The sequence below is a fragment of the Dysgonomonas sp. Marseille-Q5470 genome, assembly GCF_951230145.1.
Lineage (GTDB): Bacteria > Bacteroidota > Bacteroidia > Bacteroidales > Dysgonomonadaceae > Dysgonomonas.
On the sequence record NZ_CATNVE010000003.1, the window covers coordinates 519042 to 576712 of the forward strand.

General features: G+C 36.9%; 47 protein-coding genes and 1 tRNA gene (2 of these 48 cut by a window edge). 31 read left to right on the top strand and 17 right to left on the bottom strand.

The window, feature by feature from the left end; genetic code table 11:
- The 9 genes from QOX35_RS08185 to QOX35_RS08225 all read left to right on the top strand — a co-directional run.
- A protein-coding gene (locus tag QOX35_RS08185; RefSeq protein ID WP_283686522.1) for an outer membrane protein assembly factor BamB family protein crosses the window boundary here: on the top strand, nt 1-996 show its 3' portion. It extends 861 nt beyond the left edge of the window; only the last 996 of its 1857 coding nucleotides appear in the window; the start codon falls outside the window, past its left edge; its stop codon occupies nt 994-996.
- A gap of 148 nt (nt 997-1144) precedes the next feature.
- Nucleotides 1145-4261 carry a SusC/RagA family TonB-linked outer membrane protein gene (locus QOX35_RS08190; RefSeq protein WP_283686523.1) on the top strand — a complete coding sequence of 1039 codons (3117 nt, stop codon included), beginning with the start codon at nt 1145-1147 and terminating at the stop codon, nt 4259-4261.
- A 19-nt stretch (nt 4262-4280) separates the two neighbouring features.
- The gene (locus QOX35_RS08195) at nt 4281-5756 is read left to right on the top strand and encodes a RagB/SusD family nutrient uptake outer membrane protein (protein ID WP_283686524.1); all 1476 of its coding nucleotides are present in this window, start codon (nt 4281-4283) and stop codon (nt 5754-5756) included.
- A 276-nt stretch (nt 5757-6032) separates the two neighbouring features.
- Nucleotides 6033-9542 (top strand): SusC/RagA family TonB-linked outer membrane protein, encoded by a 3510-nt coding sequence (locus QOX35_RS08200; protein WP_283686525.1) that lies wholly within the window; start codon nt 6033-6035, stop codon nt 9540-9542.
- A 13-nt stretch (nt 9543-9555) separates the two neighbouring features.
- Nucleotides 9556-11403, top strand: coding sequence for a RagB/SusD family nutrient uptake outer membrane protein (locus QOX35_RS08205; protein ID WP_283686526.1), 1848 nt, complete (start codon nt 9556-9558; stop codon nt 11401-11403).
- 126 nt (nt 11404-11529) lie between these two features.
- Complete coding sequence (locus tag QOX35_RS08210; RefSeq protein ID WP_283686527.1) at nt 11530-14070, top strand: bifunctional glycoside hydrolase family 9 protein/polysaccharide deacetylase; 2541 nt, start codon at nt 11530-11532, stop codon at nt 14068-14070.
- Between the two features lie 14 nt (nt 14071-14084).
- Nucleotides 14085-17108: a golvesin C-terminal-like domain-containing protein gene (locus QOX35_RS08215; RefSeq protein WP_283686528.1), complete on the top strand. Its 3024-nt coding sequence runs from the start codon at nt 14085-14087 to the stop codon at nt 17106-17108.
- Between the two features lie 461 nt (nt 17109-17569).
- Complete coding sequence (locus QOX35_RS08220) at nt 17570-18694, top strand: DEAD/DEAH box helicase (RefSeq protein WP_283686529.1); 1125 nt, start codon at nt 17570-17572, stop codon at nt 18692-18694.
- Nucleotides 18695-18722: 28 nt separating this feature from the next.
- Nucleotides 18723-19178, top strand: a complete 456-nt coding sequence (locus QOX35_RS08225) for a cold-shock protein (protein WP_135104081.1) — start codon at nt 18723-18725, stop codon at nt 19176-19178.
- Between the two features lie 14 nt (nt 19179-19192).
- Here the strand turns inward: QOX35_RS08225 and QOX35_RS08230 are convergent, their stop codons facing one another.
- From QOX35_RS08230 to QOX35_RS08240, 3 genes are all read right to left on the bottom strand, one after another.
- Nucleotides 19193-20041 carry a hypothetical protein gene (locus QOX35_RS08230; RefSeq protein ID WP_283686530.1) on the bottom strand — a complete coding sequence of 283 codons (849 nt, stop codon included), beginning with the start codon at nt 20039-20041 and terminating at the stop codon, nt 19193-19195.
- 71 nt (nt 20042-20112) lie between these two features.
- Nucleotides 20113-21261, bottom strand: coding sequence for a dipeptide epimerase (locus QOX35_RS08235; protein WP_283686531.1), 1149 nt, complete (start codon nt 21259-21261; stop codon nt 20113-20115).
- Nucleotides 21262-21288: 27 nt separating this feature from the next.
- Nucleotides 21289-22494, bottom strand: a complete 1206-nt coding sequence (locus QOX35_RS08240; protein ID WP_283686532.1) for a C40 family peptidase — start codon at nt 22492-22494, stop codon at nt 21289-21291.
- Between the two features lie 306 nt (nt 22495-22800).
- Here QOX35_RS08240 and QOX35_RS08245 point away from each other — a divergent pair, with 306 nt between their 5' ends.
- Nucleotides 22801-24063 carry a putative DNA modification/repair radical SAM protein gene (locus tag QOX35_RS08245; RefSeq protein ID WP_283686533.1) on the top strand — a complete coding sequence of 421 codons (1263 nt, stop codon included), beginning with the start codon at nt 22801-22803 and terminating at the stop codon, nt 24061-24063.
- Nucleotides 24063-24824: a TIGR03915 family putative DNA repair protein gene (locus QOX35_RS08250; RefSeq protein WP_283686534.1), complete on the top strand. Its 762-nt coding sequence runs from the start codon at nt 24063-24065 to the stop codon at nt 24822-24824. Before QOX35_RS08245 ends, QOX35_RS08250 begins: the two co-directional genes overlap by 1 nt.
- Nucleotides 24825-24928: 104 nt before the next feature.
- Here QOX35_RS08250 and QOX35_RS08255 read toward each other — a convergent pair whose 3' ends face one another.
- A complete protein-coding gene (locus QOX35_RS08255) occupies nt 24929-25765 on the bottom strand; it encodes an energy transducer TonB (RefSeq protein WP_283686535.1) in 837 nt (278 codons plus the stop codon).
- Between the two features lie 218 nt (nt 25766-25983).
- On the opposite strand from QOX35_RS08255, the gene QOX35_RS08260 reads away from it, so the two are divergent.
- The 12 genes from QOX35_RS08260 (at nt 25984) to QOX35_RS08315 (ending at nt 36559) form a co-directional block, all read left to right on the top strand.
- Nucleotides 25984-26721: a polyprenol monophosphomannose synthase gene (locus QOX35_RS08260; RefSeq protein WP_283686537.1), complete on the top strand. Its 738-nt coding sequence runs from the start codon at nt 25984-25986 to the stop codon at nt 26719-26721.
- Nucleotides 26722-26764: 43 nt separating this feature from the next.
- Nucleotides 26765-27391, top strand: a complete 627-nt coding sequence (locus tag QOX35_RS08265) for a fumarylacetoacetate hydrolase family protein (RefSeq protein WP_283686538.1) — start codon at nt 26765-26767, stop codon at nt 27389-27391.
- A gap of 145 nt (nt 27392-27536) precedes the next feature.
- Nucleotides 27537-28703, top strand: coding sequence for a type IX secretion system outer membrane channel protein PorV (porV, locus tag QOX35_RS08270; protein WP_006842734.1), 1167 nt, complete (start codon nt 27537-27539; stop codon nt 28701-28703).
- A gap of 33 nt (nt 28704-28736) precedes the next feature.
- Entirely contained in the window at nt 28737-29216 is a 480-nt protein-coding gene (gene ispF / locus QOX35_RS08275) for a 2-C-methyl-D-erythritol 2,4-cyclodiphosphate synthase (RefSeq protein WP_135104091.1), read from the top strand.
- A 19-nt stretch (nt 29217-29235) separates the two neighbouring features.
- Complete coding sequence (gene mnmC2, locus QOX35_RS08280) at nt 29236-29913, top strand: tRNA (5-methylaminomethyl-2-thiouridine)(34)-methyltransferase MnmC2 (RefSeq protein ID WP_283686539.1); 678 nt, start codon at nt 29236-29238, stop codon at nt 29911-29913.
- 156 nt (nt 29914-30069) lie between these two features.
- Nucleotides 30070-31065, top strand: coding sequence for a tRNA dihydrouridine synthase DusB (gene dusB, locus QOX35_RS08285; protein ID WP_283686540.1), 996 nt, complete (start codon nt 30070-30072; stop codon nt 31063-31065).
- Nucleotides 31066-31225: 160 nt separating this feature from the next.
- Nucleotides 31226-32701, top strand: a complete 1476-nt coding sequence (gene cysS, locus QOX35_RS08290) for a cysteine--tRNA ligase (protein WP_283686541.1) — start codon at nt 31226-31228, stop codon at nt 32699-32701.
- A gap of 133 nt (nt 32702-32834) precedes the next feature.
- Nucleotides 32835-33536 (top strand): DNA alkylation repair protein, encoded by a 702-nt coding sequence (locus QOX35_RS08295; RefSeq protein WP_283686543.1) that lies wholly within the window; start codon nt 32835-32837, stop codon nt 33534-33536.
- Entirely contained in the window at nt 33533-34756 is a 1224-nt protein-coding gene (locus QOX35_RS08300) for a M16 family metallopeptidase (RefSeq protein ID WP_283686544.1), read from the top strand. The genes QOX35_RS08295 and QOX35_RS08300 overlap by 4 nt, the downstream gene beginning before the upstream one ends.
- A gap of 33 nt (nt 34757-34789) precedes the next feature.
- Nucleotides 34790-35488, top strand: coding sequence for a porin family protein (locus QOX35_RS08305; RefSeq protein ID WP_283686545.1), 699 nt, complete (start codon nt 34790-34792; stop codon nt 35486-35488).
- A gap of 83 nt (nt 35489-35571) precedes the next feature.
- On the top strand, nt 35572-35856 hold the full coding sequence (locus QOX35_RS08310; protein WP_135104098.1) for a hypothetical protein: 285 nt from the start codon (nt 35572-35574) through the stop codon (nt 35854-35856).
- Nucleotides 35857-35932: 76 nt separating this feature from the next.
- Entirely contained in the window at nt 35933-36559 is a 627-nt protein-coding gene (locus QOX35_RS08315; RefSeq protein ID WP_283686547.1) for a ribonuclease H1 domain-containing protein, read from the top strand.
- 107 nt (nt 36560-36666) lie between these two features.
- Here QOX35_RS08315 and htpG read toward each other — a convergent pair whose 3' ends face one another.
- A complete protein-coding gene (gene htpG, locus QOX35_RS08320) occupies nt 36667-38556 on the bottom strand; it encodes a molecular chaperone HtpG (protein ID WP_283686548.1) in 1890 nt (629 codons plus the stop codon).
- A 395-nt stretch (nt 38557-38951) separates the two neighbouring features.
- On the opposite strand from htpG, the gene QOX35_RS08325 reads away from it, so the two are divergent.
- The 6 genes from QOX35_RS08325 (at nt 38952) to QOX35_RS08350 (ending at nt 42937) form a co-directional block, all read left to right on the top strand.
- Nucleotides 38952-39485, top strand: a complete 534-nt coding sequence (locus QOX35_RS08325; protein WP_006842745.1) for an RNA polymerase sigma factor — start codon at nt 38952-38954, stop codon at nt 39483-39485.
- 361 nt (nt 39486-39846) lie between these two features.
- Nucleotides 39847-40302: a DUF4494 domain-containing protein gene (locus QOX35_RS08330; protein WP_135104100.1), complete on the top strand. Its 456-nt coding sequence runs from the start codon at nt 39847-39849 to the stop codon at nt 40300-40302.
- A gap of 49 nt (nt 40303-40351) precedes the next feature.
- Complete coding sequence (locus tag QOX35_RS08335) at nt 40352-41020, top strand: YggS family pyridoxal phosphate-dependent enzyme (RefSeq protein ID WP_283686550.1); 669 nt, start codon at nt 40352-40354, stop codon at nt 41018-41020.
- 21 nt (nt 41021-41041) lie between these two features.
- Nucleotides 41042-41983 (top strand): hydrogen peroxide-inducible genes activator, encoded by a 942-nt coding sequence (locus QOX35_RS08340; protein ID WP_283686552.1) that lies wholly within the window; start codon nt 41042-41044, stop codon nt 41981-41983.
- Between the two features lie 141 nt (nt 41984-42124).
- Nucleotides 42125-42790 (top strand): hypothetical protein, encoded by a 666-nt coding sequence (locus QOX35_RS08345; RefSeq protein ID WP_283686553.1) that lies wholly within the window; start codon nt 42125-42127, stop codon nt 42788-42790.
- A gap of 73 nt (nt 42791-42863) precedes the next feature.
- Nucleotides 42864-42937: transfer RNA gene (locus QOX35_RS08350), tRNA-Ala, on the top strand.
- 390 nt (nt 42938-43327) lie between these two features.
- On the opposite strand, the gene QOX35_RS08355 is transcribed toward QOX35_RS08350, so the two are convergent.
- The 12 genes from QOX35_RS08355 to QOX35_RS08410 form a co-directional block, all read right to left on the bottom strand.
- Nucleotides 43328-43501 (bottom strand): 6-fold beta flower protein, encoded by a 174-nt coding sequence (locus QOX35_RS08355; protein ID WP_349630697.1) that lies wholly within the window; start codon nt 43499-43501, stop codon nt 43328-43330.
- 223 nt (nt 43502-43724) lie between these two features.
- On the bottom strand, nt 43725-43982 hold the full coding sequence (locus QOX35_RS08360; protein WP_283686555.1) for a hypothetical protein: 258 nt from the start codon (nt 43980-43982) through the stop codon (nt 43725-43727).
- Between the two features lie 120 nt (nt 43983-44102).
- The gene (locus tag QOX35_RS08365) at nt 44103-44510 is read right to left on the bottom strand and encodes a GFA family protein (RefSeq protein ID WP_283686556.1); all 408 of its coding nucleotides are present in this window, start codon (nt 44508-44510) and stop codon (nt 44103-44105) included.
- Nucleotides 44511-44603: 93 nt separating this feature from the next.
- Entirely contained in the window at nt 44604-45077 is a 474-nt protein-coding gene (locus QOX35_RS08370) for a GNAT family N-acetyltransferase (protein ID WP_283686557.1), read from the bottom strand.
- A 63-nt stretch (nt 45078-45140) separates the two neighbouring features.
- On the bottom strand, nt 45141-47423 hold the full coding sequence (locus tag QOX35_RS08375; protein WP_283686558.1) for an NADP-dependent malic enzyme: 2283 nt from the start codon (nt 47421-47423) through the stop codon (nt 45141-45143).
- A gap of 175 nt (nt 47424-47598) precedes the next feature.
- A complete protein-coding gene (locus QOX35_RS08380; RefSeq protein WP_283686559.1) occupies nt 47599-48612 on the bottom strand; it encodes a S41 family peptidase in 1014 nt (337 codons plus the stop codon).
- A gap of 18 nt (nt 48613-48630) precedes the next feature.
- Nucleotides 48631-49332, bottom strand: a complete 702-nt coding sequence (locus tag QOX35_RS08385) for a glycoside hydrolase family 25 protein (protein ID WP_283686560.1) — start codon at nt 49330-49332, stop codon at nt 48631-48633.
- Between the two features lie 96 nt (nt 49333-49428).
- Nucleotides 49429-49977, bottom strand: a complete 549-nt coding sequence (gene rfbC, locus QOX35_RS08390) for a dTDP-4-dehydrorhamnose 3,5-epimerase (RefSeq protein WP_283686561.1) — start codon at nt 49975-49977, stop codon at nt 49429-49431.
- 54 nt (nt 49978-50031) lie between these two features.
- The gene (rfbA, locus tag QOX35_RS08395) at nt 50032-50895 is read right to left on the bottom strand and encodes a glucose-1-phosphate thymidylyltransferase RfbA (protein WP_283686562.1); all 864 of its coding nucleotides are present in this window, start codon (nt 50893-50895) and stop codon (nt 50032-50034) included.
- A gap of 198 nt (nt 50896-51093) precedes the next feature.
- Nucleotides 51094-51549, bottom strand: a complete 456-nt coding sequence (gene rpiB, locus QOX35_RS08400; RefSeq protein WP_283686563.1) for a ribose 5-phosphate isomerase B — start codon at nt 51547-51549, stop codon at nt 51094-51096.
- A gap of 18 nt (nt 51550-51567) precedes the next feature.
- On the bottom strand, nt 51568-53595 hold the full coding sequence (locus tag QOX35_RS08405) for a transketolase family protein (protein WP_283686564.1): 2028 nt from the start codon (nt 53593-53595) through the stop codon (nt 51568-51570).
- 113 nt (nt 53596-53708) lie between these two features.
- Nucleotides 53709-54899 carry an L-serine ammonia-lyase gene (locus tag QOX35_RS08410; RefSeq protein WP_135104114.1) on the bottom strand — a complete coding sequence of 397 codons (1191 nt, stop codon included), beginning with the start codon at nt 54897-54899 and terminating at the stop codon, nt 53709-53711.
- Nucleotides 54900-55509: 610 nt separating this feature from the next.
- Between QOX35_RS08410 and QOX35_RS08415 the strand changes: the two genes are divergently transcribed.
- Both QOX35_RS08415 and QOX35_RS08420 read left to right on the top strand, forming a co-directional pair.
- Complete coding sequence (locus QOX35_RS08415) at nt 55510-56799, top strand: MFS transporter (RefSeq protein WP_006842760.1); 1290 nt, start codon at nt 55510-55512, stop codon at nt 56797-56799.
- A 314-nt stretch (nt 56800-57113) separates the two neighbouring features.
- Nucleotides 57114-57671 carry the 5' portion of a Tex family protein gene (locus QOX35_RS08420; RefSeq protein WP_283686565.1) on the top strand. 1569 nt of this gene lie beyond the right edge of the window, so only the first 558 of its 2127 coding nucleotides appear in the window; it begins with the start codon at nt 57114-57116; the stop codon falls past the right edge of the window.

The window sequence follows — 57671 nt, forward strand, 5'->3', positions numbered from 1 at the left end:
GAAAAATGGATTACAAATATAGGCAACACTATATATTCATCTCCTGTTGTTTATCAGAATAAAGTTTATGTCGGAGATGATTCGGGCATTTTATCTTGTTTGGCTTTGCGAGACGGGAAGGAGATTTGGCGCTTTAAAACAAATAACAGAATTGTTGGAACTCCTGCTGTAAGCAACGATATTGTTGTTTTTGGGTCTGCGGATAAGTATATATATGGAATACATGCAAATACAGGTAAGCAGATATGGAAATATCCGGCAAAAGAAGCTGTTTTAGGAGCCGTTACAATTGAGGATGGAATTGCTTATATTGGTGCTAGTGACCATACGATGAGAGCTATAAATATAAAAGATGGCTCGCTTGTCTGGGAGTACAGTCAGGTTGAAGGGTATATAGAGACTCGTCCTTTAATTTATGAAGACAAGGTTATTTTCGGAGCTTGGGATAACAATATGTACGCTTTGGATAAAAAGACGGGTGGTTTTTTGTGGAAATGGAATGGCGGTTTGACTCGTATGCATTTTTCTCCGGCAGCAGTGTGGCCTGTAGCCGCACATGGTAAGGTGTTTTTTACGGCTCCGGATAGGGTAATGACCGCTGTAGATGTACAAACGGGCAACACAGTTTGGCGCACAAAAGAATCAATGGTTCGTGAGACAATAGGTTTATCCATCGATAAAACCAGACTGTATAGTAAAACAATGCAAGATAGTGTTGTTTGTTATTCAGTATTAAGTGATACACCGAATAAAATATGGTCTGTTAATGCTTTTTATGGATATGATCATGCCCCATCAATGCCAGTGGAAAAGAATAATATTGTATATGGCAGTACCAAGAATGGAATTGTTTTCGCTCTGGATGCGAGAACGGGCAAACTATTATGGAAACATAAAAAAGGGAATTCATTAATAAATACAGTAGTTCCCTTAGGCAATAAAGAATGTCTATTTTCTTCTAGTGAAGGGATTGTTGGTCTTTTGTCTTATCGGTAAATAGAAGAAAATCACAAATTAAATATTTATATAACCTTTTATTAAATGGACGTATGAAAAAAATATAGACCTAAACTAATCTTAAATCTTCTCATGTTTTATACTTATTAGGAAAAAGTATTTTTTAAATTTTAATAAACAAAGCATCATGAATAACTCAAAAACAAACAGAAAAACACTACCAAAGAAAATTCTTTGTTTGTTAGCTATTGGGCTGGTTTGCTCATTTACGGTTGAAGGTCATGCTTCTGATACGAAATCGAATGCATTGATCGAGCAACAACAAGCAAAGGTAACTATTCAAGGGAAAGTTATAGATTCTAAAGGAGAACCACTTATTGGTGTTAGCGTAACCGTGAAAGGAACAATTGATGGAACTCTAACCGATTTAGATGGTGCATATAGTATCACTACTACTACCGATGCCAGCCTAACTTTTACTTATGTAGGTTACAAGTCTCAGACCGTCGTGGTTGGTAATCATAAGTCTATTAATGTGACTATGATTGAAGATGTAACTATGATGGATGAAGTAATTGTCGTTGGATATGGAGTGATGAAGAAAAGTGATGTAACAGGCGCTATATCTTCAGTTAAGTCTGATGCAATTGGTCGCCAGCCTGTGTCTAATGTAGCGCAAGCTTTGCAAGGACAAGCTCCTGGTGTTATCGTTACGTCTAACTCTGGTGCACCCGGCGGTTCTATAAACGTAAGAATCAGGGGTATTGGTACTGTAAATAATTCAGATCCATTATATGTGGTTGATGGAATGCCTGTAAGTAATATTGATTATTTAAGTACTTCAGATATACAATCTATGGAAATACTTAAAGATGCTTCTGCTACAGCTATTTATGGGGCAAGAGGTGCGAATGGTGTTGTATTGATCACTACTAAACAAGGAAAAGCAGGGAATACTACAGTTACTTTAGATGCTTATTATGGAGCAAGTAAAATCAATAATAAGCTGGATTTGTTAAATGGCTCTCAATGGTATGACTTACAAACGGAAATAAATAAAGTGAGAGGCTCTGCACCAATAGACTTAAGTAAAGTGAGTAGGGATACATCTACGGATTGGATGAAGGAAATTACGCGTACGGCTGCCATACAAAGTTATAATCTTGGAATTTCCGGGGGGATGGTAGATGAATATACATATAATTTGGGAGTAGGATATATCGACCAGGAAGGTACAATAAAGAAGACTGATTATCAACGTCTGTCTTTGAGGCAAAATGTAGAGAAAACTGTTATAAAGAAAATTCTTTCTGTAGGAACTAATCTTAATATATCACAGTCTAAAACTAATAAAATACTTGAAGGTAGTAATACTGTTGGTATAGTAAACTCTGCCATTAAGTTAGAACCGGTTATTCCTGTACGTGATGCTAATGGTAAATATGGTTATTCACCATATGTAGATTATAATAATCCTGTTGCTGATATTGATTTTACAAACAATAAAAGCAAAATAACTAGTATTGTTGGGAACATATATGCAGATCTGAACTTCTTGAAATACTTTAAATTCAAAACTAGCTTTGGTGTAGATATGAGAAAGACTGATGATTATCAGTTTACTCCTGTATATACAGTGTCGAGCTATCAGAAAAATACTGTGAATATGGTTACTCGCGGATATCTAAAATATGATTACTATGTTTGGGAAAATACTCTAAATTACAATAGAGTCTTTGCTCAGAAGCATACGTTGAATGCACTTGTTGGCTATACTAGAGAATGGGGACGTACAGAGACTTTGGAAGGTAGTAAAAAGAATACTCCAAACGATAACCCAGACCTGCAATATCTCGATGCAGCACAAGATGCATCATCAGCCACGGCTACAGGGATAGCATATGAGTCGGCATTGATCTCATATTTGGGGCGTATTAATTATGATTTTGACGATCGCTACTTGATTACTGCATCTGTGCGTCGAGATGGTTCTTCTCGATTCGGTAGCAAGCATCAATATGGTAACTTCCCTTCTTTTGCTTTAGGTTGGAAGGTATCGAATGAAGATTTCTTTAAAAATTTAAATGCAGATTGGGTCTCTTCATTGAAGTTGAGAGCAGGTTGGGGACGTATAGGAAATCAGAATATTGATAACTATATATATCAGAATTTATTATCTTCTAATATTCAGTATTCATATTTATTTGGTAATGGTTCTGCTCAACAATTATTCCAAGGATTAACAGCCGTAAAAATGGGTAATGCAGATGTGAAATGGGAAACTACAGAATCTACAAATGTGGGATTAGATGCTAACTTTCTTAATGGCAGGTTAAACTTTAGTGGAGAGTATTACTATAAGAAAACCAAAGATATGTTGGTTACAGAGCCTATTCCTAACTATTTAGGTTTTGAAAGTGGACCGGTAACAAACATTGGTAGTGCAGAGAATAAAGGCTTTGAGTTTGATGTTAGTTGGAGAGATCAAATTAGTACAGATTTCAGCTATAATGTAGGCTTTAATATTTCTACTATTAAGAATAAGATGTTGAGTATAGGTAGTGGTTCTCCATTAACCGGAGGTTCCCTTAGAAACGGGAATGCAACAATAACGCGCGTAGGAGATCCTATTGGAGCATTTTATGGATATAAGACAAATGGATTAGTGCAAACGGCTGAGCAGCTTGCTGAGGTTAAGAAGTTGCAACCTAATGCCGAATTAGGAGATGTCGTTTTTGTTAATACTAATGGAGATCAGGCTTTGAGTGATAAGGATAAAGTTATAATAGGAAACCCAATCCCTGATTTTATCTATGCAATAAATCTAGGTTTTGCTTATAAAGGTTTTGACATGAATATGCAATGGGGAGGAACGGTTGGAAATGATATATTTAATGCTATGCGCTACTATACATATGATTTATCCTCTGTAACAAACAAAGACGTGAAGGTATTGAACTATTGGAGAACAGATAATACAAATACATATATCCCTCGATTGGCAGGAAAAGATGTAAATGATAATATGCGTATTTCGGATCGTTATGTAGAAAATGGATCATATTTACGTCTGCGTAACGTTCAGCTGGGATATACATTCCCTGTTTCTTTAACGAAGAAGGCATATATGCAAAAATTAAGAATATATGTAACAGGTCAAAATTTGTTAACATTTACCAGCTATAGTGGAGCAGACCCAGAAGTGGGACAGATAACTTCAACTAACTATTTGAGTCGAGGTGTTGATATTGGTACATATCCTCAGGCAATGACTATAACAGGTGGCGTTAGTATAACATTTTAATTAAGAAAGGAATATAGCAATGAAAACAAACAAAATATTATGTTTATTTATCGGACTTAGTATGTTCCTGATGAATGGTTGCGATGATGCTCTTGACAAAAGTAAATTGGGGAGCCTTACTACAGATAATTTTTTCAATACAGAAGAAGATGCATTTCAGTCTTTAATTGCAGCGTACTCAGATATGAAAGATTATCGTTATACTTGGACTTTGTGGGCTTTTGGAGATGTACTTTCTGATGATGCTACTTATAGTGGTTCGGATGCTGACGTTTCGGGGTATGCCCGCATGGAAGCTTATGATTATCCTGCAGATAATGGACGTATACTGAATAGGTATATGTTATGCTATAGGGCAATAAATAAGGCAAATCAAACTATAGATGGAATCAATAAGATGAATGATGCTCTATTTTCTACTTATAAGAAGAGTGCATTGTTAGGCGAAGCTCTTTTCTTGAGAGGGTACTTTTATCATGAATTGGTAAAATGTTTTGGAGATGTTCCTCTATTAACCAAGACTCCAACGGTTGCAGATAAGGGTAAGCCAAGAACACCTAAAGCAGAAGTATATGCCCAAATAGAAGAAGATTTGAAAGCTGCTGCTGCTTCATTGCCTAGGCGGTCGGAGGTTAATTACAATACTTATGCCGGACGTATTACTCAGGGAGCTGCTTATGCTATGCTTTCAAGAGTTTATTTATATGAAGAAAAATTTGATGAAGCAAAGGCTGCTGCATATGAGGTGATTAAATCTGGAGACTATACTCTTGTTGAGGACTACGGATATCAATTTACTTTAGCTGGAGAACATTGTTCGGAGTCTATATTAGAAATCAATCATTATAATTCTTCAACCCAATCTGGGGCTACAACTAATAATGGTAATTTCCATGTATTAATGATGTTACCATTTGGTGTAACTTATGGCTATGGAATAAATCAACCATATAAGGCTCTTGCTGACGCATTTGACGCAATCGGTGATACTGAAAGAAAAGATGTTACCTTATTAACAGAGGCAGATCTTAAGGCGTGGGAAGCACCTGCTGATTTTGCTAAATTGGAACGTAATAGGACCGGTTATTATAATCAAAAATATTACTTACCTCCAAGTGAGCGTTCTAAAGAAATTAGGAACAATCCTTTGAATATTAAACTTATTCGTTTAGCTGAGGTGTATCTTAATTATGCAGAAGCTTGTACAAGAGGTACAACAAAGGATGAAGGAGAAGCTAAGAAATATTTGAAATTATTACGCGATAGAGTTGGCTTGCCTGCAATTACTTCAACCGGTAATCAGCTTGTCGAGGATATTCTGAAAGAACGACGCCTCGAACTAGCAATGGAAGGCTTTCGTTTTTGGGATGTAATTCGTTTTGGTAAAGCTCCAGAGCTGTTTAGTGGGTTTAAGGCTAATAGAGATGAGATATTACCTATACCTCAAGACGAAATAGATAAAAATAATGGTATTATTACTCAAAATCCAAGATAACGTATTGTTATCGTTATTTCCCTCTGGAATCTAGTTGTTTCATACCTATGGGACTTGAACTTTCAAGTCCCTTGTTCTCTTGTTGATATGAGCAATGACCAGAAGCCAATTGTCTTGTCAGTAAGAAAAAGAAAATTAGAAATTAAATATTTGTATAACCTTTTATTAAATAAACGTATGAAAAAAAAGCTATAAGCCTAAAATTAATCCTTAATCTTCTCATGTTTTATACTTATTAAGAAAAAGTATTTTTAAAATTTTACTAAACAAAGTATTATGAATAACTCAAAAACAAACAGAAAAACACTGTCAAAGAGAATTCTTTGTTTGTTAGCTATTGGGCTAGTTTGCTCATTTTCCATGAGTATTTATGCTTCGGGGACGAAGTTAAATACATTTATGGAGCAACAACAAGCAAAGGTAACTATTCAAGGGAAAGTTATAGATTCTAAAGGAGAACCCCTTATTGGTGTTAGCGTAACTGTGAAAGGAACAACAAACGGAACTCTCACTGATATGGATGGGGGATATAGTATTTCCACTACAGCTAATGCTACACTGACTTTTACATATGTGGGTTATAAACCACAATCAATAGTTGTAGGAAATCAAAAAGCAATTAATGTAACAATGCAAGAGGATTCTCAACTAATGAGCGAAGTAGTGGTGGTAGGTTATGGTGTCCAGAAAAAGGAAAACCTAACTGGAGCTGTATCTTCTGTAGATATAGGGAAAACTTTAGAAAATCGTCCGATAGCTGATGTTGGGCGAGGATTGCAAGGTTCGGTTCCAGGCTTATCTATTGTTATACCGAGTGGAGAAGTTGGTTCTGATCCAATTTTCAGGATACGTGGACAAATAGGTTCTATTCAAAGTTCATCCAAATCAGACCCACTAATTTTGTTAGACAATGTTGAGATCCCAAGTTTAACACTTGTTAATCCCGATGATATAGAATCAATAAGTGTATTAAAAGATGCTGCTGCATCATCTATATATGGAGCTAAAGCTGCATTTGGAGTAATATTGATCACCACAAAGAAGGGAGCTAAAACGGATAAAGTAAGTGTACAGTATTCTGGTAATTTTGCGTGGTCTAAAGTAACTAAAGAAGTTGATATGGCAACTCTTGACGGACTTGAATATTCAATTTCGGCAATGGACAGAGTTGGTACAAGTCTTAGTGGAGCCTTTTGGAAACTGAATAAAGCAAGTTATGAGCGATCTAAAGAATGGTACGCTAAATACGGAAATCTGGGAGTAAATGATCCGATGGTATATGGTCGTGACTGGTACGTAGATGGAAAAAATAATATGGGAGTACGCTTGTACAATGCTTATGACTATATGGTTGAAGAATGGACTCCTACGCAAACGCATAACTTATCGGTAAATGGACAATCTGGAAAAGTAGGTTATAACATAGGGTTAGGATATTTTAACCAAAGCGGCTTGATGAAAGAAGCAGAAAAGGATAAATATGAGCGTTACAATGCTAGTGCAAAGTTAAGTACAGAAGTCAATAAATATGTTACTTTGAGGAGTGGGCTTATGTTTTCTCAAGGAACAAAATATTATCCATATATGACTAATTCTGTGACTGCGGACCCTTGGCTATACATATATCGTTGGGGGCCTTTACAACCTTTCGGTATGGACGAAAATGGGAATATTATTCGGAGTCCTGCATCAGAAGCGGCACAAGCAAATACAGCTAGTAGACAGACTAATTATTTGAATGTAAATATTGGAGCAACTGTAAATTTTACAAAAGACTGGAATCTGGAATTTGACTATACCTTTGCAAATCGTGAATTTTTATGGGATAGACCCGGAACACGTTATACCGCTGCAGATTCATGGTCAGCAGCAGTGCCTAGAACGGATGCAAATGGGAGTCGTATTTATGTAGATCAGGATGGAAATGTTGTCGCTGCAGGAGATACTGGAGCAATGCCCGCTTATAGCTTACCGTTGAATACTTATACAGGTAAAGGTGCTAACCCTGATCATTTCCGCAGAGATTCGGAAAACGAGCAACAACATACTTTTAATGCTTATACAACATACAATCTGAATTTGGCCAGTATTCATACATTTAAATTTATGACAGGTTTGAATGCTGTGAAATCGAAAAGAAAACAATATTGGGCTCAGAAAACAGAATTATTAGATTATAAAAATCCTCAGTTCGATTTAGCTACAGGAGCTACTCCTACGGTGGGTGGTGGAACATGGTGGGAATCGCAAGCTGGCTTTTTCGGCCGTGTGAATTATGATTTTCATCAGAAATATCTATTGGAAGCTAATTTACGTTACGATGGTTCCTCAAAATTTCCAACAGAACTTAAATGGCGTTGGTTCCCTTCTTTTTCTGTAGGTTGGCGTACAAGTGAGGAATCCTTTATGGCATGGGCTAAACCTACTTTAAGTTCGTTAAAATTCAGAGGATCATGGGGCTCAATAGGGGATCAGACTGTTGCATCAAGTCTTTATATGCAGACGCTTTCAGGTTTCACTTCTTCTTGGCTTGATGGTACTACTAAGTTCCCTTATTTTAGAACACCAGGACCTGTAGATAGAAATATTACATGGCAAAATATAGAAACGCTTGACTTTGGTGTAGACGTTGTCCTCTTTAATGAATTAAGTGCTACCTTCGACTGGTATCAACGTAATACACGAAATATGATTGTCCCTGGTGTAACATTGCCTAATGCTTTTGGTGCACCGTCTCCAGAGGGTAATTATGGCGAATTAAGAACAAGAGGTTGGGAGTTTTCACTTGATTATAATCATCGATTTGCCAATGGGTTGGGTATAAACGGAATGTTTACACTCTCTGATGCTCAAACATATATAACAGATTACACAGAAGGAGCTATCAAAAGTACTTCTGCTACCTTATGGTGGGCAGGAAAACGTTATGGAGATATTTGGGGATATAAAGTAGATCGTCTTTATCAGAAAGATGATTTCGAGTATGATTCTTCCGGTAATTTGATTGTTATTTCAGTGCCTTTAGATCCCAATAATCCAAATTCACCTACTAAGCAGATGTATAAACTGAAAGGGGATAACCCTGTATACCAGCCATTTGTTCAGACAACAGCTGACTTTAAATTTGGCCCAGGGGATGTAAAATATAAAGATTTGGATGGAGATGGTAGAATCACCAATGGTAGTAATACGGCGGATGATCCTGGAGATTTAACTGTAATAGGAAATACGACACCTCGCTTTAATTACGGATTCCGAGTAGGTGCCGATTATAAAGGATTCGATATGCAATTGTTTTTCCAGGGAGTAGGTAAACGTAGTATATGGGGGGATGGAGCATTGGCTATACCGGGATACAATACTTCGGATGGAGCTATGGCTCAGGCAATAGCCGGAGATTTCTGGCGCGAAGACCGTACAGATGCTTTTTATCCTCGTCCATATAATGTAGCAGCGGTAGCCGGTGGATCTACAGCCGTAAATAATACACATATATCAGATCGATATCTCCTGAATATGTCCTACTTAAGACTTAAGAATGTAACATTTGGATATAGCTTACCTCCAGCTCTTACACGAAAGGCATATATAACAAAGGCTCGTATTTACCTGTCTATGGAAAATATATATACTTGGGATAAATTAAATGGTCTGCCTGTCGATCCTGAAGTGATGAATGGAATCTCTATGTGGGATGCTACTAATAATAATTATAACTCAGGGCGTACCGGTGTTGGGGCGCCAATGTTTAAGAATGTTTCATTTGGCGTTCAATTAACTTTTTAAAAATTAAGCAATAATGAAGAATATCAATCTAATAAAGAAAACAATTCTTGCGTTCGGACTACTGTCTGCTACTCTCTTTATGGGGTGTTCCGATTATTTGGATCGTTCGCAATTGAATAGTATCGATGATGATAAATATTGGGTACAGGAGAATAATGTACGTTTATATGCTAACGAGTTCTATACACAATTCTTTGTAGGCTACAATTCTTCCTGGACATTCGATTATTCACTCTTCAAAGGATATATGTTCAGTGATGATGTTGTTTCTAAAAATGTACAATCTCTGTTTGAAGTCAGTGTACCTGCTACAAGAGGAAGTAACAGTATAATTAGTCCTCCTGCATGGTTGACTCAGTACGCTGGACCTACTTGGTATTTCGGATGGATACGCAAGTCTAATTTAATGGTAGATCGTATTGAAACCCGGATGCAGAATGTTCTTACACCTGAGGCTTATAACCATTGGATAGCTGTGGCGCGTTTTTTTAAAGCACTCGATTATTGTCGTTTGGTAAGTGTTTTTGGTGATGTTCCTTATTTCGAGAAAGATTTCATTACTACAGAGAAGGACATCATGTATAAAGACCGGACGCCCCGTAATGAAGTAATGGATAACGTATATAATGAATTCAAGTATGTATTGCAAAATATTCGTACTAATGATGGAGCTCAAACTCTGAATAGAGATGTTGCGGCTGCCTTTATTTCAAGATGGATGCTATTTGAAGGGACCTGGCAGAAATATCATAATGCAGATCAGACAAGAGCAAAAAAATTCCTTGAATTTGCAGTAGAAGCTTCCGAGTTACTTATGGCCGGCAAGTATGCAATAGACACTGACATGCATACCCTTTTCGGATCTGAAAATCTTTCAGGTAATAAGGAATGTATTATGTATAGGCATTATGACGCATCGGTGAGTATAACACATTGTGTGGCTTCTTATAATTCCAATTATGAGGCACAAGATCAGTCTGCAAATCTAGATGTAGTGAAAGCATTTATCTGTAATGATGGAAATGTTTGGCAGAACTCTTCAGTTGCTGATGCTGCTAAATTTGACCTTGATAATTTGATGAAAACACGGGATCCTCGCTTTGAGTCTTCATTTTCAAATAAATTAAACTCAAAAGCTGCAGCATTGCTTTTCACAAATAAATTTGTAGATAGAATCGGCCCTACGCTTTCATTGCCTCTTCCTCCCAAATATACAAGTAATACTAATACAAATGATGCCCCAGTTATACGTTATGGAGAGATTCTTCTAAACTGGATAGAGGCCAAAGCAGAGCTTGCTTCAATCGGAGGTGCTGCTGTTACGCAACAAGATATAAATAGGTCTATAAACGTTTTGCGTGATCGTCCTTTAGATGCTGAAGCTATTAGTAAAGGTATTGTTAAGAGTCCTCATATGAATTTGAGTGCATTACCTGTCGATCCGTCTCGTGACCAAGACGTTCCGTCTCTGATATGGGAGATTCGTCGTGAACGTCGTATGGAGTTGTTTATGGAACCATCTCGTTTGTTGGATATAAAGAGATGGAAAAAAATAAATTATATGAAAGGTTCTGTAAAACCAGATATACTAAAAGGCGTGTGGGTAGATATTCCTAAAGAAATACCTGAATTGGTTGGAGCTACAAAAAAGAATATCACTCAAGTAATGAAGGAAGATGGGACTATTGTTAAATTTAATGGAACTAATGCTGCTGATATGGTAGGATATTACTTGCCTGAAGGAGTTAAAGATAGAGATAATTTTACCGATAGGGTTTATTTGTCTCCTGTTAGCCAAGATCAGATAAATTTGTATTCTAGCCAGGGGTATAAGTTGACTCAAACCAAAGGGTGGGAATAACAAATATTATGATATAAATGAAGGATTGTTACAATATTCTTCATATTATTGAATAGACTTTTTATATAGAAGGAGACATCCTGGGATGCCAAGTTGTCTCCTTCTTTTATCTTAATCTTTTGTCACATGAAACAGCATCGCTTAGTCGCTTTTTTTATTTTTTGCTTGATGGTTTCCCTGTCTTATGGACAATCTTCATGGGTAAGGATAAATCAATTGGGATATCTACCCAAAGATATCAAAGTTGCAGTGTTGATCTCAACTGAAGAAATTACCCCCGATTTATCTTTTCGTGGCAATAGAGGACAACCTCCCGTGTTGCCTACAACTCAACATGGTACCCCTGATTTTTCTCTTGTTGATGCAAAAACCGGAAAAGTAGTATACAGCGGACAGGGAAAAATTGCGGATGCTGCATATTGGGGATTAAAATTGGCTTTTCGTCTCGATTTTTCTTCTATTCAGGCAGAAGGCGATTATTATATTGAAGCTGCCGGCGTTAAATCTCCTCAATTTAAGATTGGAGCAGATATTTACGAAGGGTCTGTTGATTTTATGCTTAATTATATGCGCCGTCAACGTTGCGGGCATAATAATTTTTTAGGTACCGTTTGTCATCAACATGATGGCTTTATTGTTGAGCATCCTACCCGTACAGGAGAACATATTGATGTTCGCGGTGGTTGGCATGACGCAGATGATAAATTACAATATGTTACTACCACAGCAAGTGCTATCTATCACATGATGTTAGCTTATTATCAGGCAAAAGATAAAACAATTTTTAAAGACAATTATCGTGCTGATGCTAGTCCTGGCAGTAACGGAATTCCGGATATCTTAGATGAAATCCGTTGGGGATTAGACTGGCTATCCAGAATGAACCCTGCGCCTAAAGAAATGTATAACCAGATAGCTGATGACCGAGACCATGCCGGTTATGGGCTGCCTCAAAACGATAATGTAGATTATGGCTGGGGACCTGGTAAGGGGCGACCTGTTTATTTTATTACCGGAGAGCCTCAAGATTTACCTAATCCCAGAAATGGAGAGATTCAACTGAACCGTACCACCGGAGTGGCTTCCTCTGCAGGTAAATTTGCTTCCTGTTTTGCTCTGGGAGCCGAACTTTTCAAAAATATAGATCCTGCTTTTGCTCAAGTACTATCAGATAAAGCAGAGCCTGCCTATCAATTTGCTCTTGAGCATCCCGGAAATACTCAAACAGTCTGTGTAGTTTCCCCTTATTTTTACGAAGAAGACAATTATGTGGATGATATAGAGTTAGCGGCTGCTACATTTTATACTCTTACCAAAGAGCCTAAATGGCGTGCCGAAGGAGACTACTGGGGACAACTTGAACCCGTTAATCCTTTGTGGGCATTTGGATTTGCACGTCACTATCAATTCTATCCTTTTGTTAATCAGGGACATCACCTGATGGCAAAGTCCGAAGATGAAGTAATAAGTAAAAAATTCACCGACTTTATGCGTCAAGGATTACAAACTATTCGAAACCGTGCAGGAAATGAGCCGTTTATGAATGGTGTGCCTTATGTGTGGTGTGCTAACTTTGCCGTTATTGGAGCCGCTTCTTATGCTCACCAATATAAAGAGGTCTCAGGAGATAGTTCTTTTCAAGAGATGGAAGCTGCTTTACGTGATTGGATTTTAGGTTGTAATCCTTGGGGATTCTCTTTTATAGGAGGCTTTCCTGAAGGAGGCGTTTCTTCCAGAACAGACGAAACTCGTTTGGGGGGATTGGTTGACGGTCCCATCAATGAAGGTTGGCATGATACATTCTTGGGTGTCCCAAAAGTGAGTCGCAGTAAAGATCCTTTAGCTGCCTTTCAGAATGGTCCGGCTGTATTTCATCAAGATTCTTATGGAACTAATGAGCCTGTGATCGATGGTACTTGTTACATGATATATTACCTCTCCATAATGGAGCAATTAGGAAGAAAACAGTCTAGTAAACTAAATAATACGGTAACTGATGCCTACGGAGCCACTGTTAGAATCAACACGGATAAAAAAGTAATTCATTTAATTTTTTCTGCAGATTCAGTATTTGAGGGAGCTTCATCTATTCTCAATACTTTAGATAATAATAAAATTAAAGCATCTTTTTTTCTTACAGGAAATTGCCTGCGAATGAAAGAACATAAAGAAATGATTAATAAAATTATTAAAAAAGGACATTATGTAGGAGGACATTCAGATAAGCATCTGTTGTATGCATCTTGGGGAAATAGGGGTCAGTCTCTTGTGACATCAGATAGCCTTATTAATGATTTAAGGCAAAATATGAATGAACTCGAAAAGCATGGAGTAAAACAATCTGATGTGAATTATTATTTGCCTCCGTATGAGTGGTATAATAAGGAAAATGTGAACTTAATTGAATCGCAAAATCAGATAACGATTAACTTTACTCCCGGATTGAGAACAGCTGCCGATTATACGACCCCGGATATGAAAAACTACATGTCTTCCCAACAGATAATAGACCAGCTGTTTGCATATGAAAAAGCAAATACATTGGATGGCGCTATAATTCTTATTCATCCGGGAACTCATCCTGATAGAAAAGATAAATTATATTTGAGATTAAATGAAATTATAAAAGGTTTAGCAAAAAGAGGTTATTCTTTTGAGCGTTTATGATAAATTAAATTATAATGAAAAGGAGTTTTTTTTTCAATGTTTCTCTTTTATTTCTCTCATTTTTTATAGTGAATGAAATAAAAGCTCAAATTATTCCCGATAGTATTAAACGTAATATTGGAACATACCTGACAGAATTTGCCAACAAGGATGTAAAAACAGGGAAAATAAAAATAGACTCTGTGAACATACAAGGAAAAACTATAACCTTCTTTGCTGGAGTAAACCTTTCCTATATTCCTTTTCGGAAAAATGAAGTAGATGTTATTTATAATAAAATTAAAGGTCTACTTCCCGAAAAGTATAAAAAATACAAAGTCGAATTGGTTACAGATACCCGAAAAGTAGAAGATTTGGTTTTATTTGGAAAAGAAAGAAAGCAGCTATTTGCTAACAAGCTTGATAAACCATTGATAGCAAACTTATCTCAACCCTATGTTGCTGACCGAGGATTGCAGAATCATCACCTGGCTATATGGCAAAGCCACGGATGGTATTACGAACAAAAGTTAGCACGTTGGGAGTGGCAGCGCGCTCGTATCTTTCAGACTGTGGAAGATCTATATACTCAAAGTTATGTATTGCCATACTTAGTACCTATGCTCGAAAATGCAGGTGCAAATGTTTTGTTGCCTCGCGAACGTGATATACAGCGACATGAAATAATTGTAGATAACGATAGAAATAAAGATAAATCGATATATAAAGAAATTAATGGAAAAGACAGCTGGACAGCTGGCTACTATGAAGGATTTGCATATTTGAAAGAGTTATATCTGGATGGAGAAAATCCATTCAGATCAGGCTCTTACAAAGAAGTAAAGACAATAAAGAACGGAGAAGAAAGTCGATGTGAGTGGATCCCCGATATTCCCGAAAATGGTAAATATGGGGTGTATATATCTTATAAGACATTAGCTAATAGTACAGATGATGCCCGATATACAGTATATCATAAGGGTGGAAAAACTGACTTTAGTATTAATCAAAAGATGGGTGGAGGTACATGGATATTTCTGGGTTATTTTTCTTTTGATAAGGGTATAAATGAAAATTGTAAGGTTGTATTGACCAATAAAAGCAATAAAGCCGGACGTATATTGACTGCTGATGCTGTTAAAATAGGAGGAGGAATGGGTAATATTGCAAGACTGCCTCATGCCAGCGGTGTTGTAACCGACAATACTAAAAGTTCCGAAACTATTGAAAATGATAATATAAAGAAACTTCCGGCGATAGATTATAAACCTGAGGTGAGCGGTTATCCTCGTTATACAGAGGGTGCTCGTTACTGGTTGCAATGGGCTGGTGCTCCCGATAGTATATACAACAAGAGCGAAGGAAAAAATGACTATACCGACGATTATCAAAGTAGAGGTTTCTGGGTAAATTATATTGCAGGGGGTTCTTCGGTATTACCTAAAAAGGACGGACTGAATATTCCGATAGACCTTGCGATGGCTTTTCATACCGATGCCGGTACTACCTTCAACGATTCTATTATTGGAAGCCTCGGTATTTATATGACTCATCACAATGATGAAAAGTTTGAAAATGGTAAGACTCGCTGGGCTTCTCGTGACCTTACCGAAGTGATAATGGATGAGATCGTAAAAGATATTCGCCGCGAGTATGAACCGCAGTGGACTCGTCGTCAGATGTGGAACCGTTCTTATAGCGAAGCCCGTGTTCCGAATGTGCCTACCATGTTGTTGGAATTACTGTCGCACCAGAATTTTGCAGATATGAAATATGGTCTCGATCCTCGTTTCCGTTTTACCGTTAGCCGTTCCATATATAAAGGCATGCTCAAATTCGTGGCTCATCAATATGGCTATGATTATGTTGTGCAGCCATTACCGGTAAAATCATTTAGTGCGCAATTTTCCGGGGATACTCAGGTGGAATTAAAATGGAAGCCGGTAGATGATGTTACCGAGCCAAGCGCAAAGCCTGATCAATATATCGTATATACACGTATAGGCGATGGAGACTTTGATAATGGTAAGATAGTGAATGGTATAAGTGCGATTATGCCGATCGAAAAAGAAGTATTATATAGCTTTAAGATAACTGCTGTAAACAAAGGAGGACAAAGCTTTCCGTCTGAAATACTTTCGGTATGTAAGAAGTCGGAAGAGAAAGGGCAGGTGCTTATTGTTAATGGTTTTGATAGACTATCTGCTCCTTATAGCTTTGCTTCGAGAGATAGCATTGGTGGATTTTTAGACTTTATTGACCATGGAGTGCCCGATAAAGTAGAATATAATTATATTGGAAGCCAATACGAATTCAGAAGGACGATACCTTGGATGGATGACGATGCTGCAGGCTTTGGTGCAAGCAATGGGAATTACGAAACAACAGTTGTTGCCGGAAATACATTTGACTATCCGTCTATGCATGGGCGATCTATTACTGCAGCGGGATATTCGTTCGTGTCTGTAAGCCGTGATGCTATATTGGACGGAGCTGTGGACATGAACTCTTACAAATTAGTAGATTTGATATTAGGGAAACAACGACAAACAAAAATGGGTAGAGATGTAAGTCCTGTTGAGTTCAAAACATTTCCTAAAGAATTGCAAAGCAAAATTACTGATTATTGTAAACAAGGAGGAAATATCTTTATAAGCGGAGCTTATATCGCTTCTGATCTGTGGGATACCGAAAAGCCTCAAGTAGAAGATCAAAAATTTGCTGCCGATGTGTTAAAATATAAATGGAGAGTCGGGCGTGCAGCAGTTGAGGGGAAAGTGAAAACAATAGCGTCTCCATTTCCCGTATTTTCTGGTAACTATGAGTTTTATACCAAACTCAACCCTATAGCTTATGCTGTAGAATCTCCTGATGCTTTAGAGCCAGCCGGAGATAATAGTTATACAGTATTCAGATATACAGAGAATAATCTTAGTGCCGGTATTGCTCATGATGGCGATTACAAAACGTGTGTAATTGGTTTTCCTTTCGAAGCGATAAAAGATCAAGCAGAAAGAGACAGCCTGATGTCAAATATTCTTTCTTTTATGTTTAAATAAAGGAAAAAAGAAGAAGTGTCCTGAAATAATTTGTATTACCGAAGTATTATCTTCTTTGTCATTCTGAATGTAATGAAGAATCTCCATCCTCCCGAACGAGATGTTTCACTCCGTTCAACATGACAAATATAAAATACAAATTATTTCAGGACACTTTTTTATTATTGTCTATATTGTTTTATCCTCTTATATACTAGAGAGTTTTATCAAATAAAATACGAAGAATAGAATAAGTCGATTTGTTTTCGTATCTTTGTCTTTTGAACAATCGAGTTTATATTGTATCTTTCTTCGCAATGTTTTGCTCCGCCTCTGTTTTAGCGGAACTTCCCATCGTAAAAAATGACGTCAAAATTAACTTTCTTGTTTATTTTATTAACAAGTTACGGAAATGTGTTGCACAGTGTTCGTAACACATTATTCAATTATAAAATCTGTAGTAGATTACAGTTAAGCTATTTATGACATTTAAAGAATTAAATATTATTGAGCCGATATTAAAGGCTCTGGAAGAAAAAGGATATACAACGCCAACTCCTATACAAGAAAAAGCTATTATTCCGGCTTTAACCAATCGAGATGTTTTAGGATTGGCACAAACAGGTACAGGTAAAACCGCCGCCTTCTCACTGCCTATCATTCAGCAACTTTATTTGAATAAAGTTAGTGGCAAAAAGAGAGAAATAAGAGCTTTAATATTAACTCCAACACGAGAACTGGCAATCCAAATAAACGACAGCCTCAATGACTATACTCAGTATACAGGAATTCGCCATTGTGTTATATATGGAGGAGTGAAGCAAAAAGCGCAAACAGATGAATTGAAGACAGGCATAGATATATTAGTTGCTACACCGGGACGACTATTGGATTTGATTAATCAGGGTTTTATAAATCTGGACTCTATACGTCATTTCGTCCTTGATGAAGCTGACCGTATGTTAGATATGGGTTTTATTCATGATATTAAACGTCTGCTGCCTAAGTTGCCTAAGGAGAAACAAACTTTGTTTTTCTCTGCTACTATGCCATCGACAATTGCTTCTTTGTCTCGCTATATCCTCAGAGATCCTCTTAAGGTAGAAGTTACACCTGCATCATCTGTTATAGATACTATTAAGCAATATTTGTATTTTGTAGAGAAACAAGAAAAGAAAGACTTGTTGATCAATTTGTTGAAAAAAGATAAAAAGCAATCAGTTCTAGTCTTTTCCCGCACGAAGCATGGAGCAGACAAAATTGCACGTCTTCTTTGTAAAGCAGGGATTGGTAGCGAAGCTATTCATGGCAACAAATCTCAAAATGCACGTCAACGTGCGTTGAATAATTTCAAGTCACAAAAGACACGAGTTCTCATTGCTACGGATATTGCGGCAAGAGGGATAGATGTGGATCAACTGGAGTTGGTTATCAATTATGATTTGCCCGATGTTCCCGAAACTTATGTGCATCGTATCGGTCGTACCGGACGTGCAGGTAATAGTGGAACTGCTCTTACTTTCTGTTCGGCGGAAGAGAATGCAATGCTAAATGATATTCAGAAACTAACAGGGAAGAAGTTGAATCAATTATCAATTCCAGCGTAACAAATATAAAAACATAAATATATAATTAATGGCAAAATCAAATTCATTTAACAAAAGAGAAATAGAAAAAAACAAACAGCAAAAGAGAAAAGAAAAACAACAGAAAAGAGAGGAAAGGCGAAATGCTCCTGTCGACTCATTTGAAGATATGATCGCTTATGTGGATGAAAATGGTGTTATAACCAGTACACCTCCCACTCAGACAAATAAACAAGATATAGAAATAGAAGATATCGCTATTTCAACGCCCAAGAAAGAAGATGTAGAAGATCCTATCCTCAATGGTCGTGTAGAATACTTTAATCAGGATAAGGGGTATGGCTTTATTAAACACACAGGTAGCACAGAAAAATATTTCTTCCATGTAAGCAGCACTTTAGTTCCCATTGAAGAAGGCAATATGGTGACATTCGAATTGGAGCGAGGTCAAAAAGGCATGAATGCTGTAAGAATCACTCTGGCTAATAAGGAAGATAAAAAGTAATATAGATATCTTATCTATATTAACTGTCCGTTTTCTTTATGATATTCAATCAGTCCTTTAATCGGATTTTCAATAATAACATCAATGTATATTCCTAAGTCTTGAGCTATTTCTCTTAAGATGAAGGAGTACATTTTTGCTATCGATCCTACAAAGCGTATAGGGTATTCCTTATATTCATATTGAAGGATATTCCTTTCAAAGAAAGACCGTAGATTCTTTCTGACTAAATTATTGATATAGGGATGTTCGAGATATTCGTATAGAAAGAATGACAAGACGGATAAGAGTTTGTTTGGGAATGGTTTAGAATAAATATAATCCATGATCTCATCCGGATCAATCTTATACTTTCTGTAGAATGGCTCTATAAGTTCAGTAGGTGCTAATCCTTTTAAGCAATCAGCAAGAAATATCTTACCTAAGGAAGCGCCACTTCCCTCGTCCCCAAGGATATACCCCAAAGGTTTCACATTCTTTATTATGGTATCCCCATCATATAGACACGAGTTAGAGCCGGTTCCCAAAATACAGGCAATACCGGCTTCGTTTTTAAATAGGGAACGAGCCGAACCCAAAAGGTCACTTTCGATGATCGATGGTGTTTTAAACTGGGCCTCAAGTGAAGCTTTTACTACATTCTTCTTTTCAAGTGAAGAACAGCCTGCACCATAGAAATGTATGGTATGAAATTTAGTCTTAAAGAAGATCGGTGGCAATTGTAGCCGAATAGAACGACTTATCTCCTTTCTTGTCTGGAAAAAAGGATTAATACCATCGGACAAGAAATGTTCTACAATTCCACTTCTGTCCACCAGGCACCACTCTGTCTTTGTAGAGCCGCTTTCAGCTAGTAATATCACGTATTCTTATGTATTAAATTTATGCAAAGATAGATAAATAAATATAACTTATCATCAAAAAACTATTTGGATCACCCGACTTTCTCTATTCCGATTCCGGGCTTATCATCCAGATGTAACTTCCCATTTATAACTGTTACTCCTTTGAAGCAGTCATTACTGATCAATAGATTCCCATCCAGATCGGCCCAATCTACAGCCGGTGATAATTGCGTTGCGGCAGAGATGGCACAAGACGTTTCGGTCATACAGCCTATCATTACTTTCATGTTGGCTGCCCGTGCTACAGTTTGTATTTTCCAAGCTTCACGCATGCCTGTACACTTCATTAACTTGATATTTACTCCGGTGAAAGCTCCTTTTAGCCGTAGCACATCTTGAAGACGTTGAAAAGACTCATCAGCAAATATAGGTAGCGGGCTTCTTTCTGTAATCCATGCGGCATCTTCCAGATTATATTTGGGCATTGGTTGTTCGACCATGACTATACCTTTTTCTTTTAGCCAGTTGATCATGTCCAATGCATAATGTTTATCTTTCCATCCCTGATTGGCATCCACGGCTATAGGCTTGTCGGTTACTGTCCGTATAGCCTCTATCATCTGCTTGTCATTTTCTCGTCCGAGCTTTACCTTCAGTATATTGTATAATGGTGCGGCCTCTCTGGTTTTTTGTTTAACAATCTCATCCGTATCGATACCAATCGTAAACGTTGTAGATGGTGTTTTCTCTTTGTCCAACCCCCATATTTTATACCAGGGCTGATTCATTATTTTGCCTACCAAATCATGCAATGCAATATCTATAGAAGCCTTAGCCGCAGTATTATTCTCTGTTATTTTGTCGATATAGGTGAGTATATCATCCAGTTCAAACGGACTGGAAAATTGTTCGAGATCTACTTTTTTCAGAAATTCGATTACCGAAGCTTGGGTTTCTCCCAAATAGGGAGGGAGAGAAGCTTCTCCATAGCCAGTTATGCCATCGTATGTAATTTCAGTCAGTACAACAGGTGTTGTTGTGCGTGAAGAATTAGCAATAGTGAATACATGGCGCAATTGCAAATCGTATGGCTTAAAGCTTAACTTCATTTTCTTATTTAATGAAATAGTCTTCTTATTATTTTGAGCAAATGCTGCTAATGGATTGCCGGCGAATAATCCACTTCCTATTGTTGTTAAAGCTGCTGTTTTTAGAAAATTACGTCTCGATTGTGACATGATTCGATATATTAAGTATGATGATAATTACTTATAGAATGAGTTGTTTGATATAGACCATATTCCCGATCCCTCTTTATCTATGGCCCCTATTATGCGCGAAGCTCTGATGAATTCTTTTGTATTCACTTCGTCATAATCATTGTCTTTAGGATCGAGGCTGCTGATACGGATATACCCTGATGCATGAATGAACTTATTGTTGCCAATATAAAATGCGACATGACGTATACGTTCTTTTTTATCCTTTTCAGCTTTTTTTCCAAAAAACATCAAATCTCCGGGTTGTAAGTTTCCATATCCATTGCTTACATCAATCGGTATGCCTGTATGTACCTGTTGTGAGGCATCTCTCATCAGAATAATACCGTGCATCAGTGCTATTGTTTTGGTAAACCCACTACAGTCCATGCCCTTTACCGATGTACCACCCCATACATAGGGAATCCCCATCAGGGTGTATGCCTTTTTCACAAAGTCGTCCCCTGATATTATAATTCCGGCAAGCCAGTCTTCATACTTTTTACTTTGGCTTTTTAGTATATATGCTTTTCGTCCATCGGGGTATGATACATTATAAAAATCTCCAACCTCGCCTTCTTTTTTCAGAATGTTGCAACTGACTAGATCGGATACAGTCTGACTTTGTGTATCAGGTGCAGAATATGCAAACCCAAAATAGTCTGTAAATATTATTTTTTTAGCCGAGTTCCAATTCTCAAATTCAGTCTTAGTCATCGGGTGATAATTTATTTCCTGAGTCCAAGCTATGTATCCATCAGGAGTTTGTATGCGACTCCACCCATCTTTTTGTAAAATTCGGATTGGTGTTCCGAGGGTAGCCTGAGTAGCCATTTCTGCCGAGAATTTGCCTTCAATTCGGATATCGGCAACAGACAAGGTTATCACACCATACGTCTTGTCTCCTAAATCTTTATCGGGTAATAATTTTATCTTATCTGTGAAGTTTTTTCCATAGATTTTTTCAGACTGCTTTATTAATTCATTATATGCAGCAATGTCGGATGTAACTCCTGATAATGTAGGATTCTTTTCGTGATCATCTACTTTTATATCAAACACTTTTACTCTTTTGTCAGGGATATGTTTCTCTCTGATATTGTTGAGGATTGTCTCTAGTTCTGCATGCTTGTAAATTTGTTTGTCTGTATTTTGCGCATATAATACAGAATAACATATACATAAAGCAATCAGTGTGCATATTTTTTTCATAACGGCAGGCCTGAATAATTTATTAGATGTGATATTACAAATATATGCAAAATAAGGATTTCCGCAGAGTTTTACTTTGTGTTTTCTCTTTTTGAGTGGTTAAAATAGTTTAAAATATATATCTAAACACTAATTCGATGTATGTGCCTTTATGCTCGACTTTAACGATACATTTTGCTTAATAGTAATAAAATATTTTATTGTAAATTGCATGTAATTAGTGTTTTAGTTATTTTTCAACAAAAGGTCTTATTTTAAATTATTTTATAATAGCCTCTCTTTTAAAATGCTTTTCTTTGTATTTCTATGAATGATAATGTACTCGAAAAACTGGAGGTATTGGCAGAGTCGGCAAAGTATGACGTTTCTTGCTCTTCCAGTGGAACTGTCCGCAAAAATAAAGCGGGCGGACTCGGGAATACTGTAGGTGGTATGGGGATATGCCATAGTTTTACGGAAGATGGGCGTTGCGTTTCATTGTTGAAAATTATGCTAACCAACTACTGTATTTATGATTGTGCATATTGTATCAACCGTAGGAGTAATGATATTCGTAGAGCTACTTTCACCGTCCAAGAATTGGTTGATCTTACAATTGAGTTTTATCGTCGCAACTATATCGAAGGACTTTTTCTTAGTTCGGGCGTTATCAACAACCCGGACTATACGATGGAGCGTATGGTAAGGGTCATAAAAAATCTCAGAACTGTACAACGATTCAACGGATATATTCACATGAAAAGCATACCCGGTGCTAGTCAGGAATTGATTAGTGAAGCCGGATTGTATGCCGATCGTATGAGTGTAAATCTGGAAATACCTACAGAGGTAAATCTGAAACTACTGGCTCCCGAAAAAGATCACCGCAGTGTATACAAGCCGATGCGCTATATTCAGCAGGGGATGCAACAAAGTATAGAAGACAGGCGGAAGTTTCGTTCTGCACCACGCTTTGTTCCTGCCGGACAGAGTACGCAAATGATAGTAGGTGCAACCAATGAGCGGGATAAGGATATCTTGCGCGTGTCTTCCATCCTTTATCAACAAACGCAGATGAGGCGTGTATACTACTCGGGCTTTATTCCGGTAAACAGCTATGATACTCGTTTGCCAGCACTAACGCAGGCGCCATTGGTGAGGGAAAATCGCTTATATCAGGCCGACTGGCTGATGCGTTTTTATCAGTATAGAGCTGACGAAATCGTAGACGATGCATATCCTGATCTTGATCTCGAGATAGACCCGAAATTGGCATGGGCACTGCGGCATCCCGAAATGTTTCCGGTGGATATTAACAAAGCTGACTATGTAATGATTCTTCGTGTGCCGGGTATTGGGGTTAAGTCAGCCCAGTATATTGTAACTTCGCGTCGGCATGGTAGATTGAATGCCTCACATCTTAAAAAGATTGGAGTGGTGATGAAAAAAGCGCAGTATTTTATTACTTGCAACGAGCTGCCCATGTATACAGTCAATGAGGCTACGCCGGAGTATGTTCGCAAAATCCTTACTGAACCTAAAAAGCGAAAAGGTGATGATAGCCAGTTGTCTATAATATTCCCCGACTGATGATAGTTTTTTTTTACGATAAAACATTCGAAGGCTTATTGACCGCCATCTTTGATGCATATAGCCGAAAAGTATTTCCCGACAGATTACTGGCAGAAGGAGATATTGCTCCCATGTTTATGGATGATAGCTATACGGTGGTTACGCAAGAAGACAAAGCTACTCGGGTTTGGAAAGGATTAGAAAATAAACTGTCGAAAGGAGCATGCAACATGCTTACCTATGTTTGGCTTTCGGAGGAAGAAGGAAGTGACGATCTTATGTTCCGTTATATTCGTAAAGCGCTTGATAATAAAATCTCTATAGAAACGAATTTTGCAGATAGCGATGTTTTGCAGATGAGCCAACTGGCTAGGAAAGTGTCCCACGAGGAACTCTATCTGAAACAGTTTGTGCGTTTTCAAAAAGCTGCTGACGATATATTCTTTGCACCTGTATTTCCCCGATATAATGCTCTTCCTTTGGCTATTGGTCATTTCAAAGATCGCTTTTCGGATCAAAAATGGGTTATCTATGATATGAAAAGAAAATATGGGTATTACTATGATCTGAATACAGTGGTAGAGATCACCCTTGATAATGATGAACATTTGCTGGGCGGAAAATTAGATGAAAAGTTGATGGCCGAAGACGAAAAGTTATTTCAAGAGTTGTGGAAAGGTTATTTTAAGTCGATGACCATAAAAGAACGTATAAATCCAAAACTGCATCGACAGCACATGCCAAAACGTTTTTGGAAATACCTTACCGAGAAACAATAAGAAGGCTGTAATAGTGTTTTTCTTGTCCTTTGTCATCCTGATCGAAGAGAAATCAATATCGGATAAGGTAAAAACGCTATACAGCCTTCTTGGGCAGAGTACTTCTATTGTTTCAGTTTGAATACAATCGGAATTGTGAAATATACCTGAACAGGATTTCCGCTTTGCTTCCCCGGAATCCATTTTGGCATACTTTTTATAACTCTCATTGCTTCCTTGTCGCATGTCGGACTAATACCTTTTAATAATTCCAAGTTGGATATTTCACCGGTTTTACTAACAACGAATCTTACTATAACACGTCCCTGTGTTCCTATCTCTTGATCTACAACGGGGTATTTAAGGTTGGCACTTATAAATTTATACATTTCGGATTCACCACCAGGGAATTGGGGCATGATTTCTACTGCAATAAATGTCTCGGGTTTCTTTTCTGTTCCTCCCTTAGCCGTTGGTGTCATTATGCTTTCTATATCTTTTCGGACAGCATCAGGGTCAGTAGAACCATTTTCTACCTTGTGTTTTCCAATGGCGTCTTTGCCTTTTGCAACCTCTTCCATTGTCACCATCTCTTCTTCATTATTGACTTTATAGTCATCTACAATTGTTGGTGGAACAAACTTCGTCATTTGTATAAATTTAGGTGGTTCTGGAATTGGTGGTTTTTCAATCTCATCTACTTTGTTTAATGGCGGATCGATAACTACTATTGTATATTTATCTGTTATATTATCCGGCTGTATGCCTGTTGCAGCTTTTACAGTACTGATGATTAACGGTAGGGCTGTTACAAAACCTACAAAAACTAAGATGATAGCAAAAGCGAGAATGTGTCGTTTCCAAGAAGATTGCCTTAAAGCGAATGCTCCGTATGATTTGTTTCTTCCTTCAAAAACTATGTCACACCATTCTGTTGAGTTTAGGTTTACTGCGTTTTTCATAACTGTATGTTTTAAATTGTTACTTAATCTTGTCTTTTTCTACTTAATAGATATTAAAGTCTCTGAATTTCCATAAAGAGGTATTAATTTTTTTTAATCTCATTGAAAAAGTTCTTTTAGCGAAATGGATATCGTAATATTTTAGTTTTTTTTGTCGGGCAAATTTTTATTTATCAATACTTAAAATGCTACATTTGTAACTTAATATATTGTAGGAAATGTCAGATTCAATAGTTATCATCCCGACTTATAACGAAAAGGAGAATATAGAGGCCATCACAAGGGCAGTGTTCGATCTACCAAAAGAGTTCGATATTCTGATTATAGACGATGGTTCTCCTGATGGAACCGCCTCTATTGTAAAGAGGCTTCAAACAGAGTTTCCCGAAAGGTTACATCTTGTGGAAAGAGCCGGTAAACTTGGTCTTGGAACGGCGTATATCGCAGGGTTTAAATGGGCTTTAGGACGTAGTTATGAGTATGTGTATGAGATGGATGCTGATTTTTCTCACAATCCGAACGATCTTCTCCGCTTGTATGAGGCATGTGTTAATCAAGGAGCCGATCTAGCGGTAGGCTCACGCTATTGTAGTGGCGTAAACGTTGTAAACTGGCCTATGGGCAGGGTTTTGATGTCTTATTTTGCTTCCAGATATGTGCGTTTTATTACGGGCATGAAGGTACATGACTCTACAGCCGGATTTGTTTGTTATCGGCGTGCAGTTCTAGAAACGATCGACTTAGATAATATTCGCTTCAAAGGATATGCCTTTCAGGTGGAAATGAAGTATACGGCACATTGTTTGAAATTTAATATAAAAGAGGTATCTATTATTTTTGTTAATCGGATGTTGGGTACTTCAAAAATGAGTTCCGGTATTTTTGCTGAAGGTGTCATTGGTGTAATTACAATGCGCTTGAGGCAAATGTTTGGCGGAATTCATAAAAAGAAATAAAAACTTGTGTATCTTTGTTGTATATTTTTTATACAGCAAAAAGATGAAGATTATTTGCGTAGGGCAAAATTATCAATCACATAATAAAGAGATGAACAGGGCATTATCGAATAGCGACGATGCTCCTGTTCTTTTTATGAAACCCGATACATCTTTGCTTTCGGGAGATAAGAAAGATTTCTATATTCCCGATTTCTCTGCCGATATACATTACGAGGCTGAAGTTGTAGTTAAGATAAGTAAGATGGGTAAAAATATAGCAGAACGATTTGCTCATCGTTATTACGAAGAAGTTACTCTTGGTATCGACTTTACGGCAAGAGATATACAATCCGAATTAAAGAAAAAAGGACTCCCATGGGAAATAGCCAAAGCCTTTGATAACTCGGCAGCGGTAGGACAGTTTGTATCGAAAGGTAAATGGGACAAACAGATGGATGATTTGAATTTCAGTTTGTCTATTGACGGTAAGACGGTGCAATCGGCTAACACTACCGAAATGATACATCCGATAGATAAAATAATTGCATACGCCAGTCGGTTTTTTACGCTCAAAACCGGCGATTTAATCTTTACAGGCACACCCGCCGGAGTAGGGAAGGTCCAAATAGGAAATCATTTGTCAGGAGAGATAGAAGGAGAGAAATTGTTAGAAATATCTATTTGCTGATAAATTAGAATGTTAAATTTATACTAGATAACAATAAATATTATAAAAAATTGTTATCTATACATACTGAATAATTAAATAAGAAATCCGAACAAACTATAATTAAACCTTAGCAAATAAATTAATTACTTAAATAGTAGAATAAATGAAGAGTCTTTTGAGAAAAATCTTATTTGTAAATATTTTTGCATTACTTGCATTAGGCGCGTATGCACAAGATGACGTGAATCCGATACAAACGGCTATGCCGTCATTAAATATAGCTCCTGATGCCCGTGCAGGTGGGATGGGAGATGCCGGAGTGGCTACAGCACCGGATGTGTATTCCCAACACTGGAATGCTGCTAAATATGCATTTAGCCCAAGTAAGGCAGGTTTTGGGATATCATATACTCCATGGTTGAGAAAGATTATTAATGATATAGCACTAGTTTATGGTGTTGGTTACTATAAATTAGGAAATGAAAATAATCAGGCATTAAGCGCATCTATCCGTTACTTTTCTATCGGAGATGTGAAGGTTGTCACAGATTTGAATGACTTTAATGGTGTTGTGTTAAGTCCCAACGAGTTGGCTATTGACTTAGCATATTCCCGTAAATTGACAGAGACTTTTTCCGGAGCTGTAACTGTGCGTTATATTCGTGCCGATTATACAGGAGCTTCTGAAGAAACTTCAGTAGGCAATGCTTTTGCCGCAGATATTTCGGGTTATAACGAATCTTATATCCGTACAGGGAGTTCAGAAAGTCTACTAAGTTTTGGTTTCAATATTTCTAATATTGGTACGAAAATTTCTACCAACGGAGATTCACGAAACGAATTCTTGCCAACCAATCTGCGTTTAGGTGCTTCTCTTATGTATCCGATCAACGAGGTAAGTACAATATCATTCAGTGCAGACCTGAACAAGTATTTGGTTCCAACTCCTCCTGTTAAAAAAGAAGGGGAAACCAATGATGAATTCAGTAAACGCATGGCAGATTATCGAGATATTAACCCGATAGCGGGTATCTTTAAATCATTTGGTGATGCTCCCGGTGGATTCTCAGAAGAAATGAAAGAGATTGCATGGTCGCTTGGTGCAGAATATGATTATAATGATAAGTTCCGTTTACGTACCGGTTACTTCCACGAAAATAAGATGAAAGGTAATCGTCAGTATCTTTCTTTTGGTGCAGGATTTAAGCTAAGTGCATTCCAACTGGATGTAGCATATTTGTTGGCTACCGCTCAACAAAATCCACTAGACCAAACATTGCGTTTTTCTCTAGGTTTTGATATTGATGCAATGAAAAATTTATTTAAGTAAATTATTGTTTCGTAGATAAAGTTATTTGATATAATGAAGATAAGGGTAGGTTTTGGCTATGATGTGCATCGCCTTGCTGATAATAGAGATTTGTGGTTAGGTGGAATCAAGATAGAACATAGTCAGGGACTATTAGGACACTCCGATGCTGATGTGCTTATACATGCTATTTGCGACGCTATTCTTGGTGCGGCAAATTTACGTGATATAGGTTTTCATTTTCCTGATACAGCCGGAGAGTATAAAGATATAGACAGTAAGATCTTATTGAAAAAAACATTAGAGGTGATAACCGAGAAAGGATATAGTATAGGCAATATAGATGCAACTATCTGTGCCGAACGTCCTAAAATAAATCCTCATATCCCTCAGATGCAGAAAGTGATGGCTGAGATTTTAGAGATCTCGGTAGACGATATATCGATAAAAGCAACAACTTCAGAAAAAATGGGGTTTGTAGGCCGTGAGGAAGGTTTTGCCGCATACGCCGTTGCTTTAATTGAAAAAAAGTGATAATTAGACACAAAAAGAAATGAGTGTGAAACCCAAAATAGAATTAACCGCTGATGGGTCTCACACTCTTTTCATGTCCGACCTGAATGAACACTATCATTCGGTAAATGGAGCTATACAAGAATCAACCCACGTATTTATTAAGACAGGATTGCATCATTGCAAAAAAGGGAGTGTCAATATTCTTGAAATTGGTTTCGGAACAGGTTTAAATGCTTTTCTTACAGCATTGGATGTAACCAATACTGAAAGAGTTATTCATTACACAGGCTTAGAGTTATACCCTTTGCCTAAATCAATTATCAGTGAGTTGAATTATTCGGATAAACAATCAGAGCAAGCCAAGATATTATATAATAAGCTGCATGATGCTGATTGGAATAAAGAAGTTCAAATTTTACCTGAGTTTTATTTGTCGAAGATAGAATGTGATTTTACCAAGTTTGATTTCTCCTCATTAAAATCTTCTTTCGATCTCATTTACTTCGATGCATTTGCTCCCGATAAGCAGCCCGAAATGTGGACGCAATCAATCTTTGATTCATTGTATTCTGTTACAGCCCGGAATGGGATATTCGTTACTTATTGTGCTAAAGGTGTTGTGCGTAGAATGCTACAACAAGCAGGCTACAAAACTGAAAGACTTCCCGGACCTCCCGGAAAAAGAGAAATGCTGCGTGCTACAAAAACAGGTTGATGCCTCGTCTCTATTCTCTGTATTCTTTTTATATTCATTTCCTCAGCGTTTATAATATAGTTAAGATCAATTCCATCTTTTTATCTTCTGATAAAAGATACTTATCTTTGTGCTCGATATTTAATAAATATCTATAAGAATCTACACTATAATATAATGAAAATAGGCAATATAAAATTCTCTGAAAACCCTGTCTTTCTTGCACCTATGGAAGATGTAACAGATATGGGATTTCGTCTTATGTGCAAGCAATTTGGGGCTGATATGGTATATACCGAGTTTGTATCCAGCGATGCACTTATTCGTCATGTGAATAAAACTCAGGCCAAGCTCACCATCAGTGAAGAAGAGCGTCCTGTGGCTATACAGATATACGGACGGGAAGTAGATGCGATGGTGGAAGCTGCAAAAATCTGTGAAGAAGCCAATCCGAATATTTTGGATATAAACTTTGGATGTCCGGTAAAGAAAGTAGCAGGGAAAGGAGCTGGTTCGGGTATGATGAAAACCCCCGAACTGATGGTTGAAATAACTGCTGCAGTGGTAAAAGCCGTAAAAATCCCTGTAACAGTAAAAACTCGTTTAGGTTGGGATCATGAGTCGAAGATTATTGTGGAGCTGGCAGAGCAATTGCAAGACGTAGGAATACAAGCCTTGACAATACATGGACGCACACGCTCACAGATGTACACAGGAGAGGCCGATTGGAAATTGATTGGCGATGTGAAAAATAACCCTCGTATACATATTCCGATAGTAGGTAATGGGGATGTAACTAGTCCCGAAATATGCAAACGCCGTTTCGACGAGACAGGAGTGGATGCCGTAATGATAGGGCGGGGGAGTATCGGTAGTCCGTGGATATTTGAAGAGGTGAAGCATTATTTGAGAACAGGTGAAACACTTCCGAAGAAAGAATTTGGATGGTACTTGAATGTTCTAAAAGAGATGATCCGCAAAAATGTTACTCATTCAGGGGAACGTGGCGGAATTATTCATAGTCGGCGTCATTTGGCTGCAAGCTCATTATTTAAAGGGTTGCCCGATTTTAAGAAAGTAAGAGTGGCTATGTTGCGAACAGAGTCCGTTGATGAACTTTTTGAAATTATGGATACTATACCGGAGCAATTTCAGTTGGAATCAAACAATTGAATATAAATTGAGTTTTCGGTAACAGGAATAAAGAAATCTATAACCCCTAAATATTTAATAATACATAGGTTTGGTTACACACTTAATATTCGGTGTGTAACCTCCTTACTTCTATATAATTTTCTTACTTTTGTATTGCTAAAAAAATTACAGACTGTTTATGGAACAAAAATTATTGGTTTACAATACTCTGACACGAAAAAAGGAAGTATTCGAACCGCTTCATGCACCGCATGTGGGGATGTATGTTTGTGGACCAACCGTATACGGAGATGGCCATCTCGGACATGCCCGTCCTGCTATAACATTCGATATACTATTTCGTTATCTCACACATTTAGGTTATAAGGTGCGTTACGTTCGTAATATCACGGATGTGGGGCACTTGGAGAACGATGCCGATGAGGGTGAAGATAAAATAGCCAAAAAAGCACGTTTGGAGCAGTTGGAACCAATGGAAGTTGTTCAGTATTATGTAAATCGTTATCATAAAGCAATGGATGCTTTGAACGTACTGTCTCCATCTATAGAGCCTCATGCTTCGGGGCATATCATAGAGCAGATAGAGGCAATCAAAGGTATATTGAAAGCCGGATATGCATACGAAAGTAATGGTTCGGTTTATTTCGATGTAGAGAAATATAATAAGGATTATGATTATGGTATTCTTTCTCATCGCAATATCGAAGAAATGCTAAATACTACGCGTGAGCTTGATGGTCAGGAAGAGAAGCGGAGTAGAGTTGACTTTGCTCTGTGGAAAAAAGCTGCACCCGAACATATTATGCGTTGGCCTTCGCCTTGGAGTGATGGTTTTCCCGGGTGGCATATCGAATGTTCAACAATGAGTATAAAATATCTTGGCCGAGAATTTGATATACATGGTGGTGGGCTCGATCTTATGTTCCCTCATCACGAATGCGAGATAGCTCAGAATACGGCAATGGAAAAGCATCAGGTAGTAAGATACTGGATGCATAACAATATGATAACTATTGGCGGGCAGAAAATGGGCAAGTCCTTAGGAAACTTCATTACACTGGATGAATTCTTTACAGGCTCTCATAAAATGCTGGTACAGGCGTATAGCCCTATGACAATTCGTTTCTTTATTTTGCAGGCGCACTATCGTAGTACAGTAGATTTCAGTAACGAAGCCTTGCAAGCTGCAGAAAAGAGCCTCGAACGACTTTATGATGCATACGCACGTATAGAGAAAATTCCTGTCTCAGCTACATCTTCTGTAGATGTCAAAAATATTAGGAACAAGTGCTATGAGGCATTAAATGATGATTTGAATTCGGCAATTGTAATAGCGCATCTATGTGAAGCCGGAACAACAATCAATTCTGCAAGTGCCGGTAATATAACATTGAGTCAGGAAGATATAAATGAGCTTAAAGAAGTATTTGATATCTTTTTGTTCGGTATACTCGGTATCCGTAACGATGCAATAGGAGTAAACAGTGGCAATAATGAAGCGTTTGGCAAAGCTGTAGATTTATTACTTGAAATTCGCCAAAAAGCAAAAGAAAATAAAGATTGGGCTACTTCAGATCAGATTCGCAACGAATTGGCTAAAGCCGGATTTGAAATCAAAGATGGCAAGGATGGTGCCGAATGGAAACTGAAATGATTCTTTTTCTCTTTATCTAAAGCATCAATATTTATCTTATTATACATCGAAGGCTATTTTTATGAACTTTAAAAAGTGACAAATGAAAATAGCCTGAAATCTGTCACTTTTGTCACCTTTTATAGAGAATATAATGATAGCTAAACAGATACAAGAAGAGCTAAATGCTTATTCAACTCCTGAAAAGCGGGAATTTCTTCCGTACTTTTTCAAAACAGGGAAAGGTCAATATGGAGAAGGTGACAAGTTTCTGGGAGTTGTTGTTCCTGATACTCGAAAAGTAGCTAAGAAATATAAAGATATTCCTTTTACAGAGGTAGCAAAACTTCTCAATAATGAATATCATGAGTGTCGCCTGTGTGCTTTGCTTATTCTCGTAGAGTTATTTAAAAAGACAAAGGACGAGACAAGAAAACAAGAGATTGTAGATTTTTATTTGGCTCATACACATCGTATCAATAACTGGGACTTGGTAGATCTCAGTGCAAAAGATATTGTTGGAGAGTACCTTGTAGATAAAGACAGATCAGTTTTGTATCAATTAGCGGACAGCTCTCTGTTGTGGGATCAACGAATTGCTATTATTGCAACATTCGCATTTATCCGTCGAAACGATTATCAAGATATTTTAGATTTATCCCGACGATTATTATATCATAAGCACGATCTGATGCATAAAGCTATCGGGTGGATGCTTAGAGAGATGGACAAGAGAGATAAAATGCAATTAACTGATTTTCTCGATCGTTATAGTAAAGAGATGCCTCGTACGATGTTGCGTTACTCAATAGAAAAATTAAGCCCTGAAGAAAGGGCGTTTTACATGAAGAAATGATAAATTATCTCACTCATACATTATCCAACGGACTTCGTATTGTGCACAAACCAATTGAAAGTAACGTTTCTTATTGTGGTTTTATAGTCAATGCAGGTACACGCGATGAAGCTCCCGATCAGTACGGTATGGCTCACTTTGTAGAGCATATGCTGTTTAAAGGCACGGACAAAAGACGGGCGTATCATATTATCAACCGTATGGAAAATGTGGGGGGAGAGCTCAATGCATTTACAAATAAAGAAGAAACGGTTGTTTACTCAGTCTTTCTTGAGCAACACTTTAGCCGTGCGATAGAGTTACTTTCAGACATTACTTTTCATTCGAATTTTCCCCAATCGGAAATTGAAAAAGAAGTAGAGGTTATTATAGACGAAATACATTCGTACGAAGATAGTCCATCGGAACTGATCTTTGATGAATTCGAAAACCTTGTTTTTGATCAGTCCCAGATAGGGCATAATATATTAGGAAGTGCCGAGCTGTTGCAGAACTTTGATGGGCAGATGGCTAAGGCTTTTGTAAACAAATTCTATAATCCTTCCAATATGGTGTTTTTTTCACTTGGAAGAACAGACTTTAAGAAGATTGTTTATTATGCCGAGAAATATTTGTCGGCTATTCCTGATATAAAATCAGATATACAACGGATAAAGCCGGTTGACATCTCATCAGTAAATAAGAGGGAGGATAAAGAGACTTCGCAGGCACATGTTCTGATTGGCGGACGTTCATATTCATTGTGTGACCCCAATAGAAGAGTCTTAAATCTTTTGAATAACCTTTTGGGTGGCCCGCGAATGAATAGCCGTTTGAATATTTCTTTACGAGAGAAAAGAGGCTATGTATATAACGTAGACTCGTCGATCACATCATATACCGATACGGGGATAACTTCAATTTATTTTGGCTGCGATAAGAAAAATGTAGATAAGTGTATCAGTTTGGTGCATAAAGAATTAAATAGATTAAGAAAAGAGAAGCTTACATCAAGTCAACTAAGCACAGCCAAGAAGCAACTCATTGGGCAGATAGGTGTGATGGGAGACAATCATGAGAATCTGGCATTAGCCTTGGGTAAGAATTTTTTGCATCATAATCACTTCAATACATTGGCGGAAACCGCTCAAAAAATAGAAGTTGTGACGGCAGAACAAATACTGGCAGTGAGTAACGAAATTTTTGATGAAAGAAGTTTGTTTACTTTAATATATGATTAATTCTCTTAACTTTGCATTAGCTATACTAACTTTATGAAAACAATCTTAAAAATATCTTTACTTATATCTTTGTTTGTTTGCAGTATTGGAACTATAAATGCTCAGTATCCTAAAAAGCGTATCACTTCGGATATACATGTGGGATTAAACCTCGCCGGAATGGATATTAAGAATGAAAATACATATAAGCAAGCCAAAGTAGGAGTTCATATCGGGTTCAATGTAAATTATAAATTTTGGAGTAATATGCAGCTCCAAACAGGGTTGTTTGTTACTAAGAAAGGATTGAAAAGACATATTCATACTGTAGAGAAAAATGGTGATATTTCTGTAACTACCTATGACGGATATTATAATGCCACAGGCAATTATATACAGATGCCTTTTAATTTGGGATATGAATTGTATTTCACGAAGTCATGGGCATTTAATATTAATGGTGGACTTTATGCCGCTTATGGATATAAAGGGACAGGTACAACAAGCAGCGTTACAGTGATTTCCGATAATATAGGGAAGCCTGTTGTTACAACGGTTCCTGAGGTCGAATTTGAATCATTTACTCCTGACCGATGGCGAAGGTTCGATTATGGCTTGAACGCGAAAGTTGGTCTGGTGTATGATATATATACAATAAACATAGGGTACGAATATGGACTCTACAATATTGCATATACTGGTCCTGAATTAAAAAATAGAAACTTTTTTGTTTCGTTCGGATTCAGATTCTAGCCTACTGGTATGTGTTTTATAGTCTGAACTTTGTCTGTCTGATTGTTGTTTTCTATAAATAAAAACCATCAAAAATTATAATCATGGAAAACTTGATAAAAAAACTGCAAGATGAGGTTGGGCTAACATACGAACAGGCGGTTAAAGCTGTTTCTGTAGTCAAAGATTATATGGATAAGGAAGGTCTTGATATAGACTGGGATAAATTCTTTAAAGGAAAAACAGAAGATTTCTTAACTAAGGCTAAAGATTTATTTGAAGACGTGTCGAAGCATACGCAAAGTTATACTGAAAAATTTGTAGATAAGGTTGATGAGTTTGCAGATAAGGCACGAAAAAAGGCTTCTGATTTTTTTAACGAAAAGTAATTAGAGTAATAAAAGATTTAGAATATCTGTAGGTACAGCTTACGGATATTTTTGTGATATATACTGTTGGAATAAGGTGGCGAAGAAGAATTTTTATGTGGTGTGGAATGGAGTAAAGACCGGGGTTTACTCTTCATGGGCAGAATGTAAAGCTCAGGTAGAAGGTTATGATGGTGCTATTTATAAATCATTTCCCTCAAAACTAGAGGCTGACAAAGCTTACAATGAAAGTCCTTGGTTGTATGTAGGTAAGAATGCTGAAAAAAAGAAGCAGGTTTCAATACATAATATTCCCGAGATTATAAAAGATAGCCTTTCCGTAGATGCCGCCTGTAGTGGTAATCCCGGCTTGATGGAGTATCGCGGAGTATATGTGAAGACCGGAGAGGAGGTTTTCAAGCAAGGGCCATTTGAAGAAGGAACAAATAATATTGGAGAGTTTCTCGCATTGGTGCACGGCTTGGCCTTGTTGAAGCAGAAAGGTTTTTCTATTCCCATTTATTCAGATAGTGTAAATGCAATAAAGTGGGTAAAAGAAAAGAAATGTAAGACCAAGTTGGAACGGATTCCCGAGAATGAATCTCTTTTCTACATGATAGAACGTGCCGAGAAATGGCTTAAAACAAATACTTATACAACTACAATCCTTAAATGGAAAACTGATGAATGGGGTGAGATTCCCGCAGATTTTGGACGGAAGTAAACTTTGGTTTGAAAATTTATTACAATAAATAAACGGAGCAAAATGTCTTTTTTGTTTAGTGACATTAAGCTCCGCTATTACCTGTTTAGTTTAATATATTCTGTAGATTATATATTTTCCATATTTCTTTTGATAAAGTTGCTCAAAGCTTCGCCTTTCAGCATACCGTTTGACAGCAGAGCTAAATCTATCAATTGTCGAATATTTTTATTCTCATTAGCATAAGCACTTACCGCATCCTTATCTTTGTTATCTATATCAGCCATTATCTTTTTTATTAATGGATGCTCGATGTTTAATACAAGATTATAATTGTTCGGCATCTCACCATAAAATCCCATACCCGACTGCATAGCAGACATTTCCTTCATACGGCGCATAAACTCATTCTGAGTTATTTGTATTGGTTGTGCCTTTTCGTCCAAGGATTTGTAGTCGACAGTAAATTCAGTTTTATCAATCTTCGGTAGTTGAGAAGTAAAGGCTTCATTTAACTCTTCCTTTTGTTTATCAGTTAGATTGATTTCTTTGCTGTCTTCTTTCAAGATCAGATTGTCCACTGTATCACTGTCTACTCGAACAAAACGACTCTTCTCAAACTTCTGTTCAAGCAGTCCTGCCATATGTACATCTAGTTGACCGTCAAATAAGATTACATCATAACCTTTGTCTTTAGCTGTGTTTATGTAAGAGAACTGCTCTTCTTTGTTGCTGGTGTATAGATAAATTAGATTGCCATCCTTATCTGTTTGATCAGAAGATATAAGTGTTTTGTATTCTTCAAATGTGAATGCTTTACCATCAACGTTCTTCAATAAACAGAACTTTTGAGCACGGTCGTAGAATTTCTCGTCGGTAAGCATGCCATACTCAACAAAGAGCTTGAGACTATCCCATTTGTCTTCGAATTGACTACGATCGTTTTTGAATATTTCTTCCAGTCTGTCGGCAACCTTTTTCGTAATATGATTGGATATCTTTTTTACATTCTGATCACTTTGCAGATACGAGCGAGAAACGTTAAGAGGGATGTCCGGAGAATCTAAAACCCCATGCATCAATGTCAGGAATTCGGGAACTATACCTTCTACTGAATCGGTAACAAATACTTGGTTGCTATATAATTGTATCTTGTTGCGATTGAGGTCTATATTGCTTTTAACTTGAGGGAAATATAATATTCCTGTCAGCTTGAACGGATAATCAACATTTAGATGTATCCAGAACATCGGCTCGTCAGAGAAAGGATATAAGTCTTGGTAGAATTTCTTATAATCTTCATCTTTCAGATCGGCAGGTTTGCGTGTCCATAGGGGATTTGTATCATTTATAACATTGTCTTCTTCTGTCTCTACAGATTTGCCGTCTTTCCATTCTGTTTTCTTTCCGAATATTACGGGTATAGGTAAGAAGCGACAGTATTTTTTTAATAGTTTGTCTATTTCTGCTTTTTCGAGGAAGTTTTTATTCTCATCATCTATATATAAAATAATGTCAGTCCCTCTTTCTGCTTTTTCTACAGCTTCTAACGTAAATTCAGGAGATCCGTCGCAACTCCATTTTACCGCTTGAGCATTTTCTTTGAAAGACTTGGTGATGATCTCTACTTTCTTGGATACCATGAAAGATGAATAAAAACCTAATCCAAAATGTCCAATAATAGAATTAGCGTCTTTCTTGTATTTATCGAGGAACTCATTTGCTGAAGAAAATGCTATTTGATTGATGTACTTGTCTATTTCTTCATCGGTCATCCCAATACCTTTATCTGAGATTGTAAGAGTACCTTTATCTTTGTCAATAGATACACTTACCGACAAACTGCCCATCTCTCCTTTGAATTCTCCTAACGATGCGTATGTCTTTAATTTTTGAGTAGCATCTACGGCATTAGACACTAATTCACGAAGAAATATTTCATGATCACTATATAAGAATTTCTTGATGATAGGGAAAATGTTTTCGGTCGTAACCCCAATTTTACCAGTTTTTTCCATGTTGTATAATATTTTACCAGTTATATTTGTTAATTATGTATTGTTAAGACAAAATAAATGCCAAAGAGTATCTGAGTGACAATTTGTCGTAGTATATTAGATTTATTTTGATTAATTAATGAAGTTTATAGAAATAATTTATAACTTATATTAATATTCAAATAATATTTGAGAATACATATTATCAGTTGTTTATGTGTTTTGTATTTGCTTATTTTTCTGAAAAAAAGTATATTTTTATAAAGTTTTTTCTGGTTGATGAAAAAAAAGAGTATATTTGTTTTAAGAATTAATGAAAAGAGATTATAAAACAAAGCGTTGTTTTACTATATTTTGGCTTAAAAAGCCATACAAGATTACTTAATTTGCATTAGCCGACTAAAAATTACAAAAAAATGACAACACTAAATAACACTTATAAAGGATTTGAAGACAGGTTAATAGACTTGCAGAATAATATGTTGAACTTTGCGCTTACTCTAACATCCAATAGAGAAGAGGCGAAAGATTTGTTGCAAGAAACAACTTTACGTGCTTTGGACAACAAAGAGAAATATTATGAAAACGTAAACTTCAAAGGTTGGGTTTTTACTATCATGCATAATATTTTTGTGAATAACTATCGTCGTGTAGTTCGCAGTCAGACTATGATAGATCAAACTGAAAATTTATATCATTTAAATTTACCTCAAGATTCAGGTTTTGATACACCGGAAGGCGCATATACGGTATCTGAAATAGTAAAAGTGATAAATAGTTTTGCGGACGAATATAAAGTTCCTTTTACAATGCACGTGTCGGGTTATAAATATGAAGAAATTGCTCAACAACTAGGTTTGCCAATAGGTACGGTTAAGAGTCGTATTTTCTTTGCTCGTAAACGTCTTCAAGAACTGCTGAACGATTATAAATATCAAGACAGAGAATAATATAGAAATTATTTAGATAATAAACGAAAGCCTGCAGTATAATTGCAGGCTTTTTTTGAGACAGAAAGCTCTCTTTATTCTAACATATGTATATATATTATTTTAAAATATCCTGCCTTTATGTTATTATCACTATCTCATAAGTTGAATAATAATAAAAAAGATGAGGTTAAATATTTTTTGAGAAATATAGATTTTTATAGCTTAAATATACATGGATTTGTTCTTTATTTTCTTTTTTTGTGATAGAAGAATCTCATAATTAAGCAATAGAGAACTTTTATCAATTGATAGATATAATGAATTAAATTGTTTATATTTGTATCAATAAATTATAGATTAAAACAATAACCTAGACTATATGCATAATTGGTTTGAATGCAAGGTCAGTTACGAAAAAGTACTGGAAAATGGTATGCAAAAGAAAGTAACTGAACCATATTTAGTAGATGCACTATCTTTCACCGAGGCGGAAGCCCGTATAATTGAAGAAATAAAACCTTATATATCGGGAGAATTTACAATAGCAGATATTAAAAGAGCTAAATTGTCTGAATTATTCTTTAATGATAATGGAGATCGTTTTTTTAAAGCTAAAGTAATGTTTATTAGTTTGGATGAAAAAAGTGGAACGGAAAAGAAAACAGCAGTACAAATGCTAGCTCAGGCATCTGATATAAAAGAAGCGCTGAAGGTTGTAGAAAAAGGTATGGAGGGAACCTTGGCTGATTATACTATTGCTTCATTATCCGAGACTACTATTATGGATGTGTTTCCTTATTCAGAAGACGAAAAGAAGAAAGTAGTATTGGTATGATTTGCCATAAAATTATGGTTGATAAATTATATTGTGTTACCGGCTTGAAATGAATATATCAGATAACTTACATAAAATAAAAGAGACTTTACCTGAAACTGTAAAACTTGTCGCTGTATCTAAATTTCATCCTGTAGAAGCTATACAGAAACTTTATGATAACGGTCAACGTGTTTTTGGTGAAAGTCGGATGCAAGAGGTAGATCTGAAGCATAGTCAGTTGCCGCAAGATATAGAATGGCACTTTATAGGTCATCTTCAAACAAACAAAGTGAAAGCAATCGTTCCATATGTTCATACTATTCATAGTGTTGATAGTTGGAAGCTTTTACAGGAAATAGATAAGCAGGTAACAAGTGTAAATAAGCGTATTTGCTGTCTTTTAGAAATTCATATTGCAGAAGAGGATTCTAAATATGGCTTATCATTTGATACTTGTCGGCAGATGCTGGATGAAGGCCTTTGGAAGCAGTTGAAGTATGCATATATTGGAGGGGTAATGGGTATGGCTACCTTTACGGACAATGTAGACCTGATAAGAACAGAGTTTCGTAGCCTGAAACTATTCTATGATGAACTTAAAACAGACTATTTCCATGATTTTGATTCGTTTTCCGAAATTTCTATGGGGATGTCTGATGATTATGAAATAGCAGTGGAGGAGGGAGCTACTATAGTACGAGTAGGTTCTTCAATATTTGGACAAAGAGAATACTAACACTAACTAAATACCGTAGATATGAACATACAGCAACTGGAGTATATTATTGCAGTGGACAATCATCGCCACTTTGCAAAAGCGGCTGAAGCTTCTTTTGTAACGCAGCCTACCCTAAGTATGATGATCCAGAAATTGGAAGATGAGCTGGGGGTTAAAATATTTGATCGTAGTCAGTTGCCTGTTCAGCCAACTGTTATTGGTATTCAGATCATAAATCAGGCTCGTGTCATTGTATCGCAAGTAAAGCAGATAAAAGAAATAATCCAAGAAGAAAAAGGAATAGTACAAGGAGTGTTTAAATTGGGTATAATCCCTACTATCGCGCCTTATCTATTGCCGAAACTAATGAAGGTACATGACGAAAATGGTTATGATATTGTTTTGGTAATAGAAGAAACTACAACCGGTCAGATAATAGAGAAGTTGTTGAATGGGGCTTTAGATGGGGCTATATTGGCTACACCTCTGAAAAACGATAAAATATCCGAACATCCGATATATTACGAACGATTCTATGCTTACGTTTCTCCCCGCGAAACATCACTTTATGCAAAAAAAGAGCTTGAAGAAGATGATCTGAATATAAACCGTTTGTGGTTGCTTGAAGAAGTTCATTGTTTCAGAGGGCAAATATTGAGAATCTGTAATATGCGTAAGCGTAAAAGCTCACATTCTTTATTCTCTTATGAAGCAGGAAGTATAAGCACGCTGATCAATATTGTAGATAACAATAGCGGGCTTACTATTATTCCCGAAATGGCAATAGAAGATCTTACCGAACAACAAAAAAAGAATGTGCGTCCACTGAAAGGTATTTCGCCGGTAAGAGAAATCAGCTTGGTTACTCGTAAAGAATTTTTGAGAGAAAGAGTTTTGGATATAATAATTTCGGAAATAAAGCAATCGGTACCCCAACCTCTATTGAGTTTAGAGCTAAAAAAGTTCATTGTGGATATTTGATCTGAATTTTCTGTATAACATAATATAAGAAAGTCCTGAAACTATCAGGACTTTCACTGTTTAAGTAGAATAAATACTGAATTATTTGTAGATTAATAAATACTTTATTTTCTTTGTTAAAGCTTTAAATAAATGCCTGTTATGAAAAACAAATATCTTCTTCTATCATTATTCTTTAGTCTCTTCTGGGTATCATTGGAACTGCAAGCTCAAGAAGACAATGTATATATATTCGATGAATTTAAAAATGGAAAAGCTGTATATAAAAATGGCGCAGTTGTATATGCAAAACTTAATTATGATCCTTTAAATCAAAGAATGCTCTTCCTCTCACCTTCGGATAATGCTTTACTAGAGATAGTCAATCCTTCGGATATTTCATATATCAATATTGAAGGGCGAATGTTTGAGCAGATAAAAGGCAATTTATTCTACGAGCGGATTAATTATAATAACTTCATTTTTTATATACAATGGAGATATAAAGCTGTATCGGAGGGAAAACCGAGTGGTTATGGTATGACATCTACAACAAGCGCTATAACGAGTGTAAGTGTAATTAATAAAGAAGGACGTACTATTCCTCTGAACGTTTCCGAGAAGTTTAATTACAAGCCTGATAATTTCTATTATATAAAGATTAATAATACACAGAAGCGCTTTTCTTCACCAGACTCATTAGCAAAGTTATTTAAAGTTCACAAAGAAGAAATCAAGAAATATATTAAGGAAAATAAGCTGGATTTTGATAATCCGGAAGATATTAAGTCTGCTGTGGAATATTGCTCGCAGTATACAGTTAAATAGAGTTAAGTTCTCTTTTTATTTATATATCTGGCATTATTAGCGAAAATTGTATATATTTGCACAGCTTTCATCGGGGGCATTAGCTCATCTGGCTAGAGCGTTAGACTGGCAGTCTAAAGGTGATCGGTTCGAGTCCGATATGCTCCACAATAATTTAAAACTCCTCATACAGAAATGTGTGGGGATTTTATTTTAATTAAAATATGTAAAATATAAGTAAGCAATTCCTATAATAATTCCAAATACAATAGAAATCCCTATAATAGTATTAATGCATCCGTGGCTAATCTTATTTGCATAGTCATTAGAATTACCTTCTAAATATTTAAGTGGTTTAGGAAACCCTATGAGTTTAAGGAAGTAAAATCTGATTCGGGCTCCTACAAAACGAGCAAAGTCATATATTATATTTCTCATAAAAAACTGTTGATTTAATAAAGTTGACCTTTCTGTCCAATCCTCATAAAAAGAGCTCGATACTTTGGTGCTATACCCCATAAAAATCCCAATATTGGACGATATTGGGATTTTTTATAATTACTCAATGGTGTTAATTATATCACTTGTAAAAGTAGAGTCTCCTTTGTATACCTTACCATCTTTAATTGTATATACTATATCTCTTGTAAATGTGGAATTTCCTTTGTATGCCTTGCCATCCTTGATTGTGTATACTATCGCGCTCATAAATGTAGAATTCCCTTTATACACTTTACTGTCTTGTGCATACCCACTCAGGTAAACGATGATAAAAAGAAATGTAATAATTGTTTTTTTATGGCTTTCAAATTTATAAATATTATTTATTGATAAGACTCTTAAAAACTACTAAGGTTTAAAAGCTAATGATTTTTATCCCATCTTCTCAAAAGAATTCGATACAGTGGAGATATGCCTCACTAGATCTAATTCTCATGCTGAAATATTGGGGGAGTTAAAATTTTATATTAATTAGTTTTTCGATAAGTTCATTTTCGTCTTCCGTATAATCTTTGATTTTGTTTTCTATTTTATCTCTCATTTCACTAGACACCATATTGTTTTTTAATAAATGGATATCTTGTATTAAATTTTCGATAAGAGCCCAATCTTTATCTACCAATATATTTTTCTCTTTAGCATTAGCAAAACGAGCAAAGTTATCTATATTTTGATACTTTAAATATATTGTAATTTTCTGTTTGGTTATCATAACTATCTTTTAAAATATTCCATAAATTTAACAATTTCTCTCCAATCTTCACAAAAAGAGTTAGATTCTTTGTTCTATTTCCAAACAAGTACTTAATATTTTATGAACGACTTATATCACTTATAATGGGAGCTCTTCAAATATTTGAATTTTGTGTAAATCATTATCCCAATTAGCCTTGTGCGAAAAATATATATGACCTTGTGGGACAATAGAAATATTTGTATCAAGGCAGCCTGCGGGAACAACAAGCAAACTTCCATGCATCTGAATATTTGGAAGTGCAGAGCCGCAATCGAGGCAGAAACTTTTAATATGTCCTGATGATTCGAAATCAAAGGTCTTAATGTTGTCTTCTCCTGATAACCATATTAATTTAGCTGTCGTAGAAAATAAGTTTGCAGCATGGGCAGAGCCTGTATCTTTACGACAATATTCACAATGGCAGAGGAAGAAACGTTCAAAAGTCCCTATTATTTCAAACGCAACTTTACCACATAAGCAGGTTCCTTTATGCTTTTTATTCATATTGATTTGTTTTGTGTAAAGCTAACAATTTCCATGAAATCTTCACTAAAAATAAACCTCAGTTATTACAAATTCAATTCAATTCAATAATACTTATAAGCATTGTCGTATGTAATAATTATTATCTAAGTCATAAATATAACCGTTAGCTAAGAGAGCTTTGCATGACGCTACATTTTCTTGTTCCGGCTGAACTATTATTGCCTCTGGATTTTTGTCCCGGATTATTTTATTTGTAAGAATTCTCACAATTTCTTTGCCATATCCTCTCCTTAGAAAATTTTCTTCTCCAATCAAATAATCAATACTATATATTTTGTTTGGACATTCCACCGAATACCAATCTTCCTTGGCGTCAAAGCAATCATAAAATTGACAAAATCCAATTGGCTTATCACTTTCAAGAACAATATAGTGAGATAAGAAGTTAAAGTTTCCTTCTCTTTCTTTCATTTCATGAATCCATTCATCAGCATCATGGTACCATTGCAGGATATAATCCTTATGTAACCATTCGCTTAATAACTCGATGTCCGAATCTTGTACCGGAGTTAAAGTCAGTTGCATTCTTTTTCTTATGATCAGTATAATATAGCTTTTTACCCTTCAATATTTCCCGAAGTAACATACTTACTTATTTTGTAGGCTGTTTGCAATTGCATCTACAACAGCTACGGCCGTTAAGTTGACTATGTCTCTTACTGAACTTTCTATATCTGTAAAGTGGACAGCTTTGCGCAATCCCATCTGAATTGGTCCTAAGCTTTCACCTGCAATACCCAACTCCATCAATAGTTTACTGGATATATTGGCTGAGCTTAAATTGGGGAATATCAATGTATTTACATCCTTTCCTTTAAGTGTGTTGAATGGGAATGCTTTATCTCTTAGCTCTTTATTCATTGCAAAATTCAGCTGCATTTCTCCATCAATATTATAATCCGGATAATTTTCATGAAAATATCTTACTGCATTTGCTATACTTTTAGGGCTTCCGTTATCATCAGCTCCGTAGTTGGAAAACGAGAGCATTGCAATCACCGGCTCTGTAGAGAAATATTGTACAGTGTCGTGTGCCAGTTTTACTATTTCGATCAATACATCTTCTTCCGGCCAACGATTAATAAGTGTGTCAGCTAGAAAATAAGGGCCTCTTTTTGTTTGTACAATATGCATGGCTGCAAAATGTTTATACTGAGGTTTTAATCCGATGACCTCCAATGCTGTTTTTGCAAACTCACGGTAATGGCTATATATCCCTGTGATAACGGCATCAGCATCGCCTGTCTCTACCATCATCATTCCGAAGTAGTTGCGGTCACTCATTTTTTCGAATGCTTCTTGGTAGCGGATACCTTCTCTCGACTTCTTCTCGCTCAATAGCTGAGCATAGCGTGCTCTACGTACATCCTCTGAGATATTTCTGTGATTTATTATTTTTATTCCATTGAGGTCAAGTCCATTCTCTTTGGCTATATTCTGTATTCGCTCTTCGCTGCCCAGTAAAATAGGTTCACACAGATTGTCTTTATACGCAATGATGGCAGCTTTTATAGTATTAACGTGGTTCCCTTCACAATATACAACACGTTTTCTTTCGCTTTTGGCAAGAGCTGTCAGACGGTGGATTAGCTTGTTGCTGTATCCCATCATCTCAGATATCCTGTTTTGGTACTCTACCCAGTCGGTGATTGTCTTTTGAGCTACTCCACTCTCTATTGCGGCTTTGGCTACGGCGGTGGATACTGATGTTAATAGCCTTGGGTCTAGTGGTTTAGGTATTATATAGTCTTTTCCAAAAGTCAATTTTTTTATTTCATAGGCTGAATTAATAACATCCGGAACCAGCTCTTTTGCAAGGTCGGCAATCGCTCTAGATGCAGCGAGTTTCATTTCCTCGTTTATCGTAGTAGCTCTTACATCTAATGCGCCTCTGAAAATGTATGGAAATCCCAAAACATTATTTACCTGATTAGGATAATCGGAACGGCCGGTAGCAAAAATAATATCATCGCGTGATTCCATTGCTTCTTCGTACGAAATTTCAGGATTCGGATTCGCTAAAGCAAATACTATCGGGTTGTTATTCATTTTCCGTATCATTTCCTTTGTAAGAATATCAGCAGTAGATAATCCTAAGAAAACGTCTGCTCCTTCGATCGCCTGTTTTAGCGTTGTAATATCGCTATCGATCGCAAATTCTTTTTTAGTATCTGTTAAGTTAGGGCGTTTGGTAGTGATTACACCTTTGCTATCGCACATAATGATGTTTTCTTTTTTCACACCAAATCTCATATACAGATTTGTACATGCGATAGCAGAAGCTCCGGCTCCATTTACTACAAGTTTTATTTTGGATATATCTTTATTCGTTATATCTAATGCATTTATCAAAGCTGCTGCAGAAATGATTGCTGTGCCATGTTGGTCGTCATGCATTACCGGAATATCAAGCTCTTCTCTTAATCTTCTTTCTATTTCGAAACATTCGGGCGCTTTTATATCCTCAAGGTTAATACCCCCAAAAGTAGGAGAAATTGCCTTGACTGTTTGGATGAATTTTTCAGGATCTTTTTCATCCACCTCAATATCAAAAACATCAATACCTGCAAATATTTTAAATAAGAGCCCTTTGCCCTCCATAACAGGTTTGCCTGCAAGTGCACCAATGTCGCCTAACCCAAGTACTGCTGTCCCATTCGAAATAACAGCAACCAGATTCCCTTTGGTCGTATATTCATATGCCAACTGAGGTTCTTTTTCTATTTCGAGACATGGCTCTGCCACACCCGGAGAATATGCCAGAGACAGATCCATTTGAGTACTATGCGGCTTAGTAGGTACAACCTCTATTTTTCCGGGTCTCCCACTTCTGTGATATTTCAAGGCGGCTTCTTTTGTAACTTTAGGCATGATTATTAATGTTTTACAGGTTTGTAGATGAAATCTCTGCTTTATACAAAGTTATACAAAATGAATTTCAAAATATTTATATTTTAATAAATCATTTTGATCTTTATTATATGTTGTATAACACCTGTGTGGAGTTATATGTTTTGTAATTGGTTTGTATTTAGATTTTTTAATTTCAAAAAGATAGGTTTTCGCTAGAGCTTTTAATTGTTTCTTTAGCTTTTTCTATTATTGTGTCTATACCCTTGTCCATATCTGCTTCTGTCATGTCTATTTTAATGTCTGGATCGATTCCAAATTCCAGTTGATTCATTTCTGCATCCATGATAGGAGATGCAGAAAAACGTATAGACCAACCGTTCGGTAATTCTGAAGAAAATGGAAGTCCACTTCCTCCGCCGGTTTTGTCGCCAACTATAGTTGCATTGGGAGCATATCGCATAGCATTAACAAAATCATTCGCTGCACTGTAGCAACTACGATTTGTAAGTATAACCACTTTCTTTTGGTACTTGACACCATTTGTCGGTTCTACATATATTTCATAAGGTTTGGAAAAGTCATCGTGTCCTTTTCCAGTTTTATGTCTCATATAACCAACCAATGTTTTTTCGTTAAAGAAATGGGATGCCAGTCTATCGCTATTGGACATCAGTCCTCCTCCATTATCTCTCACATCGAGAATGATACCATCACATAGTGCAAACCGATCGAGCACTTGATTGATATTTCCTTCGCCGATACCACTTGAGAAACTACCATAATATATATATCCTATATTATTATCCAACAGCTTGTACTTAAGCCCTCCCGCAATACCATAATCTGTTCCGAGATAGTTTTTTTGTATCTTAGAGTCAAAGTTGTCAGCATAATCTTCAAACCATTTCCAATAACGAGCTACATTGTGCGAGGCTACTAGATTTACGTGTCCATCCTGTACCTCCGCAAGCATTTCGCCTAAGACAGCAAATAATGCATCGTTATCCATGTTTTCGCTTATACGTTGCGAATAACGATTATAGACTTCATTCCAATCTACGTCCTTATAATTAAAAAAGCAATAATGCTCATCCATAATTTGCCAAAGAGCCTCGAAGTTTCCCTTCTTTGAGCTCTCGAACTTATCTTCCTTAAAACAAGATGTAAAAAAGAAACAGGCGAATATGGCAATATATAGATACTTCATCAGCTTAATTTTGAGTGTTCAAGGTAGTAATAATTCTTTAAACTCGTTGAATGTATATCGATAGTAATTCAAATCAACATGCCCGTCTACTCCCGGTAATTCTCCTTTATGCGAAAATTGCCATATTTTCCAGTTATTAACATCGTCTGAAGGCTCGTTGTGTAGATCACACATCCATATAATATTCTTCGGAAAGTTACCTTTTATATATAGTTTATAACAATCTCTGTTGGTATAAATTATAGGATGAACTCCAAAATGTTCATAGAGCTTATTTTCCATTATTTTAAGCTCTTTGACAACAGTACCTACAAATTCTTTGTCTTTGCTATACGGGTTTGCCGGAGAATGTTCCACGTCTATAGCAGGAATCAGGTCTCCGCTATTAAATTTTGCTGTTTTAAGAAAATGTTTTGCCTGTTCTTCTCCCGATAAGGCAAACGTATAGAAATGATATGAGCCTACCTTTATATTAGACTTTCGAGCCAGATCATAATTGAAAGGATAATTCCGGTCTTCATGTGTCGTCCCTTCTGTCGATTTCAGATAAGCGAATGTTATATCTTGTTCCATTACATTATCCCAATTAAGAATTGGATTATGATGTGAAACATCTATGCCTTTCACAAAATATTTACTAGAATCGAAAGATTCGGGTTCTTCAAAAAATCCTTTAATAACGAAGAAAGCTGCAATACCTAAGCATACAGCTATACTCATTGACAGGATGTATTTCTTTAAATTACTTTTTTTAGATTTTCTCCTGTTTACCCTTTTCCGTATTGTTCTTTTTCGTACTGTTTTTGCCATTTACTCTTAGTCAAATAAAATAGCTTCGGATAACAATTTTCCGGCTTTATCTTTGGGTGATAAGATTAGTTCTTTCTCATCTATTCCCCAGTTGATAGCGACCGATGGATCACTCCATAGTAGAGACGCTTCATGTGCAGGAGCATATACGTTATCTACTTTGTAAGAAAAAATCGCTTCTTGACTAAGCACCAAAAAACCATGAGCAATACCTCTTGGCATAAATAGTTGCTTTTTATTTTCTTCTGTTAGCTCTACTGCCAGATATTGTCCAAAAGTAGGAGAGCTTTTCCTTAAATCAACTACAACATCCAGAACAGATCCCTTAAGTGCCCTAACTAATTTAGCCTGAGAATATTCTCCTATTTGATAATGTAATCCTCTTAGTACTCCACGAGTAGACTTAGATTCATTATCTTGAATAAAATCAATCTTACCGATGTGCTCATCGAAAAGATTTTTCTTATATGACTCCATAAAGTATCCTCTTTCATCATTAAATACTTTAGGCTCTATTACCCAGATTCCCTTGATGGATTGTTCCGTAAATTTCATTTTTCAGTATACTATTTCTTGTTGATATAATGTGTTTCTATTTTTATGCGATTTTTACTTGACCAAACTTAAGATATATTGTCCGTAAGCTGTTTTATCTAGTTTTTGCCCAAGGGCAGCCAGCTGATCATCATCAATCCACTTGTTGCGCCATGCAATTTCTTCGATACAAGAAACATAGAATCCTTGTCTATTCTGTATTGTTTCTACGTAGTTTCCTGCCTCTAGTAAGCTATCACAATTTCCTGTGTCAAGCCATGCAAAACCACGACCAAATAATTGTACTTCTAACGTTCCTTCTTCCAAGTAGCATTTATTTAGGTCTGTAATTTCATACTCACCTCTTGCCGATGGTTTTAAAGCTTTGGCCTTCTCTGTTACCGTTTTATCATAAAAATATAGTCCCGGTACAGCATAGTTTGATTTTGGCTTTTCGGGTTTTTCTTCCAGAGATAACACTTTTTTTGACTCATCAAACTCTACAACACCGTATGCACGAGGATCTTTTACGTAGTATCCGAATATACAGGCTCCGACTTCGATAGAGGCCGCTTTTTTTAGCATCTGCGAAAAGTTTTGCCCATGAAACATATTATCGCCGAGGATAAGGCAACCCGGCTCACCATCTAAGAATTTCTCTCCAAGAACAAAAGCCTGTGCAAGCCCGTTTGGAACCTCTTGTATCACATATTCGAATTTCATGCCGAGTTCTTCCCCTGTGCCGAGTAGCTCTCTGAACATAGGGAGATCACGAGGTGTAGATATAACCAATATTTCCCGAATACCTGCCAGCATAAGTGTTGATAGCGGATAATAGATCATTGGCTTGTCGTACACAGGCATTATCTGTTTCGATATTGCTTTAGAGAGTGGGAAAAGTCGTGTAGCACTTCCTCCGGCAAGAATAATTCCTTTCATAGTGTTTATGTTTATATAAATAGCAATACACAAAAATAGTAAATCTAGCGTATGATTCGAGTATATATCGAGAATAGTTTATTGTTGCATGCTCTTTTTGCCGATGTGACTATTTACTCAAAATAGAAGTTGAGAATATATAAAAAATAGAGGCACTCTAACGAAATGCCTCCATTTATTTTATTTACAATAACCAGATTAGATGCAAGGGATTTTGTCGATGCGTCTCTGATGTCTTCCTCCTTCGAAAGGAGTATTGAAGAAGGTTTCTACCATTTGAGAAGCTTCCTCAGGAGAAATCATTCTTCCCGGTAATGCAAGTACATTCGCATTATTGTGAGCTCTTGCTAATTGAGTTATTTCTACATTCCAGCAAAGCGCGCTACGTACTTTCTTATGCTTGTTCAATGTCATATTAATGCCATTGCCTGTACCACAAACAGCAACACCAAAATCACATTCGCCATTGTCGATAGCTGTTCCCAATTTATGACCATAGTCAGAATAATCGGTACTTTCTGTAGAATAAGTTCCATAGTCAATATATTTAACTCCTTGTTGATCAAAGAGGCTGATAATATATTGCTTTATAGAATATCCTGCATGATCGCTAGCCAATCCTATCGGTTTATCTCCTTGTATCGTAATTGTCATTGTTTTTTGTTTTTTATATTACTTCAGATATTCTTTGACCTGTTTATATACATTATCAGGTGTAAAGCCAAGTTTTTCGTCGAGAACTTTGTAAGGAGCGGAAAACCCGAAAGAGTTCATACCCCAAATTTTGCCATTGTCGCCAACGAGCCCTAGTAATGTCACGGGTAGGCCGGCAGTCAATCCGAACTTTTTCTTGTCCTTCGGCAATACGCTTTCCTGGTATTCTTTACTTTGTGTGCGGAATACTCCTTCGGATGGAACGGAAACAATACGTGTTTTTATGCCATCTTCTTTCAGTAGCTTAGCCCCGTCAACGAGAGTCGATACTTCCGATCCTGAAGCCAGCAGGATGATGTCATAGTTCGCATCTTCCTCCACTATATATGCTCCTTTCTCGGCTTGAAGAGCTTCTGCATATCGGTTTTCTTTTGCCGGCAGGTCGTTGATGTTCTGACGGGAGAAAATCAGACCGGTCGGGCTTGTTTGATTTTCCATGGCCATTTTCCACGAAACGGTTGCCTCCGTAACATCTGCCGGACGCAGTACCAGCATGGAGTTGTGCCCGTTGTGATTTTGCAATTTCTCCAACAGACGAATCTGGGCTTCCTGTTCTACGGGTTCATGTGTCGGTCCGTCTTCCCCTACACGGAAAGCATCGTGCGTCCAGATAAACTTAACAGGCAGTTCCATCAGAGCAGCCAGACGTATAGCAGGTTTCATGTAATCAGAGAACACAAAGAAGGTTGCACAAGCCGAAATGATACCGCCATGCAATGTCATGCCTATACACAGGCAAGCCATTGTCAGTTCCGATACCCCAGCCTGCAGGAATGCTCCTGAGAAGTCTCCTTTTTTCATGCTGTGGGTATATTTCAGGAAGCCGTCTGTTTTATCCGAGTTAGAAAGGTCGGCAGATGAAACAACCATGTTCTCCACTTGCTTTGCCAATACACCCAGTACGGTTGCCGATGCCGCGCGAGTCGCCTGATTAGGCTTTTGCTCTATGGCTGCCCAATCGATTGCCGGAGTATAGCCGCTGAACCATTTCTGCATTTTTTCGGCAAGCTCCGGATTTTGTTTAGCCCAGGCTTGTTTTTCGGCGTGTTTTTTTGCTACTATTTCTTCGAGTTCAGCCTTGCGTTTAGCATATAGCTCTTTTACCTCGGGGAAAATAACGAACGGATTTGTGGGGTCACCTCCTAGGTTTTCGATTGTTTTGTCGAAAGAAGCCCCGGCAGCACTTAAGGGTTGTCCGTGAGTCTCAGTCTCATTTTCAAAGCTTGAACCGTCTGCTTTAATGGCACCTTTACCCATAATTGTTTTACCGATGATAAGGGTCGGCTTTTCTTTTTCAGCTTTAGCTTCTGTAAGAGCGGCACGTATTTCGGAGGCATCATTTCCTTTAATGGTGATCACTCTCCATCCCCATGCCTGATATTTAGCGGCAACATCTTCTTCGGTTACTTCTTTTGTTTTTGTAGATAGCTGTATTCCGTTCGAATCATAGAACATGATCAGGTTATCAAGTCCCAGGTGTCCGGCCGTACGCCCTGCTCCCTGCGAAATCTCTTCCTGGATACCTCCATCCGAGATGAACGCATATATGGTATGATTCATACGCTCACCAAAACGATGTTTTAAGAATTTGGCAGCTATTGCGGCTCCTACGGCAAAAGTATGTCCCTGCCCCAGTGGTCCTGATGTATTTTCTATTCCGCGGTTGATGTCTCTCTCGGGGTGTCCTGGAGTAACGCTTCCCCATTGACGGAATTGTTGTAAGTCTTCGAGTGTGAATTTTCCAGTCATGCACAATGTGCTGTAAAGCATGGGTGACATGTGTCCGGGATCGAGGAAAAAACGGTCACGACCTTCCCATGTCGGGTTTTGCGGATCGTAAACGAGAAATTCAGAGAATAAAACATTGATGAAGTCTGCTCCACCCATTGCTCCCCCAGGGTGACCTGACTTCGCTTTTTCAACCATTGAAGCCGACAGTATACGAATATTGTCTGCCGCACGGTTAAGTAAATCGATTGATGTCATAGTGATATGGTTATTTGTAAATTGATTTCACTTACAAAAGTAATGAAATATACATGTATATTAAAATAATATTCAAAAAAGACAAATATTGCCTCTCTGCTTAATTCTTTTTACTAATCAAGGTTTATTGCTAGTCCCCCCATTGATGTCTCTTTATAGAGGCTCGGTAAGTCATGTCCGGTTTGTTGCATCGTACGAACAACTTTGTCAAAATTAATAAGGTGTTTTCCATCCGATAACATTGCGAACGAACAAGAATCGAGGGCTCTGGCAGCAGCAAAAGCGTTTCGTTCAATACATGGGACTTGCACCAACCCGCACACGGGGTCGCAAGTGAGTCCCAAATGGTGTTCCAATCCCATTTCGGCAGCATACTCTATTTGCTGAGGTGAGCCTCCGAATAGTTGACAAGCCGCACCCGCTGCCATTGCGCATGCTACTCCAACTTCTCCCTGACAGCCGACCTCTGCGCCCGATACCGATGCATTTGTCTTCACTATATTGCCTATAAGTGCTGCTGTAGCAAGGGCTCTTACTATTTTTTGATCACTGAAATCGTGGTTTATTTTTAGGTGATACAATACCGACGGAAGAGTTCCGCTTGATCCACATGTAGGTGCCGTAACAATTACATTGCCACTTGCATTTTCTTCCGACACAGCAAGTGCATAAGAGTATATCAGTGCCCTGCTTTTCATTGAGCCTTGATATCCTTTAGCTTTTATGCTATACATAGAGGCTTTTCGTTGCAATCCCAATCCTCCGGGAAGCAATCCTTCTGCGTCGATACCTCTGTGTATTGCAGCTTCCATTGTTCTCCATACTTCCAGAAGATAATTATATATTTCTTTGCCTTCGGTATCTTCTACATATTCCCAAAATGTTTTGCCTGTTTCGTGGCACCATTGAAGGATTTGCTTCATTGTATTTTTGTCGTACAATTTTTCCTTATTTACTTTACTATTCCCATCCGATAGGTCACCTCCGCCAATGCTGTATACAATCCATTCTTTTACGGGTTGACCTGCTGCTATAGCTTCGAATTTCATACCGTTGGTATGGTATGGCAAAACAATCTCAGGCTGCCATATAATTTCTGTAGGGTAGGGCAGTAAGGTGTTTGTGATAGCTACATCCGTCATATGACCTTTTCCTGTAGCTGCAAGGCTTCCGTATAATGTAACTCGGAACGATGTCGCGTCCTTATTTTCTTCTTTAAATATCAAAGCTGCTTTTTGTGGAGCCATTGTGTGGCTACTCGACGGGCCATGTCCGATTTTATACAAATTGCGAATCGATTCCATAATATTTATTTATAAGCTATAACAATTCTTCTTTTCTACTGTTCAGTTCTTAGTTAGAACACAAAAATAGCAATATTAAATATTGTTAATCCTATAAAAGCTGGAATTAAGATATTTTACTATTATTCCTGTTTTTATAAGAATTCTCAAAGAGTAAGTTTTTATGTCATTTGTATATTTTTTTGTTATGATTAACGGTTGGATTAAAGTTAATGGTTTGATAATCTGTTAGTCATTCTTAAGGTGTTTTGGCGTTGGATACAAAAAGACATAAATAAACAGGAACTTGTCGGCAATATGATATAAAAAGAAATGATATTTTGGTCTAAAAATACATGTTGTACAACACGTTTTTTTATGAATGACAGCTGAAAAGAGATAAGTATTTTTACATCGATTTTATACAATAACAATCTTCACTTAACCTAAACGACCATGAGTTTTTGGATACTAACCATATCCAAATGAGAATCAAAGGGTAATTGAGTTTTGTTTAGTTTAATTACTCTTTGAATTCTCAGAGTTAAGTGCAGAGATCGACCTAAAGAAGAATGAAATTTGACTAAAACTATAAAAATAAAACAATCTAACTAAATGTAAAAACTTAATCATGAGTAGTACGGAGAAAAAAAATTACTTGTTACCCATCATTGTGATGATCCTGCTTTTCGGGATGGTCTCATTCGTAACAAATCTAGCAGCGCCGATGGGTGTTGTTTTGAAAAACCAATTTGGAGCTAGTAACGCCGAAGGTATGCTAGGTGTGCTTGCTAACTTTATAGCGTATGCATTTATGGGTATTCCTGCTGGTATCTTGTTGAAGAAAATCGGATACAAGAAAACAGCACTTATCGCTATCGTTGTTGGTTTCGTTGGTATTGGTATTCAATACTTATCAGGAGGAGCCGGTAGCTTTGCTATATACCTGATTGGTGCATTTGTTGCAGGTTTCTCTATGTGTATGTTAAATACAGTAGTAAACCCTATGTTGAACACTCTTGGTGGAGGTGGTAACAAAGGTGGTGCATTGATACAAACAGGAGGTACTTTCAACTCATTGTGTGGTACATTAGTTCCTGTTTTAGTGGGTGTTTTCGTTGCTGACGTGACAAAGGCTAACATTAAAGATGTATACCCTGTTATGTATATTGCTATGGGTGTTTTTGCTTTCGCTTTTATTATTCTGGCATTGGTTCAGATTCCGGAACCTCATATGGAAGTGAAGAAAGCAATTGACAACGTAAAAGACAAATATAGTGCATTATCTTTCCGTCACTTTGTATTAGGTGCGATAGGTATCTTTGTATATGTTGGTGTTGAAGTTGGTATTCCAGGAACATTGAACTTATTTCTTGCGGATAAATCGATTGCAGGTTTGGATGCAACATCAGCAGGTTTTGTAACGGGTACATATTGGTTCTTGATGCTAATCGGACGTTTCTTCGGAGCTTCTATTGGAAGTAAAGTATCAAGTAAGTCAATGCTTACTGTTGCAGCAGGTTTAGGCCTTGTATTAGTTTTATTAGCGATCTTCCTTCCTATAACTACAAAAGTGTCAATGCCAGTATTCCAAAGCATTAACGGTAGTCTTTCATTCGGTATGATGCAAGTGCCTATCAATGCAATGTTCTTGGTATTGTGTGGACTTTGTACTTCTGTAATGTGGGGTGGTATCTTTAATCTTGCAGTAGAAGGACTAGGTAAATATGTAACAACAGCATCGGGTATATTCATGACATTAGTTTGTGGTGGAGGTATCTTACCACTTCTTCAAAACTTCCTAGCTGATAGCGTTGGTTATATGGCAAGTTACTGGGTAGTATTTGTTGGATTGGCTTATCTATTATATTATGCTGCTATCGGTAGCAAAAATGTAAATACAAATATTCCTGTAGAATAATAATACTGGATATAAAATATATTATAAAAGCCTGCTGAATCATTTAGCGGGCTTTTATGTTTTTATTCTTATGGATAATTATCTTATAATAATACGGATTGCTTCTTATACCAACTCATAAGGAGCTATATTTAACGTATTATTTTTATTCAGCTTAACTTATGATTCATTTTTTATTTAATCGCTTTATATTTTATATTTGTATTGTTAAAATTGAGATCGTATTATAGAAAGGTGACAAATAAAAATGAGTAGAAAGGTGTTACTTTTTAACAAAAAGCTGAAGAATAAAATATATTGAAATAAAGAAAACTATGTCAATTAAAAGTATAATTGCTTCGACCTTAAATATTAAGGAGTCTCAGGTGTCGAAAACTGTGGATTTACTCGAATCGGGTGCTACAATACCTTTCATCAGTCGTTATCGTAAAGAGGTAACCGGAGGTCTTGACGAAGTTCAGATAACTGCAATAAAAGAGCAGAATGATAAACTAAATGAGCTCGTAAAACGTAGGGAAACAATCTTAAAGTCGATAGAAGAGCAGGAAAAGTTAACACCTGAACTGAAAAATCGCATAGAGAATTGTTGGAACTCATCGGAACTTGAAGATATTTATTTGCCATATAAGCCAAAACGCCAAACACGAGCTGAAATAGCAAGGAAGAAGGGTTTGGAACCTTTAGCGAATATTATTATGCTTCAGCAAAGGATTGATGTGCAGTCTAAGGCTCAGGCTTTTGTTAAAGGGGATGTCAAGGATGTAAAAGAAGCTATTGCTGGAGCATGTGATATAATTGCCGAACAGATAAATGAGGATGAATATGCCCGTAATTCTATTCGCAACCTTTTTCAGCGTGAGGCAGTTTTAACA

Bases quoted from the DNA above. Each gene is read 5' to 3' on its own strand.
- QOX35_RS08375 (WP_283686558.1), bottom strand. From the start codon at position 47,423: ATGCCTAAAGTTACAAAAGAAGCCGCCTTGAAATATCACAGAAGTGGG.
- QOX35_RS08240 (WP_283686532.1), bottom strand. From the start codon at position 22,494: ATGAAAAAAATATGCACACTGATTGCTTTATGTATATGTTATTCTGTA.
- QOX35_RS08325 (WP_006842745.1), top strand. From the start codon at position 38,952: ATGACAACACTAAATAACACTTATAAAGGATTTGAAGACAGGTTAATA.
- ispF (WP_135104091.1), top strand. From the start codon at position 28,737: ATGAAGATAAGGGTAGGTTTTGGCTATGATGTGCATCGCCTTGCTGAT.
- QOX35_RS08215 (WP_283686528.1), top strand. From the start codon at position 14,085: ATGAAAAGGAGTTTTTTTTTCAATGTTTCTCTTTTATTTCTCTCATTT.
- QOX35_RS08265 (WP_283686538.1), top strand. From the start codon at position 26,765: ATGAAGATTATTTGCGTAGGGCAAAATTATCAATCACATAATAAAGAG.
- QOX35_RS08370 (WP_283686557.1), bottom strand. From the start codon at position 45,077: ATGCAACTGACTTTAACTCCGGTACAAGATTCGGACATCGAGTTATTA.
- dusB (WP_283686540.1), top strand. From the start codon at position 30,070: ATGAAAATAGGCAATATAAAATTCTCTGAAAACCCTGTCTTTCTTGCA.
- QOX35_RS08210 (WP_283686527.1), top strand. From the start codon at position 11,530: ATGAAACAGCATCGCTTAGTCGCTTTTTTTATTTTTTGCTTGATGGTT.
- rfbC (WP_283686561.1), bottom strand. From the start codon at position 49,977: ATGAAATTTACGGAACAATCCATCAAGGGAATCTGGGTAATAGAGCCT.
- QOX35_RS08195 (WP_283686524.1), top strand. From the start codon at position 4,281: ATGAAAACAAACAAAATATTATGTTTATTTATCGGACTTAGTATGTTC.
- mnmC2 (WP_283686539.1), top strand. From the start codon at position 29,236: ATGAGTGTGAAACCCAAAATAGAATTAACCGCTGATGGGTCTCACACT.
- QOX35_RS08410 (WP_135104114.1), bottom strand. From the start codon at position 54,899: ATGGAATCGATTCGCAATTTGTATAAAATCGGACATGGCCCGTCGAGT.
- QOX35_RS08205 (WP_283686526.1), top strand. From the start codon at position 9,556: ATGAAGAATATCAATCTAATAAAGAAAACAATTCTTGCGTTCGGACTA.
- porV (WP_006842734.1), top strand. From the start codon at position 27,537: ATGAAGAGTCTTTTGAGAAAAATCTTATTTGTAAATATTTTTGCATTA.
- QOX35_RS08220 (WP_283686529.1), top strand. From the start codon at position 17,570: ATGACATTTAAAGAATTAAATATTATTGAGCCGATATTAAAGGCTCTG.
- QOX35_RS08335 (WP_283686550.1), top strand. From the start codon at position 40,352: ATGAATATATCAGATAACTTACATAAAATAAAAGAGACTTTACCTGAA.
- QOX35_RS08360 (WP_283686555.1), bottom strand. From the start codon at position 43,982: ATGATAACCAAACAGAAAATTACAATATATTTAAAGTATCAAAATATA.
- QOX35_RS08260 (WP_283686537.1), top strand. From the start codon at position 25,984: ATGTCAGATTCAATAGTTATCATCCCGACTTATAACGAAAAGGAGAAT.
- QOX35_RS08380 (WP_283686559.1), bottom strand. From the start codon at position 48,612: ATGAAGTATCTATATATTGCCATATTCGCCTGTTTCTTTTTTACATCT.
- QOX35_RS08225 (WP_135104081.1), top strand. From the start codon at position 18,723: ATGGCAAAATCAAATTCATTTAACAAAAGAGAAATAGAAAAAAACAAA.
- QOX35_RS08345 (WP_283686553.1), top strand. From the start codon at position 42,125: ATGAAAAACAAATATCTTCTTCTATCATTATTCTTTAGTCTCTTCTGG.
- QOX35_RS08250 (WP_283686534.1), top strand. From the start codon at position 24,063: ATGATAGTTTTTTTTTACGATAAAACATTCGAAGGCTTATTGACCGCC.
- QOX35_RS08330 (WP_135104100.1), top strand. From the start codon at position 39,847: ATGCATAATTGGTTTGAATGCAAGGTCAGTTACGAAAAAGTACTGGAA.
- QOX35_RS08245 (WP_283686533.1), top strand. From the start codon at position 22,801: ATGAATGATAATGTACTCGAAAAACTGGAGGTATTGGCAGAGTCGGCA.
- cysS (WP_283686541.1), top strand. From the start codon at position 31,226: ATGGAACAAAAATTATTGGTTTACAATACTCTGACACGAAAAAAGGAA.
- QOX35_RS08340 (WP_283686552.1), top strand. From the start codon at position 41,042: ATGAACATACAGCAACTGGAGTATATTATTGCAGTGGACAATCATCGC.
- QOX35_RS08190 (WP_283686523.1), top strand. From the start codon at position 1,145: ATGAATAACTCAAAAACAAACAGAAAAACACTACCAAAGAAAATTCTT.
- QOX35_RS08235 (WP_283686531.1), bottom strand. From the start codon at position 21,261: ATGTCACAATCGAGACGTAATTTTCTAAAAACAGCAGCTTTAACAACA.
- QOX35_RS08415 (WP_006842760.1), top strand. From the start codon at position 55,510: ATGAGTAGTACGGAGAAAAAAAATTACTTGTTACCCATCATTGTGATG.
- rfbA (WP_283686562.1), bottom strand. From the start codon at position 50,895: ATGAAAGGAATTATTCTTGCCGGAGGAAGTGCTACACGACTTTTCCCA.
- rpiB (WP_283686563.1), bottom strand. From the start codon at position 51,549: ATGACAATTACGATACAAGGAGATAAACCGATAGGATTGGCTAGCGAT.
- QOX35_RS08405 (WP_283686564.1), bottom strand. From the start codon at position 53,595: ATGACATCAATCGATTTACTTAACCGTGCGGCAGACAATATTCGTATA.
- QOX35_RS08305 (WP_283686545.1), top strand. From the start codon at position 34,790: ATGAAAACAATCTTAAAAATATCTTTACTTATATCTTTGTTTGTTTGC.
- QOX35_RS08385 (WP_283686560.1), bottom strand. From the start codon at position 49,332: ATGAGTATAGCTGTATGCTTAGGTATTGCAGCTTTCTTCGTTATTAAA.
- QOX35_RS08310 (WP_135104098.1), top strand. From the start codon at position 35,572: ATGGAAAACTTGATAAAAAAACTGCAAGATGAGGTTGGGCTAACATAC.
- QOX35_RS08295 (WP_283686543.1), top strand. From the start codon at position 32,835: ATGATAGCTAAACAGATACAAGAAGAGCTAAATGCTTATTCAACTCCT.
- QOX35_RS08300 (WP_283686544.1), top strand. From the start codon at position 33,533: ATGATAAATTATCTCACTCATACATTATCCAACGGACTTCGTATTGTG.
- QOX35_RS08200 (WP_283686525.1), top strand. From the start codon at position 6,033: ATGAATAACTCAAAAACAAACAGAAAAACACTGTCAAAGAGAATTCTT.
- htpG (WP_283686548.1), bottom strand. From the start codon at position 38,556: ATGGAAAAAACTGGTAAAATTGGGGTTACGACCGAAAACATTTTCCCT.
- QOX35_RS08255 (WP_283686535.1), bottom strand. From the start codon at position 25,765: ATGAAAAACGCAGTAAACCTAAACTCAACAGAATGGTGTGACATAGTT.
- QOX35_RS08365 (WP_283686556.1), bottom strand. From the start codon at position 44,510: ATGAATAAAAAGCATAAAGGAACCTGCTTATGTGGTAAAGTTGCGTTT.